We start from the raw sequence: 57,280 nt of genomic DNA, 5'->3' as shown, positions 1-57,280 counted from the left end.
CGTCCAGGTTCTCAAGGGTGTCAGCCTTTCGGTCGGTGAGGGCGATGTTGTTGCCGTGATCGGCCGGTCCGGGTCGGGCAAGAGCACCATGCTGCGCTGCATCAACGGACTTGAGCAGTTCCAGAAGGGCCGCATCGAGGTCGCCGGTCATATGCTGGACGGCAGCCATTCGGGCCTGCGCGAATTGCGCAAGGAAGTGGGGATGGTGTTCCAGAGCTACAATCTGTTTCCCCATCTCAACGTCGCTGAAAACATCAAGCTCGCGCCGCGCGTCGTCAAGGGCGTGGGCAAGGCGGAATGCGACGAGATCGTCGTGCAGGTTCTGGCCCGGGTCGGGCTGTCAGACAAGGCGTATGCCTATCCCGATGAGCTCTCGGGTGGTCAGCAACAGCGCGTGGCGATTGCCCGCTCGCTCGCCATGCAGCCCAAGGTGATGCTGTTTGACGAGGTGACCTCGGCACTCGATCCCGAACTGACCGGGGAAGTGCTCTTGACCATCGCCGAACTGGCAAAAGCGGGCATGACCATGGTGCTGGTCACCCACGAAATGGGGTTTGCGCGCCGCGTTGCGACCCACACCGTCTTCATGAATGAGGGGAAGATCTGGGAGGAGGGGCCGTCCGAAGAGCTCTTTGCCAATCCCAGGACTCCCGAACTGGCGAATTTCATCGCCCCCGATCTCAAATAGGGCCGGACCCGACCCTCATTTCGGCAACGCAGTGCAATCAGGAGAAGCAATTGGCTGCCCCCCATAACACAACTCTCGCAGAAAAAATGAAGGCTGGCGAAGCCGTCTTCGGTGCAACCTTTTACACCGGTACGACCACAGCCATCGAAGTCGCCGCCAATTGGGGGCTGGATTTCGCGTTCATCGATGCCGAGCACACCCCGGTCAACATCGATTTGCAGATGGAAAAGCTGGTCCTCGCAGCCCTTCTGGGCGGCATCGCGCCTCTGGTGCGTGTGCGCGGGACCAACGAATGGGACATTCGCAAGGCGCTCGAATTCGGTGCCACCGGCGTGATCGTGCCCCAGGTCGGCAGCGCCGATCAGATGCGCGAGATCGTGCGCGCCGCCAAATTCCCGCCCTATGGCCGTCGCGGCGGTGACGCCTCGTGCCGGGCCGCCGGCTTTGCCGGTCCGGGTTTCCAGTGGTCGAGCTACATGGAGCGCGAGAACGAAACCCGTCTCGTGATCCCGATGGCCGAGAGCTACGAATTCTTCGACAACATCGATGAAATTCTCGACGTCGAAGGCATCGATGTCGTCAATTTCGGCCCGGCTGATTATTCGATCTCGCGCGGCATTTCCATCGACTATTCGATGTCGCACCCCGAGGTCGAAGACAAGCTCGCCGAGCTGATCGAGAAGGCCCACGCCCGCGGCATCAAGGTGATGGCCCCGTGCATTCCCCCTGTCGCAGAGAACGTCGCAGCCCTCAAGAAAAAGGGCGTCGACATGATCATCATGGGCAATGACGTGATGTTCCTCAACGAAGGCGTTCGTCGCGCCCGTGAAGCCATCGACACGGCGTCCAAGGCCTAATCCCCGGTATTTTCAGGAGACCTATATTTATGTCCGATACTTTTTCTGTCGAAGGCCGCGTTGCCATCGTGACCGGCGGCCTGGGGCAGTTGGGCACCCAGTTTTCCAAGTCTTTGGCTGAAGCCGGGGCCAAGGTCGCCATCTACAGCCGCCGTCCGTTCTCGGACGAACAGCTTGCCGACAAGTTTCCCGGCCTCGCCGGAGACAATATCCGCGTTTACGAAGCCAGCGTGACCGACAAGGCCGCCCTCCAGGCAGCGACCGAAAAGCTCGTTTCCGATTGGGGCACACCTGAAGTGCTCGTCAACAATGCGGGTATCGACTCCAAGCCCGATGGCGGTGCTGAGCAGAACGCCCCGTTCGAGGTGTATCCGCAGAAGTTCTGGGATGAAATCATCGACGCCAATCTCACCGGCGTGATGCTGACCAGCCAGGTCGTCGGATCACTGATGGCCGAGAACCGCAAGGGCTCGATCATCAACGTCGGGTCCATCTATGGCATGGTGTCGCCCAATCAGGCGCTCTACGCCTACCGCGAAGCCCGTGACGGCGTGCCCTTCATCAAGGCCGTCTCCTATGCGGCGTCCAAGTCCGGTCTGGTCAACCTCACCCGTTATCTTGCCACCTACTGGGCGGAAAAGAAGGTGCGCTGCAACCTGATTTCGTTCGGTGGGGTCAAGACGGCCAGCTTCGACAAGGAATTCATCGATGCGTTCCTGGATCGTGTCCCGATGCGCCGCCAGGCTGAGATCGACGAATACAACGGCGTCATCCGCTTCCTTGCGTCCGATGCCTCGTCATACATGACGGGCTCGAACGTCGTCGTCGATGGCGGCTTCACCGCCTGGTAAGAAATAGGGCTGCGGGACGGACATGAGTGTCTTTATCGGAATAGACGTTGGAACCGGAAGCGCGCGGGCGGGAGTCTTCGACGCGTCAGGCGTTCTTCTTGGGGCCGCCGCATGTGCGATAGAGACGGTCCGTCCCCGACCCGATTTTGCCCAGCAAAGCTCGGCCGATATCTGGCAGGCGGTGACAACCGCCGTGCGCAGCGCGGTCGCGACCTCGGGCGTTACGCCCGAGGCCGTCGCCGGGCTGGGCTTTGATGCCACCTGCTCGCTGGTCGTCACCGGCAAGGATGACCGCCCGGTCTCCATCAGCCCCGACGGCGCAGCCGATCAGGATGTGATGCTGTGGATGGATCACCGCGCCATCGCCGACGCCCAGGATATCACCCGCATGGGCGGCAGCGTGCTCGATCATGTCGGGGGCGTGATGTCGCCCGAGATGGAGCTGCCCAAACTGCGCTGGCTCAAGCGCGAACTGCCCGCAAGCTGGGCGGCCGCCGAGCATTTCTGGGATCTGCCCGATTGGCTCGTTTATCGCGCCACCGGCTCGCATTTGCGGTCCCTGTGCTCGCCGGTCTGCAAATGGACCTATCTGGGCCACCACGGCTTGTCCGGCGAGGGCTGGGACAAGGCATTCCTGAAAAAGATCGGCCTTGATGAACTTGTCGAGGCGGGGGCCCAGAGCATCGGCGCGCGCTTTGCCGCTGCGGGCGTGCGCTCGGGCGGGCTGGGTGTTCAGGCGGCGACCGAGTTGGGGCTGGTGCCGGGCACAGCCGTCTCGACGGCCCTGATCGACGCCTATGCCGGAGCGCTGGGAACGCTTGCCGTTGCCGACAGCTCGGGCGAAACCGGCTTGACGGGCCGGCTGGCGGTCATAGCGGGAACCTCCACCTGCCATATTACCCTCACCGACGATCCGGCCTTCGTGCCCGGCGTCTGGGGGCCATATTATTCCGTTCTGCTGGATGGCCTGTGGGCCAATGAGGGCGGACAATCGGCAGCGGGTGCGCTGATCGATCACGTGATCGCCCGCCACTCTGCCTCGGTGGCGCTGGACGCCATGGCGGACGAGCGGCGTCCGGCGGAGCTGCTCGACATTCATCTCGCCACCATGGGCGAAGAGACGGCCTATCTCACCCGCGATCGCCACGTGCAGCCCGATTTCCATGGCAACCGCTCCCCGCTCGCCGAGCCATGGCGCAAGGGCGCGATCACCGGTTTGAGCCTGTCCGGCGGGCTCGATGATCTGGCGCTCGACTATCTGGCGACCCAGCAGGCGCTTGCCTATGGCACGCGCCACATCATCGAGGCGCTGCGTGCGCAGGGCGTTGTGATTGATACCCTTGTTGTCAGCGGCGGGCTGGCCCGCAATGCGCTCTATCTGCGCGAACACGCCGATGCCACCGGCTGTCAGGTCGTGGTGCCTGCCCAGAGCGAACCGGTGCTGCTCGGTTCGGCCATGCTCGGCGCGGCGGCAGCAGGAACCTATGCCGATATCGGCGAAGCCATGCGGGCCATGAGCGGAACGGCGCACACCATCACGCCCCGTGGCGGCGACATCGCGGCCTATCACGACGCCAAATATGCGGTGTTCCGCAGAATGCAGGATGATTACGCCGCCTATGCCGCCCTGATGGGGGCCGCCGGTTCATCCCAATAAGGCTTCGGTCCTCCGCCGCCGCCTGCCTCCTGTTAAAGCTCTCAAGGTAGCTGACATGACAAATATCATTCTCGTCTCCAGCGGCGATCTGCGCGAAAGCGCCAACGTCCAGTGCTGGCCGGCCCAAAAGGCCATGGAAGACAAGCTCACCGAGGTTGTGGCGAGCTTTGGCCACACGCTGGAGCGCGGCCACCCGGTCAAGGCCGACAAGGGCCACGGCTTTATCGCCTCTCAGCGCGAAGGCATGGACATTTTTGCCGCTCTCGATCCCCACGCCCCGGTGATTGTCGCCGAAGCGGTCTGGCAATATTCCCACCACGTGCTGGCCGGGCTGGTCAGTCACAAGGGCCCCATCCTCACCGTGGCCAACTGGTCGGGCGAGTGGCCCGGCCTTGTCGGCCTGCTCAATCTCAACGGCTCGCTGACCAAGGCCGGTGTCCAATATTCCACGCTGTGGAGCGAGAACTTTGACGATGCCTTTTTCCTCGATGGGCTGAAGGCCTGGCTCGAAACCGGGCGCCTTGTCCACGAGATCACCCATGTGCGCCCGTTCACGGCTGAGGCCGTTTCGTCTGAAGATCGGGCGCTGGTAGAGACCATTGCCGACGACATGCGCCGCAACAAGGTGATCCTCGGGGTCTTCGATGAAGGCTGCATGGGCATGTATAATGCCATCATTCCCGACGAACTGCTGATGCCGCTGGGCGTCTATAAGGAGCGTCTGTCGCAGTCTGCGCTTTACCACGCCACACGGCAGGTGCCGGAGGCCGAAGCGCGCGCCGTCTATGACTGGCTGGTCGGGCGGGGCCTGAAATTCCATCTGGGCACCGATCCGGTGACCGAATTGACCGAAGATCAGGTCATCGACCAGTGCCGCATGTATATCGCTGCGGTGCGCATGGGCGACCAGTTCGGCTGCGAGGCCATCGGCATCCAGTATCAGCAGGGGCTCAAGGACCTGCTCCCGGCCTCTGACCTCGTCGAAGGCATCCTCAACAATGACGACCGCCCGGACGTGACCCGCGCCGATGGCAGCGTCATCCGCGCCGGACAGGCGATCACCCATTTCAACGAGGTGGACGAATGCGCCGGCCTCGATGGTGTGCTGATCGACCGCGTGCATCGGGCCCTCGGACAGCCCGCCGAAAATACCCTGCACGATTTGCGCTGGGGCGATCTGGACCAGTCCGGCAGCCGCGATGATTTCATCTGGGTGTTCGAAATCTCCGGTGCTGCGCCCCCGGCCCATCATGAAGGGGGCTGGGCGGGCTCGGAAAGCCTGCGGCAGCCGCCGATGTTCTTTCCCGCAGGCGGCGGAACCCTGCGCGGCGTGGCCCGGGTCGGCGAGTTGGTCTGGAGCCGGATCTTTGTCGAAAACGGTGCGCTGCACATGGATATCGGGCGCGGACAGGCGGTGTCGCTTCCCGCCGAGGAAACCCAACGCCGCTCGCAGGCGACCAACCCCGAATGGCCGATCATGCACGCCGTGCTCACCGGGGTCGATCGCGACGCGATGATGGCGCGCCACAAGGCCAACCACATTCAGGTGGCCTACGCCCATTCGGCCCAGGAGGCAGACCGCGCCTTGCAGGTGCGGGCGGCGCTGGCGGCGGAGCTGGGGATCAACGTCAATCTTTGCGGCGTCTGAAATCAACGCCGGTCTATGGAGAACACAATGACTTACGATTACGCACAGACCGATTGGGATTCGATCGAGCGCCTGTCCAAATGGTACTCGGGCGATATCCATGACGTCATGGACCGCTTCGGGGCCTATGGCCACCTCAAGGGCATTTCGCTCTTTGGCGTGCTTACGCCCGGCCAGGTCATCTGCGGCCCGGCCGTCACCGTGCGCTATGAGCCCAGCGAGCGTGTCGGTCAGCCCCAGGACGTCTATCACGGTGCCATCGACAGCGTGGTGAAGGGCGGGGTCCTGATGGTGGATTCGTCCTGCGCCGAAGGCTCGGGCACCGGCGAATTGATGTCGACCGGCGCGAAAGTGGCCGGCGCGGCAGCCACCGTGGTGCATGGCACCGTGCGCGATCTCGCCGAAGTGCGGCACCTCGGCTATCCGCTGTTTGCCCGCGGTGCCAGCCCGGTGGGCGTGTCGGGTCGCATGGAAGCCACCTATACGCAGGTTGATCTCGATATCGATGGCGTCAAGGTCCGCCCCGGCGATGTGATCTTTGGCGACATCAACGGCGTCGTCGTCATCCCGCGCGAGCTGGTCCGGCAGGTCGCCGATGCCGCCGATGAGAACGGCAAGGCAGAGGCTGAGTGCCGCGAGCGCCTGCTGGCGGGCGAAAAGCTGCAAAGCGTCTGGCCACTGGGCAGCACCGGCCCGCTCTGACCGGCGGCGTCAGGCCAATCATAAGAACCATGTCGGGGGGCAAGCTCGTTGAGCGGTCCCCCCGACTGATTTGGTGCCCTACGCCGGACGCAAGGCCAGCGCAAAGGCTTCGGCCCGGCTAATGTCGATTTCCATCCCCCCGGCATTACGCATGCGGTCGAGCGCCAGCGCGGCGTGTTTGGCAGCTGCCTCCCGATAATGCGGCGCATCCAGCCGCGCCAATGCCGAAAGTGCTTTTTGCAGGCGCACCTGCACTTCCACCAGTCCCGCACCATCCCGCGCCACCGGCAGAAAGAAGTCATCGAACAGCTCTTCTGCCACGATCGGCGACACGTGAATGTTGGGAAACAGCACGTCCTCAGCGTCAACACGCTCGCCCCAGATCGAGAGCACGCGGACCACCCGCCCGATGACGTCGATGGCGGTTCCGGGATCGTTGACCGCTGGCGACAGCGCCCTTTGGGCAATTTCCGCCAGAACGATCAGGCCAAAGCGCGGGTCCTGATCGAAACTGCGTTCGGCATCGATGGAAAAGGCTTTGGCGATCTTGTCATGCAGGTTCTGGTCACCGCCCGATGTGGCCGCCACGGCGCGTTTGGTATCGATGAAGGTCCCCGGCAGCGCCAGGACATAGATGTCGGTTCCATGCTGTTCAGCCAGTTTTTGCAGCGCCGCCGTGTCGATGTGGTCCACATAGCCGATCTCGGGCGCACAGATTTCGATGCAGTCTGTCGCAACGGACTTGCGATCATACAGGGGCCGTCCGCCAAGATATGGTTGTTTGTGGCGTTGGGTCATGGCACGGACAGCGGCCTGTTCGACGCGCTTGGTGGTTTCTCCCACCCGGCCCAGCCGCATCAGATAGTCGATCCAGCGCAACAGCGTGACGACAATCAGAACCACCACCAGAATCGTAACGAAAAACAGAACGATCCGCCCCCGGTTGCCATAAGCCCCCATGGCCAGCGTGATGATGGCGACGAGGCTGTACAGGAACGAACCCACAAACGCTGCCAGAACGTTCTGGGTGGTGGAATCCTCCATGATCAGCCTTGTGGCGCGCGGGGTCACATTGCTGGTCGCTGCGCCATAGGCCGTAACCATTGTCGAGAGGGAAAACGTGGTCACCGCCAGCATCGATGAGGCAATGATCGAGAGGATGTTATCGACCGAATCCGCACCGATCTCGGCCGACAGGTCCTCGGGAAGATACGGTGAAATGACAAAAGCCACTAAAGCGGCGGCGGCCGCCAGAAGTGAAATCAACGTGGCGCGTACCCAAAGCTTGCGGGACAGAAGCCGGAGGTGCCAGAAAAATTTGGAGGTCATGAGGTCTCGCAACACGAGGGAGCCGGAAACAGGATTTGATTTTGAAAATCAAACCCCTGCTGCCCACTAAAGGAGGAGGCGGCCACGGAAGTTCCCGCGTGGCGGTCCAGAAACCGTCAAACGGCCTTTTCGCCCGATTGGAACGATAGTGATGTGCACCCGTTCTTGCGGCATCATCTTACGGAGAGCCCCCATGAAGGAACGTCAGGACGACAATCCCGCCACCCCCGAAGAGGTCACCGACCGCGTTTGGGAATTGGCCGACAAGATCGATATCTGCATGCTCACCACCTGGAACGGCGAGCAGCAGCGCAGTCGGCCGATGTCGGCGCGCCCGAAGCGGGCCGAAAATGCGTTCTACTTTCTCACCGATGTCAGCGGCGACAAGAACGCCGAACTGGAAAAGTTTCCAACCGTGTCGCTGGCGTGGGCCGACAAGGGCAGCTACCGGTTTGCCGTGGTGTCCGGGCAGGGCACCATCAGCAATGACCGCGCCAAGATCGCCGAGCTATGGTCGGACATGGACAAGGTGTGGTGGGAGGACAAGGACGATCCGAGCATCCGCCTTCTGACCGTCACCCCCGAACGCGGCGAAATCTGGGATACGCCCGGCGCATTGGTCTCGGGCGCCAAAATGCTCATGGCTGCCGTCACCGGAGGCGCGCCCGAGCTTGGCGACAACGCCGCCGTCAAGATGTAGGTCTGCTTGCCATCAAGATGCCCCGGCCTCACCCGTCTTTTCGGGTGGGGCTTTTTTGTGCGGTGTCATTCCAAGTCAAAGCCGGGCGAGGATGTGGTCCGGGCGCACCGGGCTGGTGGTGTCCAGCGGCACGCCGGTTTCCATGAACACCGAGACCACCCCGGCCCGTTGGGCGGCCACAATATCGGTGTCGAGCTTGTCGCCCAGCATGATGGTGGTCTGGGGGCTTGCCCCCAGCCGCGTCATGGCGGTGTTGAGGATGGCGGGATCGGGCTTGCCCAGAAAAATCGGTGTTGCCCCCGAGGCTGCCGCGATCGATTGGGTGATGGCACCGGCGCCCGGCTCGAACCCATCGGCAAGCGGGCGGATGAGATCGGGATTGGTGCCGATCAGTTCGGCCCCGCCCAGAATATTGCCCAGCGCCACCGTCATCATCGCATAGTCGAACTGGCGATCGAGCGCCACAAGCACCGCTGCCGCCTCGGTCTCGGCAAGGCGATAGCCAAGTTCGCGCACCCGGTCCTTGAGCGAGGACGACCCGATGACATAGACGCGCTCGCCCGGCGCGAACCGGGTTTGCAGATAGTCCAGCGCCACGTCGCCAGAGGTGACCACCTGCTGCGGGCGGCACGCGATGCCCAGTCCGCGGATTTTTTCAGCAAAGGCGTCGGCCGATTTTTCGGCGTTGTTGGTCACAAAGCAATAGGGCGTGCCCTGTGCTTGCCAGGCCCGGAACCGCGCGACGGCGCCCGGCACCGCCTCCTCGCCCCGATAGACGACACCATCGAGGTCCGAGAGCACGGCGGAAAAATTGAGGTCCTCGATGCTTTCGAGTCGGCGCGAGAGGGTGGTTGTCATGCGGTTTTGGATCCCAGATTGGGGTCGAGCATATCGCGCAGCCAGTCGCCGACAAGGCTTATGGCGAGCGTTGTGAGAAAGATGACCATACCGGCGGGGATGCCCATCCACCAGGCCGTGGTCAGATAGTTGCGGCCTTCGCCCAGCATCAGCCCCAGGCTGGTGCCCGGCGGCTGCACCCCGAGACCGAGAAACGACAGCGAGGTTTCAAGCAGGATGATCTCGGGAAAGTTCAGCGTGATCTGCACCATGATCACGCCCAGCATATTGGGCAACACGTGGCGGATATAGACCTTGGCCGGATGCACCCCCAGCGTGCGGATGGCAAAGGCATAGCCCTGCCCGTTGGTCGAAAGCACCAGCCCCCGGGCGATACGGGCATAACCGTCCCAGCCGAACAGGCCGATAAGCATGACCAGCAGCACCAGATTGTTGCCGAAAAAAGCCAGCACGGCCAGGGCGACGATCAGGAACGGCACCGAGGCCTGGAAATCCACCAGCACCATGATCAAATCATCGACCCAGCCGCGAAAATGCGCGGCGACGATCCCCAGGGCCGTGCCCACCGTCGCGCCGATCACCGTGGCCATGATGGCAATCAGGATGCTGGTGCGCATGGCGTAGATGACGCGGCTGAACACGTCGCGGCCCAGATCGTCGGTGCCGAAAAAATACCCCTCGGGTCCGCCCAGCGCAGCCGGGGGCCTGAGGCGCATCAGCAGGCTCTGTTGCGCATAGCCGAACGGTGCCAGCACCTCGGCACAAAGCGCGAGGACGACCACCAGCGCCAGCCAGAACAGGCAAAGCCCGATCACCAGCGGCGGCCGCGCCTTCCAGATGCGGGTCAGCCAGCTGTGGCGGCGCAACTGGACAGGAGAGGGAGACAGATCAACGCTGCTCATGCTGTGGCCTTCTTGTCATGCAGGTCGATGCGCGGATCGAGCCAGCCATAGGTGAGGTCGACGATGAGATTGACCACCACCATGGTCAGGGCAATCAGCAGCACCACGGCCTGCACCACGGCGACGTCGCGCTGGTTGACTGAATTGACCAGCAACATGCCGATACCGGGCCAGGCAAACACCGTCTCGATGGTTACCGCCCCGCCGATCAGCCCGCCGATGCGCATGCCAACCACGGTCACCACCGGAATGGCGGCATTGGGCAGCGCGTGGCGCAACACCCGCTGTTCATGGGCAATGCCCTTGGCCCTGGCGGTGCGCATGAAGGGCTGGTGCAGAACGTCGAGCATGGAGGAGCGGGTGAACCGCGCCACCGTCGCCGCTGTTGCCGTGGCAAGGGTCACGGCGGGCATCAGCAGGTGCCAGAAGCTGCCGGTGCCGGAACTGGGCAGCCAGCGCAGCGTCATCGAAAAGACCAGAATCAGGATGATGCCCAGAAAGAAATTGGGCACGCTCTGGCCGAAAATCGTGAACGACATCGCCGCGTGGTCGGCCCATTTGCCGCGATGCAGCGCCGCCATGATCCCGGCGGGGATGCCGACCAGCAGCGTGATCAGCAGCGCGGTGACCCCCAGTTGCAGCGTCACCGGCACCCGCTCCATCACCACCTGCAAGGCGGGCCGCCCATCGCGGAAGCTGTCGCCGAAATCGCCCTGGAGCACCGCTTTTAGATAGGTCACATATTGTTCGAGATACGAGCCATCGAGCCCCCAGCGTTTGCGGAAGGCTTCGATGGCCTGCGGCGAGGCTTCATCCGAGAGCATCATCTGCGCCGGATCGCCCGAGGCGCGCAGGACGATAAACACAAACGTCACCGCCAGCAGCAGCGTGATCGCGCCGCGCAGCAGCTTGGTCATGAGAAAATGCAGGCTCATTGCGTCCAGCCTCCCGTCCCTTCGGTCCACCCGCAATCGACGATGGTCTGCCCCTCGATCACCCATTGACGCAGATGCTGGATATGCCCGTGGCGGGTTGCCATCAGCGTGCGCCGGGCCACATCGGGCGCGATGCCGAAGCGCGGATCGTCCCCCTCCAGCGCCTCGACCAGCGGACGGCCTTCGCAGCCCGTGGTCGGCAATCCCATCGTGGTCAAGACGGTGGGGATGATGTCGGGCAGCCAGCACGGCACATCGGAGCGGAACCCCTTGCGATAGGCCGGGCCCTGCGCTGCCAGCACCGTCGATAATTCGCCGCGATTGAGCCCGCCATGCATCCCGCCGCCCGGCTTGATCCAGGCCGCGAACAGGCAGCGGTCGATCTCCGGCCCCCAGCCCTTGTCGCAATTGGTGGCGCGCAGGGTGAAGCCGATATCGGCGCCGCGGGGATGGTCATTGCGCACCGCCGACCAGGGCAGGGCGCCATCGATCGCCTCGCCCTTTGAGTCGGAGGCAAACACCAGCCCGCAGAACGCCTGCTGCACCAGCCAGTCCACCACTTCGGCCTTGCGGGCGTCCGAGGCATCATTGAGATAGATGCCGCTGAACGCTCCGATCGAGGCGCGCCCGAACTCGGCGGGAAGGATGTCGAGCGTTTCGAGCTGCGCGTCGCCGGTGATCTGCCCATGGTCGGACATGACGATGATGTTGTCCGGGCCATTGCCCGCCTGCCACCAATCCAGGATTTCCCCGAAATTGGCATCGGCCATGCGCTGGGCGGCTTCGGTCTCGGCGCTGGTGACGCCGAACACGTGCGAACTTGTATCGGGCTCGTTCATCCACAACACGCAGAAATCGGGGTTGTGGCGCGGATAGACCACCTCGATCAGCGCGCGTGTCGCATAGGTGACGCGGGCACTGTTGGGCGCATCGGCAGGCGGGATGGCCCCAAGCCTGTCGATCACCGCCTGATGCAGGTCCGGGGTCGAAACCGGCGCGCCATGCACCGAAAACACCGGCTGGCCCAGCGCGTGGGCGCTCGAATTCATCATGCGCGATGCACCCATGGTGGCGGTGCTGACCACCGCCATCGTCCGCCCGGCTGCGGCCATGCGCTCACCCATGGTCTGGCAATCGAGCAACTGCCCCGCCGCTGCGGCCAGTTCCAGGTCCTCCCACTCGGCGGTGCGGAACAAGCCATCGGGCCGCACCGGGTGAATGAACTGGTTGGCCACGACCCCATGGGCCCCCGGCGGGCAACCGGTCATGGTCGAGGTGACCGCAACGCGGGTTTCGCTCGGAAACACCGAACGTGAATTGAGGAAATCGCTGCCCTCTTCCATGAACCGGAAAAGGTTGGGCATGAGTGCGGCGGTCACCCGATCACGCCGCAAGCCGTCAAAGGTGACGAGAAGGGTCGAACCGGTGCTCATGATAGCGCCTCCAGTATGGTTTGGGCTGCCGCAACGTCATTGACCAGAACGCCGCTGACGCCGACCTTGGCCAGGGCGGCGAGGGTGTCGGGCGTGGTATCGCCGGTCCGATGGGGCGTGCCGGCCCCGCCGGTCGTCACCCAAATTTCCGCTCCCCTTGCCTGCAAGTGCGCCACGCGGGCGCCGGTGACGTCCCGTTCCCACAGCCGGATCACCGGCGCGCCCGCCTCGAAAAAGGCCTCGCCAGCGTCGGGGTCCGGGATGAACCCCAAAATCTGGGTCTGCCCCAACCCGGCAAAGAACTTCACGGCCTCCAGCGTGTGGCATCCGGCGATCACCTGCCGCCGCTGATCCACCGCCACCGCGTCTTCGATTGTCGTGTGGATGGCGGCGAGCGCCGCGGGGGTTTCGTCCTTGAGATCGAGCAGCACCACGCGGTTGTCACGGGCATGCACCAGCACGTCGGCAAGGCCGACAATACGGCCCCCATCGGCGCTCCTGAGGGCAATCAATGCGTCGAAGGGCAGGTCCTCGGGCCGTTCGGGCCGGTCAAACAGCCGCCGCAGATCGGGATCGTGGGCACACACGCACACCCCGTCTTGCGACAGGCGGATGTCGGCTTCGATGGCGTAAGCGCCATTGGCATAGGCGGCGGACCAGCTTTCGGGCGTATTTTCCGGAAAGCTGGCGCTGTCGCCGCGATGGGCAATGATTTTCATGCGAGAACCAGAATAAAGTGGAAGAACAAGGACTTAGAGTGCCCGATCGAAGTCGGTCAGATCGGGAATCACCCTAAGCGACGGATATGCGGTGGCCTGCCGGTTGGCGGTGATCTTGAGATTGCGCTGGCGGCGCTGCCGCGGGGTATCGGCGGGAATGGCCGCCAGAAGGCGGCGCGTATAGGGATGCTGGGGGGCATCAAACAGCGCCTGCGACTCCCCGATTTCGAGCAATTGGCCCGCATGCATGACGCCGACCCGATCGCTGATATGGCGCACCACCGACAAATCGTGGGAAATGAACATCAGCGAGAGGTTCAGGGTCTCGCGCAGGTCCAAAATCAAATTGATGATCTGCGCCTGTACCGAAACGTCGAGCGCGCTGACCGCCTCGTCGCAGATGACGAGGCGCGGCTTGAGCACCAGCGCCCGCGCGATCACCGCGCGCTGCAACTGCCCGCCCGACAATTGGTGTGGCAGTCGCTGGCTCATCGGCCCCAGCCCGACCATGTCGAGCATCGCCTGCACCCTGTCATCGGCCTCCGATGCGCCAAGCGCTTCATGGGTGGTCAGAGCTTCGCGCACCTGAGCGTGGATGGTCCAGCGAGGATCGACAACCGCCGCCGGGTTCTGGAACACCACCTGCACGTCCCGGCGCTGCCGCCGCCAATCGGGCGAACCCACTTTGGCGTAGCGCTGGCCCCAGAAGGTCACAGTCCCGCTGGCCGGCGCTTCGATCCCGGCAATCATCCGGCCCAGCGTCGATTTCCCGCTGCCGCTTTCGCCGACGATCCCGAGCGTTTCCCCTTCGGCGATGGTCAGGCTGACCTGGTCGACCGCCCGGAACGTGTCGGGCTTGCCCCACAGCTTCCGCCCGCTCGCATAGGTCTGCACCAGAGCGTCGGCGACAACGCCGCTGTCGCTTCCGCTCATGCGCTCAGATCCTCCTGCACCCCGAACGAGGGGCAGGCGACGGAGCGGTTGCCATAGCGTGCGAGAACGGGCCGGGTCCGGCACACATCGCTGGCCAACGCGCAGCGGGGGGCGAAACTACAGCCCGCGGGCCGTGCCGATGGCGCGGGCACCGTGCCGGGGATGGCCTGGAGCTTTGTGCCCGGACGACGGCGAAACCCGATCCGGCTCGCCATCAGCGCGCGCGTATAGGGGTGGAGCGGATCGTCAAACAGCGCGTCCACGGGGGCTGCCTCCACCACCCGGCCCGCATACATCACGGCAACATGGTCGGCGATTTCCGCCACCACGCCCAGGTCATGGGTCACCAGCACGATGGCCAGATCGAGTTCGGCCTGCAATTGGCGCATCAGGTCCAGGATCTGCGCCTGGATGGTCACGTCAAGCGCGGTGGTCGGCTCGTCGGCAATCAGCAGTTTGGGCTTGCAGGCCAAGGCCATGGCGATCATGACCCGCTGGCACATGCCGCCCGACAATTGATGCGGGTAGTAGCGCTTGTGGCGCTCCACATGGGGAATGCCGACCTGATCGAGCAATTCGGCCACCCGCCGGTCCACCGCCGCGCCGCGCAGCGCTGTGTGGGCCACGATGGCTTCGGCGATCTGCACGCCCACCCGCTTGACCGGGTTCAGCGCTGCCATGGGGTTCTGGAAGATCATGGTCACCGCGCTGCCGCGCAGATCGTTGAGCACGTGTTCGGGCGCACCGACGGTTTCGGTCCCGAACAGCTTGATCGAGCCCCCCACGGCGAGATTCTCGTCGAGAAGTCCCAGCATGGACATGCAGGTCAGACTCTTGCCGCACCCGCTTTCGCCGACGAGACACAGGGTTTCACCGGACCGGACCGAGAGGCTGACGTCTTCCACGAGCGCGTTGGGACCGGCATGTACGCTCAAGCGCGACATGTCGAGCACCGGGGTGGTGGACATGGCGGATTGGGGAGCGGCAAACATGCCGCTCCCGTGCTGTGGGGACATCGAGAACATCAGTCTTCGAAGCCCAGGTTATAGGGCCGCAGGTCCATGTAATAGAAAGTATAGGGCTGCCACTTGATGTTTTTGGACACGCCATAGGTTTCGAGCGGCTGGTACAGGATGGTGCCCGGCGCGTCGGTTTCCCAGATGTCGAGCATCTCGAAGGCGGCGTCCTGACGGGTTTCGAGGTCGACGGTGCTCTCGATGATGCGGCCCAGTTCGTTGAAGCGATCGAGATTTTCCGTGCCCGCCCAGTTGCCGGCGCCCCGCTGCGGGCCGCTGAACGGACCCCACAGGTTCCACAACCCGCCGACCGGATCGGGATAGCGGGTGGAATTGGACCAAGAGCGGACCTGTAGCGCTGCCATGTCGAGGCCGGTGAGGCTTTCAACGACGTTGAGTTCGACATTGAGGCCCACTTCCTTCCACATCTCGATGATGGCCTGCGCGGCGGGCAGGGCATTGAGATAGTAGTTCGCCTGAGTGGTGTAGCGGATCAGGCCACCATCATATCCGGCCTCGGCCAGAAGCTCCCTGGCGCGTTCGGGATCATAGACCAGCCCGTCGTGGTTGGGATTATACATCTCGCCATATTCGGGATACTGGTGGCCGTTGGGCACCACGGCCTGACCGCCCCACAGCGCTGCATTGAGCAGCTCGCGGTCGATGGCAAGGTTCATCGCCTGCCGGATGCGGGCGTCGCCGATCACCGGGTCCTGGGTTCCATAGGCAAGGACGTGGGAGTTTGCCAGCACCACCGAACGGGTCTCGATATCGTCATAGCCGTCGATCTGCGCGATCTGGTCGGGGGCGACGTTGGTGATGATGTCGAATTCGCCCGAGACCAGTCCGGCCACGCGGGTCGAAGGTTCGGGGATTTCGCGGAAGGTGACGGTCTCTGCCGTCGGGGTGCCGTCGAAATAGTCGTCAAAGGCGACAAGGCGGATATATTCGTCGGCCCGGTATTCATCGAGCTTAAACGGGCCGGTGCCCACCGGGAACATCGGGATGCCGCCATCGGCCTCGGCCTTGGCTTCCCAGTCCTCTTTATTGACGATCCACGACGCCCAGGACGAGAGACGGTGCTCCAGCAGCGGGTCCGGCGATTTGGTGATGAAGTGCACCGTGTGCTCGTCGATTGCCTTCACTTCGGCAAGGACCGAGAAATACGCCGGCCCTTCAGCCAGGATCGCGTTCTCGCCACTCAGCCGTTCGGGCGAGAACGTAAAGACCACGTCTTCTGCCGTGAGCGGCGCGCCATTGTGGAAGGTCACGTCGTCGCGCAGCTTGACTTCGAGGGTGAGGTCGTCGAGGCGCGTCCATTCCGTGGCAAGGCCGGGGACCAGCTCCGAGCCGCCGCCGCCTTCCGCCGAGAGGAAGTCGCGGCGGATCAGGGTGTCGAACAGGCTGTAGTTGACCCGCGTGCCGACATTGGACAATTCCTTGCCCGGCTCAAGGGTGGGCGGGAGATCGGCAACGCCGACAACGAGGTCGGGACGGTCCTGCGCCATGGCCAGCGAGGAGGTGGCGGCCAGCAGCACTGTTGCGGCGATAAGAAGGACAGGCTTGGGAAGGGTGGGGGAATAGGTCACTTGACGGCCCTTTAATGGTTGGATTGGCCGGGTAGATAGGGCAGCTCTCTGACAGTGGGGCGACACTGATATGTCAGTTTTGCAAAATCCCACCCGGCAGGCCGGGCGCAGGTGCGCTCGATCCGCGTGCCCTCCAGCCCGCCCTGTCCGACAGGCTGTGACCGGTTAGTTCGCCATCGGCTGGGGGCCCCGTCGCAAGGTCCGCAGATGGGCGTCAATTTCGTCCCAACCGGCGCAAAGCTTGCGCTAACTACCAGCATTTTATTGCCAATGTTTCCCAAGGTTCGGTGCGGTTTTCGGTTCCTCAGGATGTTTGACATTCGTTCCCGTTCTAGAATACTAGAGTCCGAATGAAGCGGGAGGTGGAGATGACTGGCCGGAGCGCCGTTTCCGAACCAACAGAACGGCAGCAAGGTTCTGCCGGCGGAGACGGTACGGCGCGCGCCGATATATGCGAGCGCTGCATCGTGATCGGCGCATTTCTAGCCGCCCTTTCCGCCTCGGCCCTCGCCCTTGTTCTCCACCTGTCCGGGGTGGCCGACACTGGGCACATCGGCCTGGCGCTGTCGTGCTCGGTCACGGCAACTATCGGAATTTTCACGCTTTTTTACCTTCATGCCACACGTCAGGCGCGCTCTATCGCAGCCCCCGTCAGCGGCATGGGCGGTTTGCAAGACTGACAGGACCAGCACATGGCAATGATTGAACCTCTCGCCGCCCCCACGCGATCGTCCGATGCCCACAACGGCCATGCCGTGACCGTACGGCAGCAGAATTTCTCTGTGGACTACACCTTCCCGGTAGTATTCTGCACCGGGATTTTCGACCCCGAAAACACCGCCCTTGTCGATACCCTCCGGCGCCTTGAGCCCGATCGCCGCCACAAGGTCCTGATCTTCGCCGACGCCGGAATCCTGGCCGCGCGCCCCTCTCTCGCCGACGAAATCGCCCGCTATGCGGCCCGCCACGCGGCCCATATCGAGCTCGTTACAGCGCCGGTTCCGGTGACCGGCGGCGAGGGCATCAAAGCAGGCCTCGAAAAAATCGTTGAGATGCAACAGTTTATGGTCGAGCATCATATCGACCGCCATTCCTATGTCATCGCCATCGGCGGTGGCGCGGTGCTCGATGCTGTGGGCCTGGCAGCCGCCACAGCCCATCGCGGCATCCGCCACATCCGCATCCCCACCACCGTCCTGTCGCAAAACGACTCCGGCGTGGGCGTGAAAAACGGCGTCAACCTCTTCGACTCCAAGAACTTTTTCGGCACCTTCGTCCCGCCCTTCGCGGTGTTCAACGACTATGACTTCATCGAAAGCCTGCCCGACCGCGAAAAGCGCTCGGGCATTGCCGAAGCGGTCAAGGTGGCCCTGATCCGCGATGGTGAGTTCTTCAATTGGCTCGAAACCGCCCTCGATGACCTCGCCAGGTTCGAGCCCAAGGCCATGGCCTATATGATCCGGCGCTGTGCCGAACTGCATATGCGTCAGATCGGCCAGGGCGGCGATCCGTTTGAATTCGGCACCGCCCGTCCGCTCGATTTCGGCCACTGGGCGGCCCATCGCCTTGAAATGCTGACCGAATTTTCGGTGCGTCACGGCGAGGCCGTTGCCATCGGCATCGCGCTCGATACCGAATATGCGGTGCTGGCCGGCCTGCTTCCCGCCGAGGACAATGAGCGGGTACGCGCCGTGCTGTTGGGACTGGGCTTTTCGCTCTGGCATCCGATGCTCGAACAGGAGCGGGACGGCCAGAATGTCCTGCTCGACGGCCTGCGCGAATTCAGGGAGCATCTGGGGGGCGAATTGACCATCACCCTCATCGAAGCGCTGGGCGTGGGTCTCGAAGTCCATGAAATTAATGCGGAAAAGATGATCCAGGCCGTGGCCAACCTCAAGTCGCGGGCAGGTGCATAATGCGGCTTTCAGATGATCTGGGTCAGCTGACCTATTGCACCAATATTCATAAGGGCGAAAGCTGGGCGCAGACCCTTGCGGCGCTGCGCGAGAACGTCCCGGCCATCCGCAGGGACGTTGCAGGCGATGCCCCGTTCGGCATCGGGCTGCGGCTGTCGGCACAGGCGGCCCATGATCTCGCCGATCCTGTTTCGCTCAATGAACTCAAGGCGTTCCTTGCCGAACACAACGCCTATGTGTTCACGATCAACGGCTTTCCCTATGGCGATTTCCACGGTGTGCGGGTGAAGGAAAATGTCTATAGCCCCGATTGGGCGGACCCTGCTCGTCTCGATTACACCAATCAACTGGCCGACCTGCTCGCCGATCTGCTGCCAGAGGGCATGACCGGCAGCATCAGCACGGTGCCGGGTACATTCGCGCCCTGGGCCGAGGGTGGGCGCGACGAGATAGCCGCCAATCTTGTGCGTAACGCTGCACATCTTATTGAGTTGCGTCAGCGCACGGGCAAGCACATTACCCTGGCGCTCGAACCCGAACCCTGCTGCATGCTCGAAACCATCGCCGAGGCGATCGCGTTTTTCACCGGCGATCTGTATGCCGACGCGGCGGTCGGGCAGTTGGCGGACCTGACCGGCCTATCCCGCGACGATGCTTCCGCAGCCCTGCGGGCCCATCTGGGCCTGTGCTATGACGTCTGCCACGCGGCCATAGAGTTCGAAGATCCGCGCGGATCGATCGCCGATCTGCGTGCCGCAGGGATCCCGATTTTCAAGCTACAGCTGAGCTCAGCCCTGCGTTTTGCCTCAGTCGATGAAAACACAGCCGCCTTGCTCGCTCCCTTTGCCGAACCCACCTATCTCCATCAGGTCGTTGGCAAAAAAGGCGAAAATTTTGACAAGTGGCTCGATCTTGGCCCGGCCCTGGCCGATATCGAATCGGCCATGGGTAGCGAGTGGCGGGTGCATTTCCACGTGCCGGTGTTTCTCGAAGATATGGGAGCGTTTGGGACCACGCAGGCTTTCCTGCGCGACATCCTGGCGCTGCATAAGGAAGCGCCGATTTCCGAGCACCTTGAGGTGGAAACCTACACCTGGGACGTGCTGCCCGATCAGTACCGAGGCCAGTCGATGAGCACGGCGATTGCGCGCGAACTCAACTGGGTGCGGCAAGAGCTGCAATCATGAGGCTTGAAACGGCCCTCAAGCTGGGGCGGGTGTCCAACCTGCCCACCGTGTTGACCAATGCCATGGCCGGAATGGCGCTGGCTGGAGCCGGTATCGTCCCCGCCTCGCTGGCGCTGGTCACCCTTGGTGCCGGGCTGGCCTATGTCGCGGGCATGTTCCTCAATGACGCGTTCGACGCGCCGTATGATGCGGTCAACCAGCCGTATCGTCCGATCCCGGCGGGCCTTGCCAGCCGGGGCGAGGTGTTCGCCTGGGGCTATGGCCTGCTCGGGGCTGCGGTGGTGCTCATTGTCGTTGCCGGAACTCTGGCCGGAACCGCGCTGGCTGCGGGCCTTGTCGGGCTCGTTTTGGCGGGCGTCATCATTGCCTACAACAGGAATCACAAGGAAAATGCCTTCGGCCCGGTGCTGATGGGGCTGTGCCGGGTGATGGTCTATGTCGCGGCCGCCCTGGCGCTGACCACTGCGCCTGGACAGGCCCTCTGGCTCGGCGCGCTGGTGCTCATGGCCCATGTGATGGGGCTCACCTTCATCGCCAAGCAGGAAGGCGCTGGACTGGTCGGCAGGTTGTGGCCGCTTGTGGCGTTGGCCGTCGCGCCCCTATACGGGCTCTATCTCGCGATGGCGCAGCCGGTTTTGCTGCTGCTGGTTGCGGCTCTTCTCGCCGCTGACATCGTTGCGGTTCGCTACACACGCGCCCGTCCCAAGCCGCAATTTGGCCGCGCCATACCTCTGCTGATCGCGGCGATCCCTCTGCTCGATGCGATGCTGATTGCCAGCCAGGGCCACTTGGCACTCGCGCTGCTGGCCTGTCTTGGTTTCCCCCTGACCCTCATTCTGCAACGCTGGGTGCGTGGCACCTGACATCAGGTGGTCTGTGGCCGTTGGTGGTATCAACGGCCACAGCATTGCGGAGCCCGTCAGTTGAAAACGTGGTCGAGCACCAGTTGCTTGAACCCGGTGGCTGCCACGGGACCTTCGGGCAACAGGTCGGGGCGGGTGGAAATGACCAGTGGCCCATCCTCTTCCCGGTCGGTGATCCGTCCGTGGGAGCCCTTGACCAGATCGGTGCGATTGACCGAGATGATGTCGAGCAGTCCCCGGAACCCGAGCTTGCGCTTGCCTACCTTCCAGATGGTTTGCACCATGGGCAGGGTCAGTTCCGGATCGACGAACAGCTCAACCGGATCATAACCGGGCTTGCGGTGGATATCGACGGTGGCCGCGTAGTCCGGCGCTTTGGCGTCATCGAGCCAGTAATAATAAGAGAACCAGCGATCGGCGTCGGAGATGGCGACCAGCTCGCCCGAGCGCGGGTGATCCAAGCCAATGGCGCGCTTGCCCTCATCGCCCAACACGGTTTCCACGCCGTCGAGCCCGGCAATCAGGCCCGACACCAACTCGATGTCCTTGGGGTCCCGCACATAGATATGGGCGAGCTGGTGGTCGGGAACGGCGAAGGCACGCGACGCGCCGTGGTCGATCACCTCCCGGCCCATTTCCTCGCGCCAGGCAATGAGCCCGGCTTCGCGCAGGGCGCGGTTGATATGGATGGCCTCTGTGACCGGCGTGATGCCGTATTCCGAAACGATGATCACCTCGCGCCCATCGCGCTCGGCCTGCTCGATCAATGGCGCGATGGCCGCGTCCATGTCGCGGAGCGATTGCTGCACGCGCGGATGGCTCAGGTCAGGCCCGAACCGCTGAAGATCGTAATCGAGATGCGGGATATAAACGAGGCTGAGCGTCGGGTCCCGGGTTTCGGTAACGTGTTGGGTCGCGCCGACGATCCAGTTCGTGGATTTCAGCGATGCGGTCGGGCCCCAATAGTTGAAGAGCGGGAATGTGCCCAAGCGCGCGTTGAGTTCGTCGCGCAGATTGCCCGGCTGGGTGTAATGGTCGGGCACCTTGCGCCCGTCCGCCGGATACATGGGGCGTGGCGTCGCAGTCCAGTCAGCGCTGGAATACATATTGTACCACCAGAACATCTTGGCGCAGGTGAAGTCCGGATTAAGCTTGCGCCCGGCGTCCCAGATCATCTCGCCATCCAGCAAATGGTCGGACTGCTTCCACAACGCGACTTCCGAGGTATCGCGGAAATACCAGCCATTGGCGACCGCGCCGTGGCCGGATGGAGTAAGGCCGGTCATCAGCGTTGCCTGCACGGAACAGGTCACCGCCGGGGCAATCGTCGTGAGCGCGCGCTGGCCGCCCCGGCGCGCGAGCTTGGCAATGTTGGGCGTGTATTCACCGACGAGGGACGGGGTGAGGCCAACGGCGAGAATGACGAGTGTTTTTTTCATGGGGGCCTAAGGACGCATGGACGGGAAAGTTGGGTTATACTAGTATACAAATATAGAGGAGGTCCAATGAGTTTGACCGAAAACATCGCCGTGAACAGGGCGGATCTGATCGTGGGTTGGCTGGAACGGGCTTTGGATGACGCGGTCGCCGACTGGTTGGCCAAGGCGCGCTCGGCGGCCCCCACCATGACGTTCAGCGAGATTGAAAAGACCATGGCGCTGGCCGGCCGCAAGGCGGGCAAGGGCCCGCTGGTGCTGGCGGAAGACGATCTGGCGGACGCCGATGCAGTGCGTCCTGGATGGGTGCCCTTGTCCTGGACGCTGGCGGATGCCGCCCGCACCGCGATCCTGCTGGCCCTGGCTGACGACGGCGAGGCATTTGGCCAGATCTACAAGGATTTGTGCCGCACCGCCGATCTGGCGACCTTGCTTGGCCTGTACAAGGCTGCGCCCCTGTTTCCAGCAAGCGCTGGCCTTGACTGGCAATTGGGCGAGGGCCTGCGCACTTCGATTCAGTTGGTGTTCGAGGCCATCGCCCACAACAATCCCGTGCCCGCCGACACCTTCCCGGAGCAGCGCTGGAACCACATGGTGCTCAAGGCGCTGTTCATCGATTCGACGCTCGGCCCGATCATCGGGCTGGATGAGCGGCGCAACGCCGCGCTGGCCTCAACGCTGGTCGATCACGTCCATGAGCGCCGTGCCGCCGGGCGCGCCGTCGATCTTCAGGTCTGGCGGTGCATCGCTCCGTTCGCCGAGGGCGAGGTTCTCAACGATATCGCCCCGCTCGTTGAGAGCGCTGACCCCGATGAACGGCTGGCTGCCGCCTTGTGCCTCATGGAAAGCCCCGATCCCGCCGCGGGCCATATGCTCGATGTGTTGACGGCTGAGCGTCAGGCAATCAAATCGGGCGCGGTGTCCTGGCAATCGCTTGCGGCCTAACGGGGCCTATTCAGATTTAACGATGGAAATGCACATGTTTATCGATGCTCACGCTCATATGATCTCGCGGACCACTGACGACTATCAGGCCATGGCGGCGGCGGGTGTCGTGGCGTTGATCGAGCCGTCCTTCTGGGTGGGCCAGCCGCGCACCTATGTGGGGTCCTATGTGGATTACCTCTCCCACATCGTGGGTTTCGAGCGTTTCCGCGCCTCCCAGTTCGGCATCCGGCACTATTGCACCATTGGCCTCAATTCCAAGGAAGCCAACAACGAAGAACTCGCCGAAGGCGTGATGGACATCCTCCCCGGTTTCGCGCTCAAGGAAGGCGTCGTTGCCATCGGCGAGATCGGCTACGATGAACAGACGCCGCTCGAAGACAAGTATTTCCGCGCCCAGCTTGAACTGGCCAAGGAGCTCGATTTGCCGGTGATGGTGCATACGCCCCATCGGGACAAGAAAAAGGGCACCATCAAATCGATGGAAGTCTGCCTTGAGCACGGGCTGGACCCAACCAAGGTGGTGATCGACCACAATAATGAGGAAACGATCGAGGACGTGCTCGATCGCGGGTTCTGGGCGGCCTTTTCCATCTATCCATCGACCAAGATGGGTAATGTGCGGATGGTTGAACTGCTCAAGAAATATGGCGGCGACCAGGTGATCCTGGATTCGGCCACCGATTGGGGGATTTCCGATCCGCTTGCGGTCCCCAAGACCGCACAACTGGCCCGCGAGCGCGGCGTTTCGGAAGACGCGATCAAAAAGGCGACCTACGCCAACGCGCTCGCCGCTTATGGACAGTCGGGACAGATGAGCGAATCGGATTGGGCTGACGGCATCAGCGTTGACCAGACTCGGCTGCATGAAGGAAATTCCGTTCTTCGCGGCGGTCGTGAACCGGTGATCGGGGATGTGCGGCCAGACGCCAACAAGCTGATCATCGAATGACGCAAGCGCCTCTATCCTTGCCGGACGATGACGCCCTGGGCGAGTTGATCACCGGGGTCGACGAGCGGGGCCTGTTTTATCCGATCGCAAAGCTCGACGCGCATCGGGTCAGCACCCCGCATCTGGCGATCTCGGTGTTTTTGTTCCAGGGCGACCGGCTGGTGTTGCAGCAGCGCGCCGCGACGAAATATCATGCGCCGCTACTCTGGGCCAATTCTGCCTGCTCGCATCCGCGCTGGGGCGAAAGCGCCCAGGATTGCGTGGCGCGCACCCTCGACCGTGAGTTGGCGATCGGCCCGGAAACTCGCCATGTGGGGCGGGTGCACTATCAAGCGCCGATCGGGGCGCTGTTTGAGAACGAGATCGTCGAGTGCTTTCGCGGCGAGGTGTCCCCCGATCAGCCTCTGGACGGGTTCCGGCCCAGGGAAGTCGCGCAGATCAGGACCGCCAGTCTCAACGAGATCGAAAACGATGTGAAGGCCAATCCCGAGCGTTACGCTCCATGGTTCAAAATCTATGTCGAAACCGGGCTCGTCGCCGGACTCTTTTACTGAGTTTGCAAGAATCCCCCTGGCCACAGCAGCAAAGCGGGCTGGCCGGGGAAATTTTTTCCCTGTGCCAATCTTATCGCTTTCCTTCAGGAAGACCCTTCGCTAGACTGCCTTTGTACTCTAGTATTCCAGCACAGAGGAGGAACACATGAATCTCTCACGTCGCGCATTTGATGCGCTTATCCTGAGCGGCGTCGGCGCTGCTGCCCTTTCGCTCGGTCTGGTCGCCGCACCGGCGCTGGCCCAGGATAGCGGCCAGTCGCATCTGGGTATCCCGGTCGATAAGATCGGCCTCGTCGGATTTACCATCCGGGCGCAGATCGGCGAAGATGCAGCCGGTGCACTGAAGGCAGTGGCCGAATGCGGTATCGAAAACATCGAGTTCTCCGGCCCCAATTTCGATGGCGATGTCCCCAGCTTCCAGGGTGTCGCTATTCCGGCGATCCAAGAATATGCCGAAGAGTTTGGCTTTAACGTGCCGTCGCTTGGCGTGAACGCAAACCATCTCTCCGATCAACTCGACAAGGTCATCGACGCCGCGCAGGCTGTGGGCGCCACTTATGTGCGCATCAGCGGTGGTCCGGCTGAAGGCGAAGATGCAACGACGTACTATACCGAGCTTGCTGCCTTGTTGAACGAGGCGGGCGCCGGATTGAGCGAAGCGGGCGTCACCGTTGCCTACCACAACCATGGTCATGAATTTGACGACCTTGGCGCTGGTCAGTCGGGCTATGACATCCTGCTCAATGAAACCGATCCGGATCTGGTGGCTTTCGAGCTTGATCTGTACTGGGCTGTCATCGGCTCCGCAAACGCGGTTGAGCTCATGGAAGCCAACCCGGGACGTTTCCCGCTGCTGCACGTCAAGGACGCGCAGATGGTGACCAACGCCGAAGGTGAAGAATCGATCACCTTTGCAACTGTTGGACAGGGCTTCATCGACTTCCAGGAGATCTTCGATCTGAGCGATGTCGCCGGCGTTGATTACTACTTCATCGAAAACGACCGCCCTGAGCCCGATGGAATCACCTCGGCTTGCGAAAGCTACGCCTATCTTTCGGCTGAAGTGGCCCCGAACTGATCTGATGCAAAGGCTTCACGGCGATCCTGGGCGGTCGCCGTGAAGCCGGACCTGCAAGCTTGAAATAGCCGCCTGCCACAGGCGGCTATTTTCGTTGTGTGGCCTGAACCGCTTCGGTTCGGAGGTGCGACACAGCAAGGACGAGCGCTCCGGTTCGGAGGCGCGACAAGGCAAGGATGAGCGCTTGCAGAGCAAGTGGCGGCCACTTGCTCTGTACGGGAGCGGTGTAAAACAAGGAATTGGAGGCCCGATCGGAGTCAATCAGATCGGGTTTCGCCCCTAGATGATATCGAGCGCCGAGCGCACATGCTTGTCCATGCACAGGACAGCGCGTTCGACGTCGCCGGCCTTTATGGCGTCGATGATATCGAGATGCTGCTGATAGGCAATGGCCGCGCGTTCAGGCGCCGCGCTTTGCAGGCGCATTCTGGCCCGGTCCACATGCGTTTTGCTCGACAGGACCAATTGCCAGGCCTCGGGCACCTCCGCAGCTTCAGCGAGCAGGGCGTGGAACCGTTCGTCGAGATCGAAAAAGCCGATATAGTCGTGGCGCTCGGCGAAATCCTGCTGCTCGGCAAGGACGCCGAGGAACGGGCTGATATCAAAGGGCCGCATGCTGGCCAACCGGCGCACCACCGCCGTTTCCAGCGCCCCACGGCAGAAGACGGCGGAGAAGATTTTCTTTTGATCGATGGGCGCAACAATCGAACCGACCTGAGGCCGGGTTTCGACCAGCCCTTCCTTTGCCAGTTGCTGCATGGCGGCGCGGAGGGGGGTGCGGCTCACGCCAATGATATCGGCGAACTTGGCTTCGTAGATCGGCGTGCCGGGCCCAATACGGTTCTGCACGATTATCTTGCGCATCAGATCGTAAATCTGGGGCGCCATTGATCGTGTGAAGTCGATCCGGACGTCGCCGAGAGCTTCTACGTAGCGCTCTTCGATCGACTTCCTATCGTCCATTGTCCTGGTCACTGATGAGCCCTTTCCCCAACTGGCATCTGCGCATTCCTCCTTGCGCTTTCAGGTCGAAGCGGTTCGATACAATCATTCCGCCAGGTATTCGACTTTAGGCTTATGATCTAGCCCTTAGTGTAGTAGTATTCAACAGTGTTTCCCCCAATTCCATGCCGGGTTTCCCTGTGATTCCGGGCGGCCGATCAAGAACGAAATTTTCGGCATACCGCGCGGATGTCAATTGCGAAGATTGGGGGTTGCAGCTTGAAATACGCTATGTGTATGCTAGTATCCTAGTCTGAATGTCAGGGCCTGTCAGCCCCTGACCTTATCCGGGAGGAAAATATGAAGAGACTTTCTGTGGTGACCGCCGTTGCGGTTGCAGCAATTTCGGCAACCTCTTTGTCGGCACTCGCCCAAGAGTGGGCGCCCGATCATCCGGTCAACATTATTGTTCCCTGGGGCGCCGGCGGTGCCACTGACCAGGTAACCCGCGTCACCGCGCCGATCCTGGCCGAAAATCTCGGTGCTGACGTCCTTGTCGTCAACCAGCCGGGCGCTTCCGGCGCGGTCGGTACGCAGGGCGTTCTCGATGGTACGCTCGATGGCTACACGCTGCTTGCCACGGGCATCGCCGACGCCGCCACCTATTCGATCACCGGTCTTATCGAGGGTACCTCGATCGACGATTGGCACCTCTATCTCAGCGTCGCTAACGTGTCGGTCGTCAGCGTTCCTGCCAATAGCCCCTTCGCCGATTTCGGCGATCTGCTCGAAGCTCTTCAGACCAACGGCTCTAACGTCACGATCGCTACGGCCGGCGTGAGCTCGGCTGGCGGTACGGCCATTTCCACTTTGGCCCAGGCTGGCGATTTCGAGTACAACCTGGTTGCTTATGAAGGTGGTGGCCCGGCCACCATTGCTGCCGCGTCCGGTGAATCGATGGTCACCACCCAGCTGGCTGGTGAGCAGTCCGAACTGATCCGTGGCGGCCGTCTGCGTGCTCTGGCGGTGCTTTCCGATCAGCCGCTGATCATCCAGGGCGTCGATCCGATCCCGCCGGTCACCGAATGGCTGCCCGATGTCGATCTCTCCTACAACTACTTCGGTGTTCTGGTGCCGAAGGGTGTTCCCGATGAAGTCGTCGCGACCCTTGATGCGATCTGGGCCGAAGATGTGGCCAATTCGGACGCGCTGAAGAACTATGCCGAAACGGCTGGCGCTCTGTTTACGCCCGCTTATGGTGCCGAGGCTCGTGACATGGTTTCGGCCACTGTCGTTGCTCAGGCCTGTGCGGCTCTTGAGCGTGGCGATGCGGTCAACGATCCTTCGACCATCGGCGTCGATTGCGAAGCTCGCACCGAAACCCGGGCCGAGTAAGCAATTGAGGAATCGTGTGACGGGGGCCATGGGCCCCCGTCACCTTTGGCTTTAAAGGAAATGACGATGCAAACCGAAGAGGGCGGTCCAGAGGAGGACGGTCAGGGCATGCGGGCCCGCGCCGATCTGTTGACGTCCATTGTTCTGATCGCGGTTGGGCTCTTTCTGTTTTATGAGTCCTACTCCATGCCTCGGCTGGAGGCACGAAACATCCATCCCCTGACGATCCCCGGGCTGGTGCCCATGGTGCTCAGTTTTGCGCTGACTTTGCTTGGCGTGCTTCTGGCATACCGCTCGTGGCGTATCCACGCGCCAAATGGTTGGAATGAACTGTTCGCACTGCTCGGTTCGATGCAGGCGGCACGCGTGGCCGCCGGCATGGGGCTGGTGCTGATCTACGTGTTCGGCCTGATCGGGAATATGCCGTTCTGGGCGGCGTCGATGATCTTCATCCTCGCCATGGTGCTGGCGATGGAGGTCGTTCTGACCCGGGAGCCTGTGCCGTTTGTGCGGTCGGTGTTCTGGGCGGTCGTGACAGCGGTCGTGTGTGGCGGCGGTATCTACTACCTGTTCGCCGTAATTTTCCTCGTTAGACTCCCGTAGGAAAGCTCATGTTTGACGGATTGATATTGCTGGGGCAGGGGGTCGCGTACTTTTTGACGCCGGAGGGCCTGTTCAACGTTTTCTGGGCGACGTTGCTTGGCCTTGCCATCGGCCTGCTGCCGGGGTTGACCGCGACCATGGGTGTCGCCCTTCTGGTCACCCTGACCTACAAGATGGCTGCCGAGCAGGCCATCCTCACCCTGATGTGCGTCTATCTGGGCGCTATCTTTGGCGGTAGCCGAACCGCCATTTTGCTCAACATTCCCGGAACGCCGGCCAACGCTGCCGCGACGATGGACGGGCATCCGCTCGCCCTTCAGGGCAAGGCCGGGCTGGCTATGGGGCTGGCCACGACGTCCTCGACGCTGGGGACGATGGTGGGAATCTTCTTTCTCGCCATCATCGCGCCCTTCCTCTCGGAGGCCGCGCTCAAGTTCGGATCTTATGAGTTCTTCTGGCTCGCGCTGTTCGGTGTCATCATTTCCGGTCAGATGAGCGGAAGCGACACGCCGCTCAAGGGCTATATCGCCGGTGTCATCGGGCTGCTGGTGGCCATGGTCGGTATGGAAAGCCTGCACGCCTACCAGCGATTCACCTTCGGGGTGAGGGAGCTGGGCGCGGGGATCGACATCATCCCGGCCATGGTTGGCGCCTTCGGCCTCGCTGAGATCATGACGCAGATCAAGAGCCGGACCAATGTCCGCATCGCCTCGGTCAATGACCGGGTTGTGCCCCGCCTCAAGGAAATCTTCCAGTACTGGAAGACCATCATCCGTTCGGGCATCATCGGCACAATCGTGGGGATCATCCCCGGTGTCGGCGAGGACGTCGGCGCATGGACCTCCTATGCGGCAGCCAAGAAGCTTTCCAAGCACCCGGAAGAATTCGGCAAGGGGAGCCAGGAAGGTCTGATTGCCGCAGAAACCGGTGACAACGCCGTGGTTTCGGCGGCGATGATCCCGACCCTGACCCTTGCCTTGCCGGGCTCGGCGGCTGCGGCGGTGCTCATCGCGGCGATGTATATTCACGGCATCCGCCCCGGCCCGATGCTGATGATCGAAAATGCGGCCTTCCTTTATCAGGTCATCGGGATGCTGTTGCTCGCAACCCTGGCCAACCTGATTTTCGGTTTGTCGCTGACGAAACTGTTCATCCGTATCGTCAGCGTACCCAAGGAACGCCTGATGGCGGTGATCGCGGTGTTCTGTGTTGTGGGCTCGTTTGCCGTCAGCCAGCGCATGTTCGACGTTTACCTCATGCTCGGTTTCGGCGTTGTCGGCTTCCTGCTGCGCGAGATGAAATACCCGATGGCGCCGCTGGTCCTCGGTCTGGTGCTGGGGCCGTTGCTCGACCTCAACCTGCGTCGTGGCCTTGGGCTGACCAATGGAGACTGGACGCCGTTCGTCACCCGCCCGATCAGCGCCATCCTGTGCGCGGTGGTGGTCATCACCATTCTCATGAGCATTCCCGCAGTCGGACGGACGGTCAGAGGCCTTTTTTCCAGTCTCGCTGGGCGCAAATCCGGGACTGCCGCTTAACCAGCGGCAGTTCACACCAGGCTATTTAAATTGGGCATCCCCCGGCCCGCACACTCCAGGAGTAGATCATGGCACACGCCGTTAAACTGACTCACATTGCATTGGCTCTCGGCCTTGCCACCTTTGCCGCCGGCACCGCGTCGGCGCAGGATGCGGCAAGCGATTTGAGCCCGATTACCTTTACCGCTGCCCAGGCCATTGGCGGCGGCGCTAACTATCAGCGTGTCTGTGCCGCCTGCCACGGCGCGGAGCTGGAAGGCTTCTCGGCTCCCCAGCTTTCGGGGGCCAATTTCTCGTGGCTCGACCGCCCCGTGTCGGAGCTCCATGCCTACACTCAGGAACTGATGCCGGCGGATGCCCCCGGCTCGCTTTCGGATGCGCAGGTCACAACCATCATCGCGTTCCTTGCCCAGAGCAATGGCATGGAAGCCGGTGACGTCGCGTTGCCCACGGATCGGGCCGAACTCGAATCCATGCGTTTCGGGCAATAACGACACCCTCAAGTGTATTTTTTACTGACGGCTCTGCCGTCACCAGGAGGACAAGACTACATGATGATGAGGAAGAAAAACATCGGGCAGGTCGTGGCGCTTTCTGCGCTGACATGCACCTTGCTGGCGGGGACCGCGCTGGCTCAGTCCGCCCAGGTCTGGCCGCCCGAGTTCCAGCCTCTGCCGGACTATTTCGGCTACATGGAACCTGCGGATTCGCTCGAAACGTTCACCCTGCCCCCCGGCTACGATATCGAACTGATCGCCTCCGAGCCCATGCTCGGTGACGGCATCGTGATGCAGTGGGACTATGACGGCCGCCTCTGGGTCGTTGAAACCACCTTCATGCTCAACCTCGAAGACCTGACCAGCGCTACTCCGGGCAGCTCCATCGTGATCCTCGAAGATACCGATGGCGACGGCGTCATGGACAGCCGCAAGGTGTTCGCCGACGGCCTTGTGCTGCCGCGCGCCATGCTGATCCTCGAACCCGGCAAGGTGATCGTCGGCGAGGCACCCAATATCTGGTTGCTCGAAGACACTGACGGAGACGATGTCGCGGATACCAAGGTCGCGCTGACCGAAAACAATTATGGCGGTGTCGGCGGCTCGATCGAGCACAATCCGAACGGCATGTTCTGGAACATCGACAACCGTATCTACAACGCGTATCTGGACGAAGTGTACCAGTGGAACGGCGAAGACTTCGACGTTGCCCGCGGCGTTTCGATCACCCAGTGGGGCGTGACGGCTGACGACGAAGGCCGCATCCTGCGTCAGGGTAACTCGGCTGCTCCCTCGATGAGCTATGTGGCCGACTACTACTATGGCCGCAGCACGGTCTTCACCCGCAACCGCGGCAACCACGAGTGGATCGGTGGCCCGACCCGCGACGTGAACCGCACCTGGCCGGGTCGTCCGACCCCGGGCGTGAACCGCGGCTATGCCGAAGGCTCGCTTGACGAGCGCGGTGCGCTGACCGAGCTGACCGCCGCCGGTGGCGCCACGGTCTATCGCGGCACGGGTCTGGCTGGAGGCGACTACGGCAACGTGTTCGTTCCCGAACCCGCTGGCAACCTTGTCACCATGAGCACGCTCCAGGACTCCGGTGCGGGCATGTATCTGCGCAAGTCGTATGAAAATGCCGACTTCCTGACCTCGACCGAGGAACGCTTCCGCCCGGTCTACACCCTGACCGGCCCCGATGGCGCTCTGTACGTCCTCGACCTGTACCACGGTGTGGTTCAGGACGCCGTGTTCATCACCCAGTACCTGCATGACTGGATCGAAGAGCACGACCTGGGCAATACGCATGGGGCCAACGGCCGCATCTATCGCATCACCCACGAAGACGGCCAGACCACCGAGCAGATCAAGCTCACCGAAGCCTCGCCGGCTGAACTGGTGGCCCAGCTCGAAAACGTCAACGGTTGGTACCGCGATCACGCCCAGCGCCTCATGGTCGTCCAGCAGCAGACCGATGCCATCCCTGCCCTGATCGACCTCGTCCGTTCGGACAAGGACCCGATCGCCCGCCTGCATGGCCTGTGGACCCTCGACGGTCTGGGCGGCGTTGAAGCCGACCTGCTCGTCGACGTGCTCGACGATTCCGATCGCGAAGTGCGCGCTGCCGCCCTACGGATCGCAGAACCCTTCCTCGCCGAAGGCAATGCGGACGTGGTTGATGCCTTCCTGGGCGTCATCGGCAACACCCACAATGATTGGCAGGTCATCTACCAGCTCGCCGCTTCGGCCGGTGAACTGGACGACGCCAACCGTCTCGATGCCATCGTCAAGATCATCGACGTCTACGGTCGCGATTACATCGCGCTCGACGCCGCCCTCTCGGGCGTCCATGACGACGAAGTGGTCGACCTGTTCGATCGCCTCCTCGCCACCAACAGCCGCTACACCGGCGTTGCCAACGGCATCATGACCGTCGCCAACGGCATTACCCGCGTGGGTACGTCGGAAGACGTTGCACATATGCTCGACGCTATCGCTTCGTCCGAACTGTTGGACTGGCAGCGTGATGCCGCTCTGGGAGGCATGGAAGTCGAGTTGGCTGGTGTGTCCGATCCCGGCAACGCCCCGGCGCTGCCGCGCGGCTTCGGTGGTTCCTGGAACGTCGGCACGTTCGGCGACCGCGCCTTCCCGGACTTCAACGCACAGTCCAGTGCAGCTGACCGCGAAGCGGCCGAACTCCTTGCTGCACAGCGGGCAGCCAACGCTCCGGTTCGGCCTGAATCGGCCCTTGCTGAAGTTGACGGCATCCCGATGCTCAATCTCGATGTGGCTCCTGAAGCGATGCTCTCCGTTGAAGACGAGGCCATCGCAAGGCGTTTCGCCGGACTGGCAGCCTTTATCAACTGGCCGGGCAAGGACCAGTAAGGTTCGCGCAAACACAATTGAAAGAGGGGCTCCGGCCCCTCTTTTTTTGTCTGCTGTTCAGTGCCATGCGCAAACAAACAATTGGAACGGCACCACGCCGCCCTAACGCACAGGCCCAAAAAACAAAGATCCGGCCCGAAGGGGTTCGGGCCGGATCACAAAATGTTTGGTGCTGGGCAGTGCTGGCTTTGGTTCAGCGGTCCGCTTGCAGGCAAACCAGTCTCAGAGACGGTACGCCTTCTTGGCCAGGCCGTAGGACAGTTCGTGCATCAACCCTGCCGCCTCGTCTTCGCGAATGCGATGATCAGCCACAAGGCGGGCCAGGAAGGCGGCGTCGACGCGACGGGCGATATCGTGGCGGGCCGGAATCGACGGGAAGGCGCGGGTATCGTCGTTAAAACCGACACTGTTGAAAAAGCCTGCCGTTTCCGTCGTCAGTTCGCGATAGCGCCGCATGCCTTCGGGGCTGTCATGGAACCACCAGGCCGGACCGAGCTTGAGCGCTGGATAAACGCCAGCCAGCGGTGCCAGCTCACGCGAATACGACGACTCGTCCAGGGTGAAGATGATGAGGGTCAGGCGCGGATCGATCCCCACGGCCGAGAGCAACGGTTGAAGCGCCGTAACGTAATCGGTGCGGGAGGGGATATCGAAGCCCTTGTCGCGCCCGAACCGTTCAAAGATGGCAGCAGAATGGTTGCGGAACGATCCGGGATGCAGCTGCATGACAAGGCCATCATCAAGGCTCATCTTGGCCATTTCGGTCAGCATCTGCGCTCGGAACAGGCGATGATCGGCTGCGTCGCCCTTGCCCGCGCGGATGCGGTCGAACAGGTCTTTCGCTGCGCTATCTGACAGATTGGCTGTGTCGGCGGTCGGGTGCCCGTGATCGGACGCCGTCGCACCGCGCTGCTTGAAAAACGCACGGCGCTTGCGATGGGCGTCGAGATAGCCCTGAAATGTTCCCGTATCACATTCGGTCAAAGCGCCGAACGCGTCGAGATTGGCGGCAAAGCCCTCGAAATCGGGATCGATCACCGCATCGGGGCGATAGGTGGTGACGACACGCCCATGCCAGCCGCTGGCCTTGATTTCGTCGTGCCATTGCAGCGGATCGAGCGCGCCTTCGGTGGTGGCGATCACTTCGATGCCGAACCGCTCGAACAGCGCGCGCGGCTTATAGGCGTCTTCGATCAGCCGTTCGGCAATGCGATCATAATAAAGATCAGCGTTTGCGGCTGTCAGCGGATCGTGCAGATCGAACAGGGTCTCGAACGTATGGTCGAGCCACATGCGGGTCGGGGTGCCGACAAACAGGTGGTAATGCTCGGCAAACCGGCGCCAGATGACCCGCGGATCGGTTTCAACCGGCTCGCCATTGAGGGTCGCGACGCCAAGATCCTCCAGCCGCACCCCCTGGCTGAACAGCATCCTGAACACGTAATGGTCCGGAACGACGAGCAATTCTGCCGGATTGGCAAAGTTCTCGTTGCGGGCGTACCAGCGCGGATCGGTGTGGCCATGCGGGCTTACGATGGGGACATCGCTGACGCTATCAAACAGGTTCCGCGCGATGTCGCGCTCGACGGGATTGCTTGAAAAGAGCCGGTCAGGGTGCAGCAACGACATGGAACCTCCCAGAGCACCTCCGGGATTCACCTAGTCGGTTCGGAAGCGCGATAAATCAAAGACTTGGATCATCGAGGATTGCTCCTCCTCGAAATCAGTACCCCGCCCGGGCCAGCGCCGATGCGATAGCCGCTTCGACACCTTCACTTTCGAGCGTCGCGACGTGGAGTTCAACGGTCTCGCGCACCTGCGCGATATCCGCAAGGTCTGCCCCGAAGATTTCTGTGATCGCGAAAATCGAGGCGACGAGACCGGCAATGTCGGAACTGTCCCGCACCGCCGCGCCCAGGCGCTCGGCAAGGGGATCGTTGAGTGTTTCGGCGTTGCGCACGGTTCTGGCGAGATAGGCGATCCAGCCTGCAAGCGAAAGGCAAAGCAGCTCGATCGACTGACCGGCGGCCAGCCGCTCCCGAATCGGCATCAGGATGCGCTGAGGAAGCTTCTGGCTCCCATCGGTGGCGATCTGGGCGCAGCGGTGCTCAAGGGCGGGATTGGCGAAACGCTTGAGCAGCCGGTCCCGATAATCCCCCAGATCGACTCCGGGAACGTTGAGCGTGGGGATAACCTCGTTTGTCATCAATGCGAACAGCAGGTTGCGGATCGAAGCGTTGCCGACAGCGGTTGAAACCAATTCCAGCCCCGCCAACTGGCCCAGATAGGCCATTGTGGAGTGTGAGCCATTGAGCATGCGCAACTTCATGAGCTCGAACGGCTCGACATCCGCCACGAGCTGCACGCCAACCGAGGCGAGATCAGGCCGTCCGGCGGCAAAATTGTCTTCGACCACCCATTGGCTGAACGGCTCGGTGATCACCGGCCAGGCATCTTCAACACCCAGGACTTTCGCAATCTCGTCCTTGTCGCTGGCCGAAACCGCGGGCACGATCCGATCGACCATGGTGGAGGGGAAGCTGACATTGGCCTCGATCCAGTCGGCTAGCGACGCGTTCCACAGCCGTGCATATTCGAGCACCGTGCGGCGCACGATCTCGCCATTGCCCTGAAGGTTGTCGCAACTGAGGACCGTCACGCCCGCGCGTCCATGCGCCCGCCGCCGTTCGAGGGCGGCAACGATGATGCCGGGCACGCTCCGGGGCTCATTGGGATGGGCAAGGTCGTGCATGATATCGGGGTGATGCGCCAGCAGATGCCCGCTGGCGGGATCGTGGCAATAGCCCTTCTCGGTGACCGTGAGCGAAAAGATCTTGATGGCCGGATCGGCCATGCGGGTGATCAGCGGCTGGATGTCCTTGGACGCGTCGATGATATCGACCACCGACCCGACGATCCGGGTCGATGCCCCATCAGCATCCCTGTCGGTCACTGAATACAGATAATCCTGCGGCTCCAGAGCAACCTTGGTGTCGGGCCGCCTGACGCTTGCGCCCACAATTGCCCAATTGGGGTCGGACTTGAGCAGGTCGTCGATATAGACCGCCATGTGGCCGCGATGGAACGCCCCGATCCCGATGTGGACAATTCCTGCGGTGACATTGTCTCTGTCGTAAGCAGGGATGGCGACAGCCGGCGCAAGGCCGGCCAGCTGGGCGATGTTGAGACGCTGCATCGTTGACCTCATGACTGCCGCTGACGACAAACTGGTTGCTCGTTGTGTTGATTATGCGAGGGCGTGCATGACGCCGCGCAACTCCGCCAGCCCCTTGAGGCGACCCACAGCCGGGTATCCGGCCCGGGCACCACGCGCCGCGTCGTCGAGCAGTTCATGGCCGTGGTCGGGGCGCATCGGAATCTGCCAGTCGCTGCGGCCTGCGGCAACCCGTTTGTCCTGCTCGCGCAGCAGCGCGTTGACGACAGCGACCATATCGAAATCGCCCCCCAGGTGCTCGTCTTCGAGAAAGCCGGTGGGAATTCCCTTCTGGTAGCGGGTCACGTTGCGCAGATGCGCAAAGAAGATTTTCGATCCGAGGCGCTCGATCATGCCGGGCAGGTCATTGTCTTCCCGCGAGCCCAGCGAGCCGGCGCAGAAGGTGATGCCGTTGGCCGGGCTGTCGACGGCTTCGACCAGCTTGCGATAGTCGTCCTCGGTCGAGGCAACTTTGGGCAGGCCCAGAAGCGAGAACGGGGGATCATCGGGATGGCAGCAGATGCGCACACCCAGCCGCTCGGCAGTGGGCACGACCTGTTCGAGGAAATCGAAGAGGTGACGCCGCAGTTGTTCTGAATTGATCGCGCTATAGAGCGCGAGCTGGTCCCGCAACGTGTCGACGGTCCAGTTTTCCACCGCGCCGGCCAGACCGGCAACGATGGCATCGGCCAGGTCGGCCTTGTCCCGGTCGCTCATCGTGCGCACGCGGCGCGCGGCTTCCTCGACGATCTCGGCGGGGAAATCTTCGGCGGCGCCGACCCGGGCCAGGATGTAAATGTCGAATACCGCAAACGCGACGAGATCGAAGCTCATCGCGGTCCCGCCATTGGGCAGCACCTGGCGATGGTTGGTCCGGGTCCAGTCAAGGATCGGCATGAAATTATAGCAGACCACCTCAAGCCCGGCGGCGGCGATGTGTTCCAGGCTGGTATTCCAGTTATTGATATGTTCGCGCCAGTCGCCGGTCTGGGTCTTGATCGCCTCGGAAACCGGCAGGCTTTCGACCACGTCCCAGGCGATGCCAGATGGCGAGCCATCGGGGCCGACAAGGGTTTCCTGCTGACGCTTCGCAATGTCCTCGGGCGTCCAAACTATTCCGGGAGGTATGTGATAGAGAGCCGTCACAATCCCCTCGGCGCCTGCCTGGCGCGCATCGCGCAAGCTCACCTTGTCCTCGGGCCCGAACCAGCGCCAGGTTTGTTGCATCAGCCGCTTTTGCACACCGTTCTCCTTTACCCGCCGATTGTCGGTGGGCTTGTCTCCTAATTGCACGTAGGATACTAGAATACATATTGCACTAAAGGTTGTCTGGCAAGCGCGGTTCTGCGCAATATGCCGGCACATCAGGAGGAAGAAATGATCGGGATTGGGGTTGTCGGGATCGGCATGGTCGCTGGCATTCACGTCCGGGCGCTGCAGGATCTTTCGGATATCGCCGAGGTTCGTGGTGTCTATAGCCGGAACCCGGCGCGCCTGGACGAATTTTGCAAGAAGTGGAACCTGCCTGTCGCTGGCAGTCTCGAAGACCTGCTGGGCCGCGACGATATTGACGTGGTGCTCGTCCTCACCCCGCCCAATGCGCGGCGCGAGATTGTTGCCGCTGCTGCCGCGGCCGGCAAGCACATCCTGCTTGAAAAGCCGCTGGAGCGCGACAGCGCCGCGGCACAGGAACTCGTTGATATAGCGAGCGCCGCCGGGGTGACTCTGGGAGTGGTGTTTCAAAACCGCTTCCGCGAAGCCTCCCTCAAACTCCAGAGCCTCATCGAGTCGGGCGAATTGGGCGCGCTCAGCATTGCGCAGGTCAACGTCCCCTGGTGGCGGCCCCAAACTTATTACGACGAGCCGGGTCGCGGTACCTATGAGCGCGACGGGGGCGGCGTGATGATCAATCAGGCAATCCACACTCTGGACCTGCTTCAAGTCTATACTGGGCCGGTCAGCGAAGTCATGGCACTGATGGGCACGTCTTCGATCCACAAGATGGAAGCCGAGGATTTTGTATCGGCGGGCGTGCGCTTTGAGTCCGGTGCGCTGGGTTCCATCGTCGCGACCACCGCCGCTTATCCCGGCGGACCGGAAACCATCGAACTGGGCTTTGAAAAGGCGTCGGCTCATCTTGGCGCCGGGGTCCTCACCGTCTCCCACCACGATGGCCGCACGGAGACCTTTGGAGAACAGACTGGAACAGGCGGCGGGGCCGATCCGATGGCCTTTCCCCATGACTGGCACACATCGAACCAGCGCGACTTTCTTGAGGCCGTCCGCGATGGACGCCAGCCCATCGTCACCGGCGCGGAAGCCCTCAAGGTTCACCGGTTGATTGATGCCCTGACCCTTTCCTCGCGCGAAAAGCGTGCGGTCACCCTGAGCGAGGTTGGAACCGATGAATAATGCGAGCGTCGTCATGGGCGTGATCGGCATCGATCACCGCCATATCTATGGAATGCTGGCCGGGATGCTCGATACCGGCGCGCGCTGCAAGGGATGGTGGACAGAGGGCGAACCGCAGACCCTGGCCGGGTTCGCCAAGCGGTTCGATGATGTTCCGCGCGCCGACGATTATCGCCGGTTGCTCGACGATCCCGAGATCAATCTCGTCCTGATCGCTGCTCCGCCGCAACATCGCGCCGCCCTGGCCATCGAGGCCATGGAGCACGGCAAGGACGTGATGCTCGACAAGCCCGGCTGCATCGCGTTTTCCGAGCTCGACGCCATCAAGGCCACGGTCGCGCGCACCGGGCGCATCTGGTCGGTGGATTTTTCCGAACGGTTTGAAGTGCCGTCTTCGATCAAGGCCCTCGAACTGGTCAGGGCAGGGGAGATCGGAAAGGTTGTCCAAACCCTCGCCGTCGGCCCGCACCGCCTCAATCGCGCTACCCGTCCCGACTGGTTCTTCGACAAAGCCCGCTATGGCGGCATTCTGGGCGATATCGGGACGCATCAGATCGACCAATTCCTTGCTTTCACCGATTCCAGCGATGCCGAGATTGTGGCGGCAAGCGTTGGCAATTACGCCAATCCAGAGGACCCGGCGTTCCAGGATTTTGGCGAAATCCTGCTCAAGAGCGACAAGGCGCGAGGGTATGCTCGCCTCGACTGGTACACGCCTGACGCGCTGCCCAACTGGGGCGACGGCCGGTTGTTGGTCCTGGGAACGGAAGGCTACATCGAACTGCGCAAATATGTCGACGTCGAGGGCCGACCGGGCACTGACCACCTGTTCATGGTCAACAACACCCGCTCGACCCATATTGACTGTTCGGACATCCCGCTCACCTATTTTAGCGATCTTGCCGCCGACGTTCTTGAGCGCACCACCCGCGCGCACACGTTCGAATATGCAGCGACGGTGACGCGGTTGGCGCTCGAAGCCCAACAGATCGCTGAACAAAGCGCCTGCTAAAACGCCTCCAGAAGGCGGCAAGACAAGGAATTCCGGGCGCTACAACCAGCGCTCGGAGACGACGATATTGTCGCCCGGCAGGATGGGGACATCGAGATCGATGTCGCGCGATTCCATTTCGGAGCCCTGCTGGCGGTACAGCCGGACCGAAGAGCGGTTCGCGGTCGGGGTAAAGCCACCGGCGGCGCTCACCGCAGCTCTTGCGGTCATGCCGAAGGTGTAGGAAAATTCCCCCGAGTTGATAACCGCGCCCTGAATATAAAAGGGGCGGTGTCCGGCGATCTCGATGGCGACACTAGGGTCATGCAGATAGCCGTTGGCGAGTGCTGAGGTGACCCGGCGGGTGAGCGCGTCCGTCGTGACGCCTTTTGCCTTGACCCGGCCCACCAAAGGCAAGGCGACATTGCCGATATCGTCAACACGATAGGTGTCGCTCAGGCCCTCATCGCCATAGACGTTGATGCGCACCGTATCCCCAACATCGAGGAGATACGGCCCGGGTTCTTCAACCGTGTAGGTGCCCGTCTGGGTATGCGCGCACCCTGCGAGCGCCAGAAGCATGATCAGCGAAACGAATCTGAGTGATCGCATGAAGAAACCCAATTCCGGATGCAGCGATCGTTATCGAATTATGGTTAACAAATTCCTTTTCGCGACCCGGAGCGCCTGGTGCGGAGTTTCCGCAAGTCGCGGAAATCGGGCATCCAGAGAACTGCAATAACGGTTAACCACGTAGGGCTGGTCTGTTTTGTTACGGAGGTGGTCGTTGATAAACTCGCCGCACGCGGATTCCCAGATTCTGGATGCAATGTCGAACGTAATTGAAGGCTATCGGGGCGAAGATCGCCGTGCGCGGCGACGGTTCCGGCTTCCGGGTCGGGCGGCTCTTGGCTGGCTGGTCGCCGCATTCGAATCGATTGTGATCCTTGCCCTTCTTTTCAGCCTTGCCGGACTGGCCGCGCTACCAGGAGCACTGGTCTGGCTACTGCTGGCTTATCCGGTTTGGTATCGCCGGATCAGCGCCCCCCACCGACAACCCGATCTGATCGCCTCGGCGGGCCTCGGGTGGGCCGTGGCCTTTGTGCTCTCAATGGCGATCGCCTGGTCAACAGGGGTACGGCCCCTTTGGGGCGAGCTGGCAGGCGTTGCGGCAGTCGGCCTTGCTGCCGGCTGCGCCTTGCGCGCAGGGCTTTCAGCGCTGATCGGACGCCTGATGGATCAGGGCCAGCTCCAGTTGGAGCGGGTCGGTGTGGTTGGCGATGCGGCCAGCCTGAGCGCTTTTGGCACCTATGCCCGTGCTTGGACCCTTGGTGTGCAGCCTGTGATGCATTTTTCGCCGCGTGCAGGCAATGAGGCGGACCTTGCCGGCTTCATTGGCCGCTGCGTTGCCGAAGGGTGCACGAGGATCATGTTCCTTTCGGCTCCCGCGGGCCTCGACGAAGAGCAACTGTCGGATTTGTGCAAGCGCTACAATATCGATGCCGACTTCGTTTCGATCCCTCTCGATCCCCTCGACAGTCGGCGGATCGCCGAGCGGCCGGTCGGGTTCACCGGCATGATCGTCAAGCGGGTCTTTGATATTTCATCGTCGGGCACATTGATTCTCATGCTCTCGCCGATATTGGCGCTGACCGCGTTGCTGATCCGGCTCGAAAGCCCCGGCCCGGCGCTGTTCCGTCAGGAACGGATGGGGTTTAACGGGCGCAGCTTTATGATCTACAAGTTCCGGTCCATGCGGGTGATCGAAGACGGCCATTCTATGCGGCAGGCGCAAAAGGATGATTGCCGCATCACCCGGCTCGGGCGGGTCCTGCGCAAGACCAGTATCGATGAATTGCCCCAGCTGCTCAATGTGCTGCGCGGCGATATGAGCCTGATCGGCCCCCGCCCCCACGCGGTGTCCCATGACAGCGAAATGGAGCGTATGGTCGCCACTTACGCTCATCGTAACCGTATCAAGCCGGGCATTTCGGGGTGGGCGCAGGTCAACGGATTTCGGGGCGACACTTCGACCCGCGAAAAGGTCGAGGGCCGGGTGGCCCACGACCTGTATTACATTCAGAACTGGTCGTTGGCGCTCGACATTTATATTGTCTTCCTCACGGTGTTTTCCCGCAAGACGCGCCAGAACGCCTACTGATTTGCGCTCACTCCAGAGCGAGGGCTGGCAGGTGCAGATAGCGGGTCGACCGTCGCTTGCCTTCGATATCGGCCCATACGCGGCCAACCTGCTCTGCCGTCAGCCCGGCCGCCTGCGCCACATCGTCGCGCGATACACCATTGTCCAGCCCGTACATGCACAGGTCCATCTGACCGTAGGGCACGGAGAAATAGAATTCTTCCTGTGACTGGGCCAGCGTCCATGTATCGGTGGTGGGCGGACGGCGACGGATCTCTTCGGGCACGCCCAGATATTCGGCGAGTTGATAGACCTGCGACTTGTAAAGGTGCGCAATCGGCTTGAGATCGGCGGCGCCGTCCCCGTTCTTGACGAAGAACCCCTGATCATACTCGATCTTGTTGGGGGTGCCGATAACTGCGTAATTCAGCCGATCGGCGTGATAATATTCAAGCTGCTTGCGTGTGCGCTGCTTCATGTTGGTCGCGGCGACGATCGCCAGATACACTTCGGCGGGCATCCGCAGCCTTCTGGTTTCTCCATCGAGCGACTGGACCACCAGATAGGAAATGGCAAAGCCATCGCCTTCGAGCGAATTGGCGATGGTCACCTTGCAGCCCCAGCCGGGCCCGAATTCGGGAACCAGCGTACGGATCGCATCATCGCGGCGCTGATAGCAACCCATCGCGGCCAGGGTTTCGCCAATATCCTCGACAACGCCTTCGGCCCCCAGTCCGTCGAGCAGCGCTTCGGCCAGCCTCCGGCTATCGGGATCGGAATCGTTTTCCGGCATCATCAGCGCCAGCACCCGCTCGGGCCCGACGGCGCGCACGGCAAGCGCGGCGCAGACGCTCGAATCAATGCCCCCGGAAACGCCCAGGACCAGCCCGCGACGCTTCAAATCGGTTCGCAATTGCGTGCGCATGGCAGTGACGATGCGCTCAACCTCCGCTGCTGCATCAAGATGCAGAATATCGGAGGTAAAAGCGGAGGAACGGTTTAGTGCAGTGGTAGCAGACATCAGACCAGGCTTTCTGCCGCAAGCTTGCGGCTCAGTTTTCCGGTATCGGTTTTGGGTAAGGTTTGGCGGAAGATCACGGTTTTGGGCACCATGAAATCTTCAAGCAGTCGTGCGCAGTGGCGGACGACGTCCTTTTCGGTCAGTTCGGGATCGCGGGAGACAACGAGGGCGCAAATCGCCTGCCCCAGAACGGCGTCGTCTCTCCCGATCACGATGGCTTCGGCAATGGCGGGATGGCTGAGCAAGGCAGCCTCCACTTCCCGTGGGGCCACCTTTTCGCCGCGCGTTTTGATGATGTCGTCCTTGCGGGCGACGAAATACAAGAACCCTTCGCTATCGGCATAGAAGAGGTCGCCGGTCGCCAGCACCTTTTCCCCCGGGCGGGAGCCGGGCCGAAGGGCGTGAGCGGTGGCTTCTGGGTCTTCCCAATAGCCCTGCATCACGTGGGGTCCGCGAACCATCAACTCGCCTGTCATTCCGGCAGGAAGCGTTTGGCCATTGTCATCAGCGACATAAACATCCGTGCCGGGAATAGCGATCCCCACCGAGTCGGGCTTGTCGGCCAATCGCTCGGGCGGGAGATAGGTGGCGCGCTTGCACTCGGTCTGCCCGTACATCGAATACAGGGCCGCATTGGGAAAGACCGTGCGCAGCCGGGCCAGATGACTGGGGGGCAGGGCGGCAGAGGCGGTGGTGGTGTAGCGCAGATCGGGAAAGACATCGCGCTCGGGATCGATCTGGTCGAGCATCAGTGCCGCCATCGACGGAACGATGGGCAGGCCCGTGACGCGCTCGGTGCGCAGGGTATCGAGGATCACGCGCGGGAAGGCGAAGGACTTTTCGAGCACCAGCGTCGCTCCGGCCATCATGGCGGTGATCAGTTGGTACAGCCCGTAACTGTGAGCGAGCGGCAGCACCGAGAGCAGGACGTCTTCCGCGTCGTTGTTAAGGTAGCCCATCACCGATCTGGCGGCCGCATCCATATTGGCGTGGGTCATCATCACGCCCTTGGGCTGGCCGGTCGAGCCTGAGGTGTAGATCAGCATGGCCAGATCGTCAGCGGTGCCGCCGTGATCAGGCAAGTCGCCGCTGCCTTCGATCATGGCCGAAAACGCAAGCGCATCGGACAGGACGGGGGATGCGTCACCCGCAACGATCGCCATAGGGCGGTGCCGGGCCTGGTCCATGGCGCTGGCCAGCGTTTGAGCCATTCGGGTTCGGGTGATGACAGCGCGCGGACGGCTGTGATCGATCATATAGGCCAGCTTTTGCGCTTTGGTCGCGGCGTTGATCGGAGAAAACGCCGCCCCGGCCTTTAAAATCCCGAAGATCGCGATGGCGGCTTCCCAACTGTTGTCGAGAAAAACCAGCACCCGATCACCACACCCGATACCTGTCTGTGCAAGCGCGCCAGCCAGCGCCGAGGCACGGTGGTCCAGTTCGGCATAGGTTAGACGTACCGGACCGGCAACGAGGGCCGTCTTGTCAGGCCATCGTTTCGCGCTCTGGGTCAGGTAGTGCTCTATGCGCATGGCCTGGGTGCTCAGGCCGCCGCGTCGGACGCTTTGGCCGCAACGAAGCTGGCGATGGCGTCGACTGAATCAAGGTTGGCCGGCACGATGTCCGTATCGGCGACCTGGACCGAGAAGGTTTCTTCGACGAAAGCCACCAGTTCGAGAACGGCGGTGGAATCGAGGATTTCGTTTTCGATGAGTGAGCCCGAATTTTCGATCATCGAATCTGCGTCGCCGAACAGAAAGTTTTCGACGATGAAGGAGCGGATCTTGTCCTGTGCAGTCATTGTGGTGTCCTTTATCAGGCCGCTTGCGGCCGATTGAGATCAGAAGAAACGGCGAAACGGTCGGCCCAGATCTGGGCCGAGAGCACGCCAACAAATGCGGTATTGTCACGAAAGCCCGTCAGGCCGCTGCTGGCGAGTTTTTCGCGCAAGGCTTTTACCGCGCGCGGATTGAACATGCCGGTGCGGGCCAGCGCCGCGTCTGAAAGCGCCGCCTCGATATAAGGAGCGGCACTGGCTGCGAAGGCTTCGCTGTCCGGCGCGCGATAGGGCTGTTTGATGCGCTTGCCGATTTCGGCAGGCAGCAGATGGCGAGTTGCGCGACGCAGAATGTATTTCTCGTCGAGGCCCCGGAGCTTGAGCGCGGGGGGAATGGAGGCCGCCAGTTCCACCAGCCGGTGATCGAGAAATGGAAAACGCCCTTCTACTCCGTGTGCCATGGCCATGCGGTCGCCCTGCGCAGACAGGATATAGCCGGGTAGCAAAAAGCGTGTTTCGAGATACTGCGCCTGATGCAGCGGATGCCAGCGCCCGAACCGTTCAGGCAGTTGCGCTGCGAGTGCATCCGAGGCGTCATAATCGCTCAACTCGGCCTTGAGATCGCCGGAAAAAAACAACTTGGCTGCCGCCGTCGACCGGAACCGCGGGCGATGGGAAAACAGGGGATCATCGAGCGACGCCACGTTGACCCCGAAATAGGCGGCGAGATAGGCGGCGTTCTGCCTCTGCAATTGCGGCAGATAGGGATAGAGCCGCTTGAACAGCAGGGCGCGCCGTTCCGATTTCGGGTCGCGCGCGCAAAAGCGCCGTACTTTGTTCTCCCGGAAAATATCGTAGCCAGCGAATATTTCGTCGGCCCCCTCACCGGTCAGGACCACCTTATATCCGGAGTCCCGAACGAGACCGGCCAGCATGTGCATCGGTGCCGGCGCGGTGCGCACGATAGGCCGCTCGGCCATCTCCACGATCTGGGGGAAGATTTCAGCAATGTCCGAATTGCGGCAGAGAACCTGCGCATGGTTGGTGCCCAGCGCCGAAACCATCTGGCGTTGAAAACCGCTTTCATCATGCTCGGCGCTCTCGAAAGCGACCGAGAATGTCGACAATCTTTCTGACGTTTCCCGTGCTGCCAATGCGGCGATGATCGAGGAATCCAGCCCGCCCGAAAGGTACGCTCCGACCGGGACGTCAGCCCTCATCCGGATACGCGTCGCATCGGTGAGGAGATCGAGAACGGCCTCGGCGGTAGCGTCTTCGTTCCCTTCGGGGGCGACGTCGGTTGCGTCGGGGAAATCCAACCGCCAATACGGGCGGATAATCGGCTCCCCAGCTTCGATGATCATGAGGTGGCCGGGAGGCAATTCATTGATATCTTTGAAGATCGTACGCGGGGCAAGCGGCGACCAATGCGTGAAGATGTCATCGAGCGCGAATGGGTCGAGCGTCGGGTTGATGGCCTCGTGGCAGAGGAGCGCCTTGATCTCGGAGGCAAAGGCAATTCCGGTTGGGGTGCGGGCCCAAAATAGCGGACGCACTCCCATACGGTCCCGGGCCAGAAGCAGCCGCCGGTGCGGTGCATCCCACAGCGCAAAGGCGAAATCGCCATTGAGATGGGTCACGCAATCGGCACCGTATTGCCGGTAAAGCTTTAGAATGACTTCGGTATCGGTGCGGGTGCGGAAACGATGGCCGCGCGCCTCAAGGTCAGCGCGCAATTGCGGAAAATTGAACACCTCGCCATTATAGCTGATGACCAGCCCGGCCTCCGGGTCGGCCATGGGCTGTTGGCCGTCGGTGAGGCCGACAATTGCCAGACGCCGGTGGCCCAGTCCGATGCCGTCTGCGGTCCAATGCCCGTCGCCATCAGGGCCGCGATGGGCGATGGCTTGCGTCATGGCGCGCAGCAAGGCGCCGCCGTTCCCGGCGGTCATGCCCTGGTCGCGATAGCCGACAATGCCACACATAAAAGGTCGCCCCCAACGAACCCGATGTCCTCAGGCAATCATATGCGCAGATCGCCGGATCGCCGCGCTAAACTGGATTTAGGATTAACAGATGCTCAGGAAAACGAGCCGCCGATCAGGCGGGTCCAGCGTTCGCCCACCAGGCCGTTGAACGGTGCCCGGCCCTCCTGAAAAGCCGTTAAAAGCTCAGGATTTCCGGTGTCGATGACGCTGGCGCTGTCGTGGAAAAACAAGGTGCGCCGGCTCAGAAGCGCGTCGAACAGGGCGGGAGTGGTGCGGCCCTGAACCGACGCCGCGCCAAGGGCATTGGCGTGGGCGAACAGGGCGTCGAGCACCGGTCCGGCCTGACCGGGGGCGTGGAGGACCTCGACCAGACGGGCTGGGCCCTCGCCAGCGAAATGGAACAGGAAACCGCCAATGGCTTTTCCCGTGCGGGTGACCACAGCGCACAGGTGCGGTTGGCCGAAGGGCGGCTTGTCCATTGCTTCGGTGACCACCCGGTTCAGAGTGTCTTCGGACCAGATGGGGACGACGGTATCGCGCGAGAGAAAATCGGCGGCGAGCGCGGAAAATGCGTTTGAATCTATAGGCTTGGCTTCGACGCCAACGCGGAAGTCGGCGGGAAGACCGGTCCAGCGCAGGGGGCCGGGCTTGCGACCGGCGCGACGATCGAGCATACCGGCCAGGGGCGCGAACAGGCGCGCAGCGCCGATGCGCTGAGCCAGCGTGTCGAGAGCGAACCGGGCGGGGCGCAGGACACGCACGAAGGTCAGGCTGTGGCGATCGAGGACCGAACCGCGCAGCTGCTTCCACATGGCGAGCGACGCGTCACCAGCGGTTTCGCTCAACGTGACATCCTGCGCTCCGGCGAAGGCCTTCTTGAGCAGGCGCGCGCCTGTCATCGGGGAGCTCGCATGGTCACGCGCCATCAGGGTGCCAAGAATGGCCGCGCGTAGTTCGTTGTTTTCAAATCGAAATTTTTGCACGGCAACGCCGATGAAACCGTCGATCCCGCCGTCAGACGAGGCGCAAACGAGCGAGGGAATCTCGGGATCGGCGAAGGGGCTATCGAGAAAATGCGACCGGAAATAGTCGGCTAGACCGGGGGGCGGCGGTGCATCGGAGGCCGCCATCACGGTCTGAAACAGGCCGGCAACGGCCTCGGCATCTGTGTGCACGAAGGGGCGAATGCTGTCGATCGGGGTGGTCACGCTGGCGTCAAATCCGGGGTTTTCCATTGCATTGGACAGCCGGAAGAGCGCTGGCAGACACCGCGATTTACGGCGGCTGCCCCCGGCCGCAGGTCCCCGAAGGTTAAGGTAAAATGGGTGTATAATTCGGAAAGATGGCGGTAGTTACGCCAATATTTTTAACAGCATTTTACGCATTAACCACGGGGCCAATTTGCAAACCGAAAACCATTCGCGATGCGGTAGGAAACTCCTCAGTACAGTTTCTGGAGAGTTCAGGTGGTCTCTTCGATTTATGACCGGGTCGAGCCCGATTTGGCTGCGGACGGCATCGGGCGGGTGACGATTGGCGGGCTGCCAATCACCGTTCTGGATCGCCAGCAGAATGCGCGCATGATGTGCGACGCGGCGATGGAGCGGCCCCGTGGCGGTCGTCCCCTCTATCTTACCTCCGCCAATGGCGAAGTGCTGGCCCGCTGCTATCGTGAACCGGAAATGGCGGAATTGTTTCTGGCCGCCGACCAGATCTCAGCGGATGGGCAGCCCATGGTGTTTGCCTCGCGCCATCTGTGCGCAACGGCGCTGCCCGAACGGGTGGCGACCACGGATCTGTTTCACGACGTGGCGCGGATCGCACAGGACGAGGGGTTGAGCTTCTATATGCTCGGCGCCGATGAAGACGAAAACGCCCGCGCGGTCGAAGCCGTGCGCCGCCTTTATCCCGATCTTGATATCGTGGGCCATTCCCACGGGTATCTGACCGGTGAGGCGCTGGACGCCAAGATCGACGAGATCAATCAATTGCGCCCCGATATCCTGTGGCTGGCCATGGGCGTGCCCAACGAACAGCGGTTCATGGTCGAGCATGGCGACAGGCTGACCGGGGTGGGGGTGGTCAAGACTTCGGGTGGATTGTTCAATTTCCTGTCGGGCAAGAACCGCCGCGCGCCGGGCTGGATGCAGGCCATGGGCCTCGAATGGGCCTGGCGGATCGGGCAGGAGCCGACACGCCTGTTCGGGCGCTATTTCGTCACCAACCCGATCGCCATTGTGGCAATGATGCGTGCTTCGGCCTGACGGCCTGGCGCGAGACAACAAAACAGTCGCCGTCTCTCGTATCCGGGCGGTAAAGCCGGACTTAACGGTTGGCGTGCTTTAACGAGGACTCCGGGAATGCCGCCATCGACATGGGCAGGCAGCGTCTTGGGGGCCGGAAATCGACGCTGACGGCAATGGCCAAGGGCCAGCGATGAAAGGCAAGGGCAGCAGGACATGTACACCACGCGCGCGCCTCAGGATCAGGGCCCTGTAAGCAGCGTTGCGGCGCGCTTGGCCCGGTTCAACGCCCCCGCACGGCCACCCGAGCCGGCAAATGAAACCGACGGGGCGGAGATGAGGGGCGACGTGCTGGTCGCCGAACCCGCCCCAGCGTTTTCCCCGCCATCGCTACCGGTGCTCGACAGCTGGAGGGTGATCTCCTGGCTGTGGTCGGGACGGCTGTTGATTGTGCTGTGCCTTGTGGCGGGCGTTGTCGCCGCGCTGGGGGTCTCGCGGGTTCTGCCGCCGCGCTTCACCAGCTATGCCGAACTGTTGATCGCGCCGCCCTCGGCGCCGATTGCGCCCGACAGCTATGCCGCGCAAACCCCGCGCGATACCCAGATGCTCGAATTCGACAGCCGCTTGCGGATGCTGACCTCGACCAACGTGCTCGAACGCACCGTTGTGGCGCTGGGCCTCGACACCGATCCCGAATTTGTCGACCTGCCGAAATTGTCGCTGCCGTTCCTGGGTGCTAGCCCCGAAGAGCAGGCCGAGGACGCGCGGCTGGGGGCCATGCGATCGCTCTATGAGCGTGTGGGCGCGCGCCGGGATGGCCAGACCTATGTTGCCACCTTGGAAGTCAGTTCCCAGGACGCACATAAATCGGTGCGGATCGCCAACGGGTTGATCGCTGCCTTTCAGGAAGAATTGTGGGAGGCCGAACGCACAACGGCGGGACAGGCGGTCGAAGCGCTCAATGAGCGGCTGGGCGTTCTGCGCGAAAGCGTTTCCGAAGCCGAAGCGGCGGTGGAAGATTTCCGCCGCGCCAATGGCTTGCACGGAGGCGAGGGCCAATTGCTGGCCAGCCGCTCGCTCGATCAGGTCAACACCCAGGTCAACGACGCCCGCGCCACCCTGATCGCTGCTGAAAGCCGCCATGCCGAACTGGTGGGCGCGCGCAATGCGGCCACCGGGGAAAGCGGCATCTGGGACAATGAGGCCATTGCCGGGCTGCGGGCGCAATACAATGAATTGCGGCGGCAACTGGATGCCCAATCGGCGATCTACGGCCCGCGCCATCCCAATATCACGGCGCTGCGGCCGCAAATGCAGACACTCGAAGCGGCGATCAATCAGGAAGCGGACCGGATCATCAGGGCTGCTGCCGCTGACATGGAACAGGCTCGCTCCGTGGTCGATCAGCTGTCGGCCCGCGCCGACCTGACCCGGGTGATCCTGTCCGCCGATGAAAGCGCACTGATCACGCTGCGCGAATTGCAGCGTGAGGTCGATGCGCAGACAACGATTTATGAAAATTACCTGCGGCGCTCAGGCGAACTCAATGAGCAAAGCCAGATCGAATCGACCGCTGTGCGGGTGATCTCGCCACCCTTGCCGGCGGCTGGCCGGAGCTGGCCGCCCCGCACAATCGTGCTGCTGGTGCTGGGAGCCTTTGCGGGTCTTGCTGTGGGCGGGGGCATCGCCATACTGGCGGGCGCGACGCGCGCGTTCCTGCCGGTGCTGCGGGGCAAGCTCGCGGAGGTTTCCGGGCGATGACGGCGGCTTTTGTCTGAAATGCGGGAGGCGGCGAAAGCTGCTTCGAGGCGAAGGGGGATCGCCGTCAATGAGCCTGAAGATCGGAACCTTGGGCGACCGGGTCGCCAATCGCCTCGTGCGCCATTTTCCGCGCCGGACCCTGGAGGTCTTGCCGCGAACGCCTATCGTCTCGTTTTCCTTTGATGATGCGCCCGAAAGTGCCTGGCGCAACGGGGCCGACATCCTTGAGCGCCATGGGGCCCGGGGGACATATTATGTCTGTGGCGGATTGGCCGATAAGCAAGGCGAGAGCGGGCGGCTGATCGGCGCTGCCGGGTGCACCGATCTGGCGGCGCGGGGGCATGAACTGGCCAGCCATACCTTCAGCCATCGCAAGCTGGCGGCCTATACGCGCCGCGCGCTGGTCGATGACCTTGACCGCAACGACGCCTATCTGGCCCAATTCGATGGCCGTACGACGCCGCGCAATTTCGCCCTGCCCTTCACCATGGCCAGCCCGGCCGCGCAACCGCTGTTGCGCCAGCGTTTCCGCACCAGCCGGGGCGGGCAAACCGGCATCAACCGGGGTCTAATCGACCCTTATTATCTCTCGACGCTGGAATTGCGGCCCGATACCAGCCTCGCCTCGGTCAACGCTGTTTATGACGCTCTGGCCGTCGATGCGGGCTGGCTGGTTGTTTTCACCCACGATGTTGCCGATGATCCGTCCCCCTATGGATATTCAGGAACGGCGCTCGATGCGGTGGTGCGCGAAGCGGTGCAGCGCGGTTTTACCATCGCAACCGTGGACGGAGCGATGGATATTCTGGGTGGGGCGTCGCCGACGGCTTTGTAAGGAAAACCCCGCCAATTGGGGCATTCCCTCATGTCCCAACCGGTTAACCACATACCCATCCCGGCCATGCGGCGGGGCGGCGGACGGGGTATAAAATCCAGGGCTTTACCAGTTGGGATATGTGCGTCTGTGAGCAACAGCGTTTCCATCGTCATTCCAGTGCGTGACGGCAGGGACTTCATTGCGGAGGCCATTGCCAGCGCCCTTGCGCAGGGCGATTGCGTTGCCGAAGTGATCGTCATCGATGATGGCTCGACCGATGGAACGCCCGAGCTTGTGGCGGCAATCGCCGATTCGCGGGTGCGCCTGGTGACCGAGCGGGCGGGACGCAGCGGGGTTTCGGCGGCGCGCAATGACGGGGCCGGGTTGGCCCGGGGCACCTGGCTGATGTTTCTCGACGCCGATGACCGGTTGCGGCCCGGCGCGCTGGCTGCGCTGCTGGCGCAGGCGACGGAGCGGGCGGTGGCGGTGTATGGCGATTATGAGCGCATCGATGCCGAGGGGAAAAATGCCGGCAGGCGCGGGGTCTTGCGCGGCGCGCGGAGTAAACCGTCCGGGGCGATCGCCGAGGCGCTGCTGGCGGGCAATTTCATCGTCAATGGCGGGATCATGATCGTACGCCGCGAGACCTTTGCGCAGTTGGGCGGGTTCGATGAAAGCCTGCGTTATTGCGAGGATTGGCACGCCTGGGCGCGGCTGGCGATCGCGGGCGAATTCCTCTACGTCCCCGCCCATATCATGGACTATCGCGTCTATGGCGAGAGCGTGATGATGGCCCGCCCGCTGACCGAAGCCCAGTATGGACCGGCGATCGACAAGCTGTTTGCGGACCCGGCGGTGGTCGCGGCCATTCCGGCGGAGCGGCGCGCAAAATTGCGCAGCCAGGCGGGTGCGCACCTCAACGCCTATGCCATCGGGCAGGCGATCCGGGCCCGGCGGATTGGGCTGGCTGTACGGGGGATGGCAGAGACGCTTTGGAAACACCCGCGCCACTTTCCCCGGACGCTGCTGGTCGGGGGGGCGGCGCTTGCAGGACTTTGAGATGAGCAACGATATCGTGGCGGTGGTCTGCATCCCCAGTTTCCGGCGGCCCGAGGGGCTGCGCCGGACTTTGCAGTCGCTCGATGCTCAAAAGACCGACTTTCCGTTTGCCATCGCGGTTATCGACAATGATGCCGGGGGGCAGCAGGCACTGGCCGAGGCCGAGGCGTTTTTTGCGCGCACGGGGCGGGCGGGCGTCGCCGCGGTCGAAGCGCAACAGGGCAATGTGCATGCGATCAACGCCGTGTTTGCGCTGGCGCGAACCAAGTTTCCGCAGGCGAAGTATCTGCTGATGATCGATGATGATGAGGCCGCATCGCCCACATGGCTGGCGGCGATGGCGGAGACTGCGGAGCGATACACGGCTGATATTGTGGGCGGACCGGTGGCGCGCGAGTTTGACAGCACGGTGAGCGCGGCCATCCGGGCCCATCCGCTGTTCGGGTCGATCGACGCGCGGACGGGGCCCATCGATATTATCCATGGTACCGGCAATTGCCTCATCCGCCGGGACGTGTTCGAGCGGCTCGACCAGCCGCTGTTCGATGTGCAGTTCAACTTTCTCGGCGGCGGCGATATGGATTTTTTCTCCCGCGCGCGCCGGGCGGGATTGCGGTTCGCCTGGTGCGAAGAGGCGGTAATCACCGAGTTCGTGTCGGGTGAACGGCTGAGCCCGCGCTGGCTGATGGCGCGGTCGATCCGCACCGGGACCATCAATTACACCATGGACCGCTTGCGCGTATCCGGCTGGGGCCAGCATGCGCTGCTGGTGGCCAAGAATGCCATCAGCCTTGGCCTGTCGATCCCGCGCATGGCGCTGGTGCTGCTGCGGACAGGACGATTCTTGTCGGCCACGCACCCGCCGTTGATGTCGCTGGGTCGGATCCTGGGCAGCCTGGGCATCGTGCCCACTCCCTATCGCGGCAAGCCGTCCGGATCGGAAGGACGAGGGGCGCCATCCGGTCCTGTCGCCGACGTCAGGCGCTGACCGATGTTGCGTAACGCCTTTACCTATCTGGTCGCTCACGGGGTTCCCGCTGTGCTGGGGTTCTCGGCCATCGTGCTGTTCACCCGCCTGCTCAGCCCCGAGCAATATGGATATTACGTGGTCGCCATGAGCCTGGCGGGCATCGTCAATGCGGTTCTGTTTGCCTGGGTGCGCCTGTCGATCCTGCGCTATCAGTCGGAAGGCAAGGGCACCGACATCAGGATGAGCGCGCTGGCGGGCTACGGGCTCTCGGCGGCGCTGTCGCCGCTGATCTTGCTGGGCTTCATGCTGTTGACCGACAGCCCGCCCGAGCAATTGCTGTTTGCCTCGCTCGTGGCGCTGGCGATGGGGCTGTTCGAGTTCGGGCAGGAAACCCTCAGGGCCGAGCAGCAGGCCCGCCCCTATATGCGCATTTCCATGCTCCGGTCGGTGCTGACCTTCAGCCTGTCGCTGCTGTTCGTCTGGCTGGGATGGGGCGGGTTGGGGCTGCTGGCCGGGATCGGCTGCGCGTATCTGTTCTCGTTTATCGTCTCCTCGCCGGTGGTGTGGCGCAGGCCGGTGCGGAAATTCGACGGCGCGACCTTCCGGCGGATGCTGGTGTTCGGCGCGCCGATGGCGCTGTCGGGGGCGGTCTTTTCCCTGCATGGTGCCCTCGACCGCCTGATTGTCGTGCACTTTCTGGGGGAAGCAACCGCGGGCCGCTATGGCGCATCGGCGGATATGGTGCGCCAGATCGTGCTGTTGCCCGCCATGGCGATCGGGGCGGGCATGGTGCCGGCAGTGATCCGATCGCTATCGGAAGAGGGCGAGGCCAAGGCCAACAGTAATCTGGAACTGACCTTCGAAATGCTGATGGCCGTGCTGGTGCCATCGGTCATCGGGCTGGCGCTGGTGGCGCCTGCCTTTTCATCGGTGATGCTCGGGCCGGAATTTAGGGAAGTGGCGGCGATGCTGATCCCGATTCTCGCCTTTGCCTGGCTATTCCAGGCGCTGACCCATCAATATATCCACGCCTCGTTTCACCTGGCAGGGAAGGCGCGCTTCCTGCTGCTGCAGGGAATCATCATCCTTGCGGCCAATGTTCTCGCCAGCATCGCGTTGATTCCCCGATTCGGGCTGCAAGGCGCGGCATGGGCGCTGGTCATTGCCGAAGTGGCAGGCGTTCTCGCCGGATTTTTCCTTGCCGGGAAGGCCTATCCATTGCCGCGAGTCGATTCGAGGATTGTGCGGGTTCTGGCGGCTGGCGCGGCGATGGCGTTGCCCACCTATATGGTGCGGGGGCTGTTCGGCAATCCGGTGGCTGATCTGGCCGTGTCGGTCATGGTCGGGGTGGTCAGTTATGCGGTCGCGGCACTGGTGCTTGATCTTGTCGGCGTGCGGACTGCATTGATGCGGAGGCTCAACGTGCCGCAACCGGATGCTGCGGGATGACGGCTGCCAACGGGCCTGTTGGTAGGAAAGGCTTTAAATCCCTTTGCCATACTGCAGGCATGACGGGCTGGCAGGCGAGACGAGGTGTGATGATGTGCTTTTGCAAATCGCAGAACGTCTTGTGCGTCAGGCCCCTGGTGGGGGCAGTTAAGACTGCGGCGTGTTGCCGATGAGCGCGGTCGGCCAGGACCATGCGGTCGGGGTGGAACACAGAATCGGGCTGTTCCCGTCACTGATTTTTCTTGCCATCTTTCTCGTCGGCTTTGTCTCGCTGGCCCCCTATCCCGATCTCTCCAGCGATGCCGGCCGCTCCCTCGCGCTCGATCAACTGACGGCCCTTGCGCTGGCCGCCAGTGCGCTTGTCTGTGCGGCGCGGCTCAAGGTGCTGCCCCTTGTCTTGCAACCGCGCGGCATCATCTTGTTGCTGTTTGCCTGGCTGGCGCTGACGTCGATTGCGGCGCCGGAAATGATGACAGCATGGCGTCGGCTGTTGGTGACGTTTCTGCTCTGCCTCAACGCAAGCCTCTTGTTAACGCTGCCCAAAAGCCGGGAGAACTTTGTGGCGCTGCTCACGATGGCAGCCGCGACCGTGATCGCCATGTGCTATTTTGGCGTGCTGGTGTTACCCGATCGGGCCATTCACCAGGCCTGGGACGCGGTGGAGCCCCAACTGGCCGGAGATTGGCGGGGGGTGTTCGAGCACAAGAACGTCGCCGCGCCGGCGATGGTGATCGTCCTGTTCATAGCGCTGTTTATTGCCAGTGCATCGTCGCGGGCGCTTGGCTGGCTGTTGGCGGCGCTGGCGCTGGTCTTTCTCATCCAGAGCAATGGAAAATCGGCGCTGGGCCTGTTGCCCGTGGCTTTGGTCGTGGCCTGGCTGATCGAGCGGGCTCCTTACCGGGGCTTTCTTGTGTTGCTCCTGGTGATTCTGGGAATCAATTTTTTCACCGTGGGCTCGGCACTCTCGCCCGCCATCTTCGACTTTGTCGACGGGCTGGGAATCGACGCCACCTTCACCGCCCGCTCGGATGTGTGGAAGCTGGCGCTGAGCGGTGTCGCCGAGCATCCATGGACCGGCTTTGGCTTCCAGTCCTTCTGGCAGACCGACGCATTGCAAGAATCGGACGCTGCGCTGGAGACCTGGGCGGTGACGGCAGCGCATGCCCACAATTCCTATATCGATGTGATGATCGACGGGGGGATTCCCGCGCTGGGTCTGACGCTGATCTGGCTGGTGTTTTCGCCGATTCGCGACCTGGGGCTGGCGAGGCGTCGGGGCACAGATCAGGCGATGACCCGGCTCTACACCCGCATCTGGGTCTTTTCGCTCATCCTTGCGAGTCTTGAAAGCATGTTCTTCATGACGCAAGGGGTGATGTGGTTCGCTCTGCTGCTTGCGGTGTCCGGCATCAAGCTGCAGGCGCGTGCAGACCTGATTGCAGGCTCACAGAACTGACCGATTCGGAAGCGTGAAACTATCGGGTGGCGAATGCGCCGCTCAACCTGCGTATCTGGACCCGCATCAACTGGGACAGCGCCTTGCGATAACGCGCAGAGGGCCGCTTGGCGGCCAGAGCCGCCGACCAGTCGATCATCGACGCGTTCATATCGAAATCGCCGCGTTGTCCTTCGGGAATATCCCCGTTTTCGATTCGGGCGATCAACTCGGGCAACATCCGGTAAAATTCGGCGGTTCTGTATGGCGGATGCAGGGAAAACATTCCCGCCCCCTGTCCCAGATAATCGATTCGGGAGAGACCCTGACTGGCAAGGGTGGCGCTCAGCATTTCCTCTGCGGGCATCGAGCGCGGAATCTCGCCAAACGCCAGCGAGCGCATACGGCGCTTGAAGTCGGGCTGCAGCAGGTCGAGCGACCCGATTCGGCTGGCAAAACGGCGCATATCCATCATGAAGATGCGCGTGGAAACGGTGGAGAAGCGATAGGCGGGAATCGGTCCTTCGATGCGAATTGGAGCGGCGACGCCGGAGAGGCCAGGAAATCCCGTATGGACCGCCGGATCAAGGCTGCCATCGGCACGGGGAGGGCCGGGGAACGGGCCGACGAACAGCGCATCGGGTTCAGCGTCAAACAGCGCAATCGCGTCTTCGATCCATGTCTGGCTGCCGCCGCCGAACAGCATGTCGCTGTCCATATGCAGGACGTAGTCCGCATTGGCGCGCAAAAGGCCGTGAAAATAGACGTAGAACGGCCCCCCATCAAACGCGCGGTCCGGCAAGTCCGGTGTCCGGGAGAAAAAGGCCTGCCCGATAGCCTCCCGCGTCTGGGCATCATAGGAAACCGGATCGATGATCAGATTCGGGTGGTCGTG

The 57,280-nt window shown here is 62.4% G+C and carries 51 protein-coding genes (2 of these 51 only partly in view); 30 read left to right on the top strand and 21 right to left on the bottom strand.

The genetic code is table 11. From position 1 onward, the window contains the following. The 6 genes in view from VNS12_RS06935 to VNS12_RS06910 are tightly spaced (at most 55 nt apart) and all read left to right on the top strand, a layout consistent with a single transcriptional unit that may run on beyond the window. A protein-coding gene (locus tag VNS12_RS06935; RefSeq protein WP_325487116.1) for an amino acid ABC transporter ATP-binding protein crosses the window boundary here: on the top strand, positions 1–688 show its 3' portion. Its footprint begins 44 nt before the window's first position; the window shows 688 of its 732 coding nt (coding positions 45–732); its start codon lies off the left edge, out of view; it ends in the stop codon at positions 686–688. Positions 689–738: 50 nt separating this feature from the next. Next, complete coding sequence (locus VNS12_RS06930) at positions 739–1,545, top strand: HpcH/HpaI aldolase family protein (RefSeq protein ID WP_325487115.1); 807 nt, start codon at positions 739–741, stop codon at positions 1,543–1,545. A 29-nt stretch (positions 1,546–1,574) separates the two neighbouring features. Then, on the top strand, positions 1,575–2,396 hold the full coding sequence (locus VNS12_RS06925; protein WP_325487114.1) for an SDR family oxidoreductase: 822 nt from the start codon (positions 1,575–1,577) through the stop codon (positions 2,394–2,396). A 22-nt stretch (positions 2,397–2,418) separates the two neighbouring features. After that, positions 2,419–4,053, top strand: coding sequence for an FGGY-family carbohydrate kinase (locus tag VNS12_RS06920; protein ID WP_325487113.1), 1,635 nt, complete (start codon positions 2,419–2,421; stop codon positions 4,051–4,053). Between the two features lie 55 nt (positions 4,054–4,108). Further along, positions 4,109–5,701, top strand: coding sequence for a fucose isomerase (locus VNS12_RS06915; RefSeq protein WP_325487112.1), 1,593 nt, complete (start codon positions 4,109–4,111; stop codon positions 5,699–5,701). A gap of 27 nt (positions 5,702–5,728) precedes the next feature. Continuing rightward, the gene (locus tag VNS12_RS06910; protein ID WP_325487111.1) at positions 5,729–6,403 is read left to right on the top strand and encodes an RraA family protein; all 675 of its coding nucleotides are present in this window, start codon (positions 5,729–5,731) and stop codon (positions 6,401–6,403) included. A gap of 78 nt (positions 6,404–6,481) precedes the next feature. Here the strand turns inward: VNS12_RS06910 and VNS12_RS06905 are convergent, their stop codons facing one another. Then, on the bottom strand, positions 6,482–7,732 hold the full coding sequence (locus tag VNS12_RS06905) for a DUF2254 domain-containing protein (protein ID WP_325487110.1): 1,251 nt from the start codon (positions 7,730–7,732) through the stop codon (positions 6,482–6,484). A 193-nt stretch (positions 7,733–7,925) separates the two neighbouring features. Between VNS12_RS06905 and VNS12_RS06900 the strand changes: the two genes are divergently transcribed. Beyond that, the gene (locus tag VNS12_RS06900; protein ID WP_325487109.1) at positions 7,926–8,432 is read left to right on the top strand and encodes a pyridoxamine 5'-phosphate oxidase family protein; all 507 of its coding nucleotides are present in this window, start codon (positions 7,926–7,928) and stop codon (positions 8,430–8,432) included. Between the two features lie 75 nt (positions 8,433–8,507). Here the strand turns inward: VNS12_RS06900 and VNS12_RS06895 are convergent, their stop codons facing one another. From VNS12_RS06895 to VNS12_RS06860, 8 genes are read right to left on the bottom strand one after another with little or no spacing between them, the layout of a single operon-like run. Then, positions 8,508–9,290 (bottom strand): HAD-IIA family hydrolase, encoded by a 783-nt coding sequence (locus VNS12_RS06895; RefSeq protein WP_325487108.1) that lies wholly within the window; start codon positions 9,288–9,290, stop codon positions 8,508–8,510. Then, positions 9,287–10,192 carry an ABC transporter permease gene (locus VNS12_RS06890; protein WP_325487107.1) on the bottom strand — a complete coding sequence of 302 codons (906 nt, stop codon included), beginning with the start codon at positions 10,190–10,192 and terminating at the stop codon, positions 9,287–9,289. The genes VNS12_RS06895 and VNS12_RS06890 overlap by 4 nt, the downstream gene beginning before the upstream one ends. Beyond that, the gene (locus tag VNS12_RS06885; RefSeq protein ID WP_325487106.1) at positions 10,189–11,127 is read right to left on the bottom strand and encodes an ABC transporter permease; all 939 of its coding nucleotides are present in this window, start codon (positions 11,125–11,127) and stop codon (positions 10,189–10,191) included. The genes VNS12_RS06890 and VNS12_RS06885 overlap by 4 nt, the downstream gene beginning before the upstream one ends. Next, positions 11,124–12,560 carry an alkaline phosphatase family protein gene (locus VNS12_RS06880; RefSeq protein WP_325487105.1) on the bottom strand — a complete coding sequence of 479 codons (1,437 nt, stop codon included), beginning with the start codon at positions 12,558–12,560 and terminating at the stop codon, positions 11,124–11,126. The genes VNS12_RS06885 and VNS12_RS06880 overlap by 4 nt, the downstream gene beginning before the upstream one ends. Continuing rightward, a complete protein-coding gene (locus VNS12_RS06875; RefSeq protein WP_325487104.1) occupies positions 12,557–13,279 on the bottom strand; it encodes a glycerophosphodiester phosphodiesterase in 723 nt (240 codons plus the stop codon). The genes VNS12_RS06880 and VNS12_RS06875 overlap by 4 nt, the downstream gene beginning before the upstream one ends. 33 nt (positions 13,280–13,312) lie before the next feature. Then, positions 13,313–14,212 carry an ABC transporter ATP-binding protein gene (locus VNS12_RS06870; RefSeq protein ID WP_325487103.1) on the bottom strand — a complete coding sequence of 300 codons (900 nt, stop codon included), beginning with the start codon at positions 14,210–14,212 and terminating at the stop codon, positions 13,313–13,315. Beyond that, positions 14,209–15,228 carry an ABC transporter ATP-binding protein gene (locus VNS12_RS06865; protein ID WP_325487102.1) on the bottom strand — a complete coding sequence of 340 codons (1,020 nt, stop codon included), beginning with the start codon at positions 15,226–15,228 and terminating at the stop codon, positions 14,209–14,211. Before VNS12_RS06865 ends, VNS12_RS06870 begins: the two co-directional genes overlap by 4 nt. 8 nt (positions 15,229–15,236) lie before the next feature. Further along, a complete protein-coding gene (locus VNS12_RS06860; RefSeq protein WP_325487101.1) occupies positions 15,237–16,817 on the bottom strand; it encodes an ABC transporter substrate-binding protein in 1,581 nt (526 codons plus the stop codon). 368 nt (positions 16,818–17,185) lie between these two features. Between VNS12_RS06860 and VNS12_RS06855 the strand changes: the two genes are divergently transcribed. The 4 genes from VNS12_RS06855 to VNS12_RS06840 are packed head-to-tail and all read left to right on the top strand — an operon-like array spanning position 17,186 to position 20,783. After that, entirely contained in the window at positions 17,186–17,497 is a 312-nt protein-coding gene (locus tag VNS12_RS06855; RefSeq protein ID WP_325487100.1) for a hypothetical protein, read from the top strand. Between the two features lie 12 nt (positions 17,498–17,509). Beyond that, positions 17,510–18,733, top strand: a complete 1,224-nt coding sequence (locus tag VNS12_RS06850) for a 3-dehydroquinate synthase (RefSeq protein ID WP_325487099.1) — start codon at positions 17,510–17,512, stop codon at positions 18,731–18,733. Further along, complete coding sequence (eboE, locus tag VNS12_RS06845; RefSeq protein WP_325487098.1) at positions 18,733–19,920, top strand: metabolite traffic protein EboE; 1,188 nt, start codon at positions 18,733–18,735, stop codon at positions 19,918–19,920. The genes VNS12_RS06850 and eboE overlap by 1 nt, the downstream gene beginning before the upstream one ends. Next, positions 19,917–20,783 carry a UbiA family prenyltransferase gene (locus tag VNS12_RS06840; RefSeq protein ID WP_325487097.1) on the top strand — a complete coding sequence of 289 codons (867 nt, stop codon included), beginning with the start codon at positions 19,917–19,919 and terminating at the stop codon, positions 20,781–20,783. The genes eboE and VNS12_RS06840 overlap by 4 nt, the downstream gene beginning before the upstream one ends. A 56-nt stretch (positions 20,784–20,839) precedes the next feature. On the opposite strand, the gene VNS12_RS06835 is transcribed toward VNS12_RS06840, so the two are convergent. Beyond that, on the bottom strand, positions 20,840–22,222 hold the full coding sequence (locus tag VNS12_RS06835) for an alkaline phosphatase family protein (RefSeq protein WP_325487096.1): 1,383 nt from the start codon (positions 22,220–22,222) through the stop codon (positions 20,840–20,842). 66 nt (positions 22,223–22,288) lie between these two features. Between VNS12_RS06835 and VNS12_RS06830 the strand changes: the two genes are divergently transcribed. From VNS12_RS06830 to VNS12_RS06815, 4 genes are all read left to right on the top strand, one after another. Then, the gene (locus tag VNS12_RS06830) at positions 22,289–23,164 is read left to right on the top strand and encodes an EboA domain-containing protein (protein ID WP_325487095.1); all 876 of its coding nucleotides are present in this window, start codon (positions 22,289–22,291) and stop codon (positions 23,162–23,164) included. Positions 23,165–23,198: 34 nt separating this feature from the next. Further along, the gene (locus tag VNS12_RS06825) at positions 23,199–24,116 is read left to right on the top strand and encodes a TatD family hydrolase (protein WP_325487094.1); all 918 of its coding nucleotides are present in this window, start codon (positions 23,199–23,201) and stop codon (positions 24,114–24,116) included. Continuing rightward, a complete protein-coding gene (locus VNS12_RS06820) occupies positions 24,113–24,670 on the top strand; it encodes an isopentenyl-diphosphate Delta-isomerase (RefSeq protein ID WP_325487093.1) in 558 nt (185 codons plus the stop codon). Before VNS12_RS06825 ends, VNS12_RS06820 begins: the two co-directional genes overlap by 4 nt. Before the next feature lie 145 nt (positions 24,671–24,815). Next, entirely contained in the window at positions 24,816–25,748 is a 933-nt protein-coding gene (locus VNS12_RS06815; RefSeq protein ID WP_325487092.1) for a sugar phosphate isomerase/epimerase family protein, read from the top strand. 279 nt (positions 25,749–26,027) lie between these two features. On the opposite strand, the gene VNS12_RS06810 is transcribed toward VNS12_RS06815, so the two are convergent. Continuing rightward, positions 26,028–26,711, bottom strand: a complete 684-nt coding sequence (locus VNS12_RS06810) for a GntR family transcriptional regulator (RefSeq protein WP_325487091.1) — start codon at positions 26,709–26,711, stop codon at positions 26,028–26,030. A gap of 339 nt (positions 26,712–27,050) precedes the next feature. Here VNS12_RS06810 and VNS12_RS06805 point away from each other — a divergent pair, with 339 nt between their 5' ends. From VNS12_RS06805 to VNS12_RS06785, 5 genes are all read left to right on the top strand, one after another. Then, a complete protein-coding gene (locus VNS12_RS06805; RefSeq protein ID WP_325487090.1) occupies positions 27,051–28,085 on the top strand; it encodes a Bug family tripartite tricarboxylate transporter substrate binding protein in 1,035 nt (344 codons plus the stop codon). Between the two features lie 66 nt (positions 28,086–28,151). Further along, complete coding sequence (locus tag VNS12_RS06800) at positions 28,152–28,688, top strand: tripartite tricarboxylate transporter TctB family protein (RefSeq protein WP_325487089.1); 537 nt, start codon at positions 28,152–28,154, stop codon at positions 28,686–28,688. Between the two features lie 8 nt (positions 28,689–28,696). Continuing rightward, positions 28,697–30,226, top strand: a complete 1,530-nt coding sequence (locus VNS12_RS06795; RefSeq protein WP_325487088.1) for a tripartite tricarboxylate transporter permease — start codon at positions 28,697–28,699, stop codon at positions 30,224–30,226. 68 nt (positions 30,227–30,294) lie between these two features. After that, positions 30,295–30,717 carry a c-type cytochrome gene (locus VNS12_RS06790; RefSeq protein ID WP_325487087.1) on the top strand — a complete coding sequence of 141 codons (423 nt, stop codon included), beginning with the start codon at positions 30,295–30,297 and terminating at the stop codon, positions 30,715–30,717. Between the two features lie 60 nt (positions 30,718–30,777). After that, on the top strand, positions 30,778–33,108 hold the full coding sequence (locus VNS12_RS06785; protein ID WP_325487086.1) for a DUF7133 domain-containing protein: 2,331 nt from the start codon (positions 30,778–30,780) through the stop codon (positions 33,106–33,108). A 222-nt stretch (positions 33,109–33,330) separates the two neighbouring features. Here VNS12_RS06785 and uxaC read toward each other — a convergent pair whose 3' ends face one another. The 3 genes from uxaC to uxuA all read right to left on the bottom strand — a co-directional run bounded on the left by uxaC (position 33,331) and on the right by uxuA (position 37,549). Beyond that, a complete protein-coding gene (uxaC, locus tag VNS12_RS06780; RefSeq protein ID WP_325487085.1) occupies positions 33,331–34,737 on the bottom strand; it encodes a glucuronate isomerase in 1,407 nt (468 codons plus the stop codon). 94 nt (positions 34,738–34,831) lie between these two features. Next, positions 34,832–36,304 (bottom strand): mannitol dehydrogenase family protein, encoded by a 1,473-nt coding sequence (locus VNS12_RS06775; protein ID WP_325487084.1) that lies wholly within the window; start codon positions 36,302–36,304, stop codon positions 34,832–34,834. Between the two features lie 51 nt (positions 36,305–36,355). Continuing rightward, positions 36,356–37,549 (bottom strand): mannonate dehydratase, encoded by a 1,194-nt coding sequence (gene uxuA, locus VNS12_RS06770; RefSeq protein WP_325487136.1) that lies wholly within the window; start codon positions 37,547–37,549, stop codon positions 36,356–36,358. Between the two features lie 150 nt (positions 37,550–37,699). On the opposite strand from uxuA, the gene VNS12_RS06765 reads away from it, so the two are divergent. Both VNS12_RS06765 and VNS12_RS06760 read left to right on the top strand, forming a co-directional pair. Next, positions 37,700–38,734 (top strand): Gfo/Idh/MocA family protein, encoded by a 1,035-nt coding sequence (locus VNS12_RS06765; RefSeq protein WP_325487083.1) that lies wholly within the window; start codon positions 37,700–37,702, stop codon positions 38,732–38,734. Next, positions 38,727–39,746, top strand: coding sequence for a Gfo/Idh/MocA family protein (locus VNS12_RS06760; RefSeq protein WP_325487082.1), 1,020 nt, complete (start codon positions 38,727–38,729; stop codon positions 39,744–39,746). The genes VNS12_RS06765 and VNS12_RS06760 overlap by 8 nt, the downstream gene beginning before the upstream one ends. A 39-nt stretch (positions 39,747–39,785) precedes the next feature. Here VNS12_RS06760 and VNS12_RS06755 read toward each other — a convergent pair whose 3' ends face one another. Further along, a complete protein-coding gene (locus tag VNS12_RS06755) occupies positions 39,786–40,337 on the bottom strand; it encodes a polysaccharide biosynthesis/export family protein (protein ID WP_325487081.1) in 552 nt (183 codons plus the stop codon). 217 nt (positions 40,338–40,554) lie between these two features. On the opposite strand from VNS12_RS06755, the gene VNS12_RS06750 reads away from it, so the two are divergent. After that, entirely contained in the window at positions 40,555–41,886 is a 1,332-nt protein-coding gene (locus tag VNS12_RS06750; RefSeq protein WP_325487080.1) for an exopolysaccharide biosynthesis polyprenyl glycosylphosphotransferase, read from the top strand. A 7-nt stretch (positions 41,887–41,893) separates the two neighbouring features. Here the strand turns inward: VNS12_RS06750 and nadE are convergent, their stop codons facing one another. From nadE to VNS12_RS06725, 5 genes are all read right to left on the bottom strand, one after another. Continuing rightward, complete coding sequence (gene nadE, locus VNS12_RS06745; protein ID WP_325487079.1) at positions 41,894–42,886, bottom strand: NAD(+) synthase; 993 nt, start codon at positions 42,884–42,886, stop codon at positions 41,894–41,896. Further along, a complete protein-coding gene (locus VNS12_RS06740; RefSeq protein WP_325487078.1) occupies positions 42,886–44,418 on the bottom strand; it encodes a class I adenylate-forming enzyme family protein in 1,533 nt (510 codons plus the stop codon). Before VNS12_RS06740 ends, nadE begins: the two co-directional genes overlap by 1 nt. An 11-nt stretch (positions 44,419–44,429) precedes the next feature. Beyond that, complete coding sequence (locus VNS12_RS06735) at positions 44,430–44,687, bottom strand: acyl carrier protein (protein ID WP_325487077.1); 258 nt, start codon at positions 44,685–44,687, stop codon at positions 44,430–44,432. Between the two features lie 14 nt (positions 44,688–44,701). After that, positions 44,702–46,648 carry an asparagine synthase (glutamine-hydrolyzing) gene (asnB, locus tag VNS12_RS06730; RefSeq protein ID WP_325487076.1) on the bottom strand — a complete coding sequence of 649 codons (1,947 nt, stop codon included), beginning with the start codon at positions 46,646–46,648 and terminating at the stop codon, positions 44,702–44,704. Between the two features lie 95 nt (positions 46,649–46,743). Continuing rightward, positions 46,744–47,886: a hypothetical protein gene (locus VNS12_RS06725; RefSeq protein WP_325487075.1), complete on the bottom strand. Its 1,143-nt coding sequence runs from the start codon at positions 47,884–47,886 to the stop codon at positions 46,744–46,746. A 231-nt stretch (positions 47,887–48,117) separates the two neighbouring features. Here VNS12_RS06725 and VNS12_RS06720 point away from each other — a divergent pair, with 231 nt between their 5' ends. The 7 genes from VNS12_RS06720 to VNS12_RS06690 all read left to right on the top strand — a co-directional run bounded on the left by VNS12_RS06720 (position 48,118) and on the right by VNS12_RS06690 (position 56,406). Beyond that, positions 48,118–48,915 (top strand): WecB/TagA/CpsF family glycosyltransferase, encoded by a 798-nt coding sequence (locus VNS12_RS06720; protein WP_325487074.1) that lies wholly within the window; start codon positions 48,118–48,120, stop codon positions 48,913–48,915. A 195-nt stretch (positions 48,916–49,110) separates the two neighbouring features. Further along, positions 49,111–50,655 (top strand): GumC family protein, encoded by a 1,545-nt coding sequence (locus tag VNS12_RS06715; RefSeq protein ID WP_325487073.1) that lies wholly within the window; start codon positions 49,111–49,113, stop codon positions 50,653–50,655. Positions 50,656–50,722: 67 nt separating this feature from the next. Next, positions 50,723–51,490, top strand: a complete 768-nt coding sequence (locus tag VNS12_RS06710) for a polysaccharide deacetylase family protein (RefSeq protein WP_325487072.1) — start codon at positions 50,723–50,725, stop codon at positions 51,488–51,490. A gap of 129 nt (positions 51,491–51,619) precedes the next feature. Beyond that, complete coding sequence (locus VNS12_RS06705; RefSeq protein ID WP_325487071.1) at positions 51,620–52,531, top strand: glycosyltransferase; 912 nt, start codon at positions 51,620–51,622, stop codon at positions 52,529–52,531. A 1-nt stretch (position 52,532) separates the two neighbouring features. After that, positions 52,533–53,519 (top strand): glycosyltransferase family 2 protein, encoded by a 987-nt coding sequence (locus tag VNS12_RS06700; RefSeq protein ID WP_325487070.1) that lies wholly within the window; start codon positions 52,533–52,535, stop codon positions 53,517–53,519. Between the two features lie 3 nt (positions 53,520–53,522). After that, entirely contained in the window at positions 53,523–54,950 is a 1,428-nt protein-coding gene (locus VNS12_RS06695; RefSeq protein ID WP_325487069.1) for an oligosaccharide flippase family protein, read from the top strand. Between the two features lie 169 nt (positions 54,951–55,119). Beyond that, complete coding sequence (locus tag VNS12_RS06690) at positions 55,120–56,406, top strand: O-antigen ligase family protein (protein ID WP_325487068.1); 1,287 nt, start codon at positions 55,120–55,122, stop codon at positions 56,404–56,406. A 19-nt stretch (positions 56,407–56,425) separates the two neighbouring features. Here the strand turns inward: VNS12_RS06690 and VNS12_RS06685 are convergent, their stop codons facing one another. Then, a protein-coding gene (locus VNS12_RS06685; RefSeq protein WP_325487135.1) for a glycosyltransferase family A protein crosses the window boundary here: on the bottom strand, positions 56,426–57,280 show its 3' portion. The gene runs 183 nt beyond the window's last position; only the last 855 of its 1,038 coding nucleotides appear in the window; the start codon falls outside the window, past its right edge; its stop codon occupies positions 56,426–56,428.

It is taken from the genome of Pelagibacterium sp. (assembly GCF_035555455.1).
Lineage (GTDB): Bacteria > Pseudomonadota > Alphaproteobacteria > Rhizobiales > Devosiaceae > Pelagibacterium.
The sequence above is the reverse complement of the archived record's forward strand: the minus strand, read 5'-3'. Positions and strand labels throughout refer to the sequence as shown.

Excerpts from the sequence above, each read along its gene's own strand:
- VNS12_RS06925 (WP_325487114.1), top strand. The coding sequence starts at position 1,575 with ATGTCCGATACTTTTTCTGTCGAAGGCCGCGTTGCCATCGTGACCGGC.
- VNS12_RS06920 (WP_325487113.1), top strand. The coding sequence starts at position 2,419 with ATGAGTGTCTTTATCGGAATAGACGTTGGAACCGGAAGCGCGCGGGCG.
- VNS12_RS06915 (WP_325487112.1), top strand. The coding sequence starts at position 4,109 with ATGACAAATATCATTCTCGTCTCCAGCGGCGATCTGCGCGAAAGCGCC.
- VNS12_RS06910 (WP_325487111.1), top strand. The coding sequence starts at position 5,729 with ATGACTTACGATTACGCACAGACCGATTGGGATTCGATCGAGCGCCTG.
- VNS12_RS06905 (WP_325487110.1), bottom strand. The coding sequence starts at position 7,732 with ATGACCTCCAAATTTTTCTGGCACCTCCGGCTTCTGTCCCGCAAGCTT.
- VNS12_RS06900 (WP_325487109.1), top strand. The coding sequence starts at position 7,926 with ATGAAGGAACGTCAGGACGACAATCCCGCCACCCCCGAAGAGGTCACC.
- VNS12_RS06895 (WP_325487108.1), bottom strand. The coding sequence starts at position 9,290 with ATGACAACCACCCTCTCGCGCCGACTCGAAAGCATCGAGGACCTCAAT.
- VNS12_RS06890 (WP_325487107.1), bottom strand. The coding sequence starts at position 10,192 with ATGAGCAGCGTTGATCTGTCTCCCTCTCCTGTCCAGTTGCGCCGCCAC.
- VNS12_RS06885 (WP_325487106.1), bottom strand. The coding sequence starts at position 11,127 with ATGAGCCTGCATTTTCTCATGACCAAGCTGCTGCGCGGCGCGATCACG.
- VNS12_RS06880 (WP_325487105.1), bottom strand. The coding sequence starts at position 12,560 with ATGAGCACCGGTTCGACCCTTCTCGTCACCTTTGACGGCTTGCGGCGT.
- VNS12_RS06875 (WP_325487104.1), bottom strand. The coding sequence starts at position 13,279 with ATGAAAATCATTGCCCATCGCGGCGACAGCGCCAGCTTTCCGGAAAAT.
- VNS12_RS06870 (WP_325487103.1), bottom strand. The coding sequence starts at position 14,212 with ATGAGCGGAAGCGACAGCGGCGTTGTCGCCGACGCTCTGGTGCAGACC.
- VNS12_RS06865 (WP_325487102.1), bottom strand. The coding sequence starts at position 15,228 with ATGTCCCCACAGCACGGGAGCGGCATGTTTGCCGCTCCCCAATCCGCC.
- VNS12_RS06855 (WP_325487100.1), top strand. The coding sequence starts at position 17,186 with ATGACTGGCCGGAGCGCCGTTTCCGAACCAACAGAACGGCAGCAAGGT.
- VNS12_RS06850 (WP_325487099.1), top strand. The coding sequence starts at position 17,510 with ATGGCAATGATTGAACCTCTCGCCGCCCCCACGCGATCGTCCGATGCC.
- eboE (WP_325487098.1), top strand. The coding sequence starts at position 18,733 with ATGCGGCTTTCAGATGATCTGGGTCAGCTGACCTATTGCACCAATATT.
- VNS12_RS06840 (WP_325487097.1), top strand. The coding sequence starts at position 19,917 with ATGAGGCTTGAAACGGCCCTCAAGCTGGGGCGGGTGTCCAACCTGCCC.
- VNS12_RS06835 (WP_325487096.1), bottom strand. The coding sequence starts at position 22,222 with ATGAAAAAAACACTCGTCATTCTCGCCGTTGGCCTCACCCCGTCCCTC.
- VNS12_RS06830 (WP_325487095.1), top strand. The coding sequence starts at position 22,289 with ATGAGTTTGACCGAAAACATCGCCGTGAACAGGGCGGATCTGATCGTG.
- VNS12_RS06825 (WP_325487094.1), top strand. The coding sequence starts at position 23,199 with ATGTTTATCGATGCTCACGCTCATATGATCTCGCGGACCACTGACGAC.
- VNS12_RS06820 (WP_325487093.1), top strand. The coding sequence starts at position 24,113 with ATGACGCAAGCGCCTCTATCCTTGCCGGACGATGACGCCCTGGGCGAG.
- VNS12_RS06815 (WP_325487092.1), top strand. The coding sequence starts at position 24,816 with ATGAATCTCTCACGTCGCGCATTTGATGCGCTTATCCTGAGCGGCGTC.
- VNS12_RS06810 (WP_325487091.1), bottom strand. The coding sequence starts at position 26,711 with ATGGACGATAGGAAGTCGATCGAAGAGCGCTACGTAGAAGCTCTCGGC.
- VNS12_RS06805 (WP_325487090.1), top strand. The coding sequence starts at position 27,051 with ATGAAGAGACTTTCTGTGGTGACCGCCGTTGCGGTTGCAGCAATTTCG.
- VNS12_RS06800 (WP_325487089.1), top strand. The coding sequence starts at position 28,152 with ATGCAAACCGAAGAGGGCGGTCCAGAGGAGGACGGTCAGGGCATGCGG.
- VNS12_RS06795 (WP_325487088.1), top strand. The coding sequence starts at position 28,697 with ATGTTTGACGGATTGATATTGCTGGGGCAGGGGGTCGCGTACTTTTTG.
- VNS12_RS06790 (WP_325487087.1), top strand. The coding sequence starts at position 30,295 with ATGGCACACGCCGTTAAACTGACTCACATTGCATTGGCTCTCGGCCTT.
- VNS12_RS06785 (WP_325487086.1), top strand. The coding sequence starts at position 30,778 with ATGATGATGAGGAAGAAAAACATCGGGCAGGTCGTGGCGCTTTCTGCG.
- uxaC (WP_325487085.1), bottom strand. The coding sequence starts at position 34,737 with ATGTCGTTGCTGCACCCTGACCGGCTCTTTTCAAGCAATCCCGTCGAG.
- VNS12_RS06775 (WP_325487084.1), bottom strand. The coding sequence starts at position 36,304 with ATGCAGCGTCTCAACATCGCCCAGCTGGCCGGCCTTGCGCCGGCTGTC.
- uxuA (WP_325487136.1), bottom strand. The coding sequence starts at position 37,549 with ATGCAACAAACCTGGCGCTGGTTCGGGCCCGAGGACAAGGTGAGCTTG.
- VNS12_RS06765 (WP_325487083.1), top strand. The coding sequence starts at position 37,700 with ATGATCGGGATTGGGGTTGTCGGGATCGGCATGGTCGCTGGCATTCAC.
- VNS12_RS06760 (WP_325487082.1), top strand. The coding sequence starts at position 38,727 with ATGAATAATGCGAGCGTCGTCATGGGCGTGATCGGCATCGATCACCGC.
- VNS12_RS06755 (WP_325487081.1), bottom strand. The coding sequence starts at position 40,337 with ATGCGATCACTCAGATTCGTTTCGCTGATCATGCTTCTGGCGCTCGCA.
- VNS12_RS06750 (WP_325487080.1), top strand. The coding sequence starts at position 40,555 with ATGTCGAACGTAATTGAAGGCTATCGGGGCGAAGATCGCCGTGCGCGG.
- nadE (WP_325487079.1), bottom strand. The coding sequence starts at position 42,886 with ATGTCTGCTACCACTGCACTAAACCGTTCCTCCGCTTTTACCTCCGAT.
- VNS12_RS06740 (WP_325487078.1), bottom strand. The coding sequence starts at position 44,418 with ATGCGCATAGAGCACTACCTGACCCAGAGCGCGAAACGATGGCCTGAC.
- VNS12_RS06735 (WP_325487077.1), bottom strand. The coding sequence starts at position 44,687 with ATGACTGCACAGGACAAGATCCGCTCCTTCATCGTCGAAAACTTTCTG.
- asnB (WP_325487076.1), bottom strand. The coding sequence starts at position 46,648 with ATGTGTGGCATTGTCGGCTATCGCGACCAGGGCATGACCGCCGGGAAC.
- VNS12_RS06725 (WP_325487075.1), bottom strand. The coding sequence starts at position 47,886 with ATGGAAAACCCCGGATTTGACGCCAGCGTGACCACCCCGATCGACAGC.
- VNS12_RS06715 (WP_325487073.1), top strand. The coding sequence starts at position 49,111 with ATGTACACCACGCGCGCGCCTCAGGATCAGGGCCCTGTAAGCAGCGTT.
- VNS12_RS06710 (WP_325487072.1), top strand. The coding sequence starts at position 50,723 with ATGAGCCTGAAGATCGGAACCTTGGGCGACCGGGTCGCCAATCGCCTC.
- VNS12_RS06700 (WP_325487070.1), top strand. The coding sequence starts at position 52,533 with ATGAGCAACGATATCGTGGCGGTGGTCTGCATCCCCAGTTTCCGGCGG.
- VNS12_RS06695 (WP_325487069.1), top strand. The coding sequence starts at position 53,523 with ATGTTGCGTAACGCCTTTACCTATCTGGTCGCTCACGGGGTTCCCGCT.
- VNS12_RS06690 (WP_325487068.1), top strand. The coding sequence starts at position 55,120 with ATGAGCGCGGTCGGCCAGGACCATGCGGTCGGGGTGGAACACAGAATC.